Here is a 57,350-nt window from a genome sequence, read left to right on the forward strand (position 1 = left end):
CCGCAGCGCTGTGCCGAGTTCAGTCAGCGTAGCCCTGTTGCTGTTGAATACAACGATCTCGTCGTTGAAATGCGCGCGTGCTTTACGCAGTGCCGCGCTAAGCGCGGGCTGGGTAAGGTTCGCGCGTTCGGCAGCCTCGGTTAAGGTTCGCGCGTTGAGAATGGCATCAAGCGCTGGCAGCAGGCTCAGCCAGAGTGTTCTGGGACGCATTTACAGTTCCGAGTAGCTTACGGCAGGCGCCCGACGCTGGTTGGACGCCTCAGATACCTCTTTGGCGCTCGCCGCGACAGGAGTCGAGCTAGCTTCCGAAGTCGAATTGTTTCCTAATCCAATGCTGTACGCAAGGTAGCTGGCGAACAATAGGGCGTAACACTGACCCCGTTTGCGTGGGTGCGTTGGTGCTGGCGAGCCGAGGGAAGGGAGGCGCCTAAATGAGGCGGCGTACCGGCGGGCTCAATACGGCTGTCTGCCCGAGGTGCGATGCGTGACGTCACGCCCCCGTGGTGGGTCTAGACGACGTATAGATGGCACCAACTGCTGGCATTCAAACTTTCCATTTTTCGTGTCCCCTTCCATTCTCAATAATTCAAACAGATAGCGCGAAATCGGAGACAAGCTTGCAGCGTCGGGGCAGCTCAGCGCCTTCCGGGAGGGGCTATGCACCGTGGCATTCGCCCAAGTCTCGAGACGCTGCATCGGGGCGTTCGCAGCTTTGCCGCGCCTGTGTACTCAATCCCACCTCAATAATTTACTTATGAAACTAGCCACCTTGAAGAACGGCGAGCGTGACGGTCAGCTCGTTGTTGTTTCGCGCGACCTGAGCCGTTGCGCGCCTGCCGGGCGATTCGCACCGACAATGCTGTATGCGATTGAGAACTGGTCGCGTGTGAAGGGTGCCCTAATCGCACGCTATGACGAGCTCAACGCAAACGGCATCGAAGGGGCGCGTGACTTCCATCCCTCGGGCTGTGCTGCTCCGCTGCCGCGCGCCCCGCAGTGGCTCGATGGTTCGTCCTTTCTAAACCACGGCATGCTGATGCAGCAGGCTTTCCACCTCGACCCCATCCCAGACGCCGAAAGCATTCCGCTGATGTACCAAGGGGCCTCGGACGACTTCATTGGACCTACCGATGACATCGTTGTGCCCAATGACCTCGATGGGCTCGATTTCGAGGGCGAGGTAGCAGTCGTTATAGACGAAGTCCCGATGAACGTCAGCACGGAAGACGCTGGGCAGCATATCAAGCTGCTGATGCTCGTCAACGACGTGAGCCTCAGGGCACACGGACCTCGCGAGATGGTGACGGGATTCGGCTTTCTGCATGCAAAGCCATCGACGGCCTTCGGCCCGGTAGCGGTTACGCCTGACGAACTGGGAGACGCCTGGCAGAACGGACGTGTCTATCTACCATTGCGAGTTCAATACAACGACGCGCGTGTTGGCGAGCCGGACGGCCGCGAGATGAATTTCTCGTTTGGGGAGCTCATTGCACACGCCGCGAAGACGCGGCGGTTGCATGCGGGAACGATTGTCGGTTCTGGTACTTTCTCCAATACGTCGCGGACTGCTGGCTCCGCATGCATTGCAGAGGTGCGCGCAATCGAGACCATTGAGTATGGTGCGCCGCAGACGTCCTTTATGCGCTTTGGTGACCGTGTGCGTGTCGAGATGCTGGATGCGGAAGGCAATTCGGTTTTCGGCGCAATCGAGCAGAGTGCACGGGCACCAGTTCCGAACGTCTGAGCGCAACGGAACTAGCGGAGGAGGCGCTAGGCCTCCTGCACCAGTCACTCGTGTGGGAACGTCTTGGACGCCCCCGCTCTTGATATCGCTTGCAGGGATGCAGGGTCTTCAGAAGGATTGCCTGCTGATAACCGCGACCGCGGGGGCATTCGGTTATTGCAGGATCGGAACGGGGCCTTGCGAAAAGTACGCCGAAGAGGCGCTGCTCGTTACCTCTCCCGGCGCTATGCAGACGCGTTCGACGTGCGCGCGTTAGACGTTCTCGTCGAAGATTGCAACCGCACGCGTCCATCCTGCCGAGGCTCCACGAATCTTGTGCGGGAAGCAACTGATTGTGAAGCCGGAGTCAGGTAACGCTTCGAGATTGTGCAGCTTCTCGAGGTGGCAATAGCCGATGTCGCGGCCCGCCTTGTGGCCTTCCCATATGAGCGAGGTGTCCCCCGTCTCGGCGATTTTCTTTGCGGTATAGGAGAACGGCGCGTCCCAACTCCAGGCGTCGGTACCCGTGAGACGTACGCCGCGCTCGAGCAAGTACATTGTGGCTTCGTAGCCCATTCCGCATCCAGCGCTCACGTAGTCGTTATAACCATAGCGCAAGCCGGCTCGCGTATTGACTACTACAATGTCGAGCGGTCGCAGCGCATGGCCGATTCGCGCGAGTTCTGCTTCGACATCGGCGGCCGTGGCGACATATCCGTCGGGAAAGTGCCTGAAGTCAAGCTTCACGCCTGGCTGAAAGCACCACTCGAGCGGCACCTGGTCGATGGTGGTCGAGGGCTTCGAACTCCCGAGCATTGCGTCCATGGTCGAGTGAAAGTGCCATGGAGCGTCGAGGTGCGTCCCGCTGTGTGTCGTCAGGGTGACCCACTCCGCAGCTGCAGCTTCGCCGTCGGGGTAGTCCTCCGGCTTCGTGCCAGGGAGCATAGCGAGAAATTCTGGCAGCGTATCGCCGTGCTTCTGGTACGTAATCTTCGGCGCGAGCGGCGGGGGGTCGGAGAGAACGTCATTCTCAAGGTAAATTGACAGGTCGACGAATCGTCGGCATGGCGTGGTCTGATTGGGGTTCATGTGAGAGTCTCCTTGAGCAGTGAGGCCCCGGCGTGCGAGTCAACTGTTATCGCGCAGCGTTGCCACGCTATGCTCCGGTGCATTGCGCTATGCCTCGGGTGTTCGAGTACGGGCTTCAGGTAATCGTCGCCACGGACCGCCGGTGCGGCCCGTGGCACTCGTTAAAGAGTTCAGATAGGCTGTGCGAGCGCGGTAATCGAGTCGCGGATGATGCGCGAATGCTCCGCCTTGTCGCCACCGGTGATTTCAAGTTCGCCAAGACGGCCGGAATTTTCGACGACCATGCGGCAACGCTGCCAGCGCCGACGCTCAAATCCAGCCAGCCCGTCGGCGAGGGTTTCGGCTTGTGTCAGTTCCTCACCAAGAACGATGGCGTCTTCGATACCGATACCCGCACCAGCTGCCAGATGGGGCGTGGTCGCGTGCACTGCGTCGCCGATTAGGACCATTCGACCACGGTGCCACGGCTGGGGCAGCAGAAGACTTTCCAGCGGTCGATAGACGATTTGCGAGCGCTCGTCGAGCTTCGCGCGAACCCACTGCATCTCTTCGGCGGGGAATCGCTCAAGCAAACCGGAAAGCAGCCCGAGGAACTGGTCGTCCTCAATACGCGTGTGAGTGGGGCGGTCCTCGGTGACAAAGAGATACATTTCGTCTTGCGAGACCGGGTTGAGTCCGGTCTTCACGCCATGACCCAACCACATCATCGGGCGCGTGATTGCTGCGGGGCGCGGAAGCACCGCGCGCCATACTCCTTGTCCAGTGTATTTCGGCGTCGGCGCTGCCGGGAAAAGCATGTCCCGCATCTTCGAATAGAGGCCATCAGCGCCAATGACGACGTCGTAGCGTCGCTTGTCTCCGTCGGTGAAAAGCACTTCTGCATGTTCAGCGTCCTCGCTTACGGCTGCAACCGTGCAGCCAAGACGGACGTCGGCTCCCGCTGCAACAGTCGCCTCAGCGAGGATTTTTGCCAGTGTTGGGCGCATGATGGCGCCGCCACCCGGCACATTCGGTCCCGCAACCCGTGGTGTCGGGAGCTCGGCGATGTGGTGTCCATCGGCAGTAAGGAGGTCCAGGCCATCGGCGCAAAACCCTTCGAGCATGACCGAATCAAGCACGCCAATTGTTCCCAGTGCGCGCAGAGTCGCGCCGCCGATGGTGATGCCGGCGCCGTACGAGCGCCAACCAGAATCGATTTCGACGAGGTCGACCGCGACTCCGCGCTTGCGCAGCTCAATGGCCGCTGCCATACCGGAAAAGCCGCCGCCAACAATCAGCGCATGCTTAAGGTCGGTATTGTTCATGGGGAAGATTCCTTGGTGTTCGTAGTGGTCTCGTCAACCTGAGTGTCTAACCAGATTTCGCCGTTCTTTCTAACTGTCACGGGGACGCTCTGGAGCGATCGGCCGAGGCATGGGCCGAGTAGGCACCTGCCGTTTTCGATGTCGAACTGGGCGCCATGTGCGTGACACACGATGCGTGTGCCATCTGCGTTCAGATAGGCATGACGTCGCCATGCCATCGGTGTATCGCCAAAGTGAGGACATGCATCGCGGTAGGCTCGGACATCCTGACCACGGCGCACGACGAATATCGTGTCGTGGCCGCATTGGGTTGGGTCAAAGCCTTGGGCGCCTGGGTCAGCTAGGGCATCCACGCGTCCGAGCAAGAGCTTGTGCATGAGGTCCGACGTTTGGGGATGGCGCTTCAATGCGCCTTGTCCGCAGCGCCCGGAGGTGGGCCGCCCGGTGCCCACTTGTCGCGGTGCTGGAACAGGAAGAGCTGTGTGGCATCGGCGGCCATCGGAACGTGACGCGCTGCCCATGTATGGTCGTGCAGGTCCATATCGGCGTCATATTCGACGTGGCATCCGAGGGGGCTGTTGAAATACCAGAACCAGTTCGAACCAAACCGATGACGGCCCGGACCCCAGAACGACTGGTAGCCCTTTTCCACGAAGCGCGTGCCGGCCTGCATGACTGCTGTCGGGCCACTCATATGGAAGGTAAAGTGCTCGCACCCCTTCATGAACGGCGGCGTCTGAATCAGGAAGAGCGTGTGGTGGTCGAGCGTGCCTGCCGGCTGCATGAAGGGGCCCACACCTTCAAATTCGTCGGTAACACGGAAACCAAGCCGTTCAGAGTAGAACGCTGCTGCCTTCGCAGAATCCGGGACGAAGTAGACGACATGGGAAAGCGAACGGGGCGTCAGGTCAGCGTTGTCGCTCACTGCGACGATGTTGGCGCCGCGCTGTGCCGGTGCGCCCGGCGCGTTGATGGTTTCGGCCGGAAGGTTTAGTGTGCGCCGCTTTGTGACCTGAAAGCCCAAAACGAAGTCCATGTCATCGACCGATTCGATTGAGCCGTCGGGCAACGTTTTCACTTCACGGTCTTTGCGTAGCTCATTGGCAATGGCGTCGAGCGTTTCGGCGTCTGCGACGCCGTAAATCGTCTTGCGCAACATGTTTGCGGTCGCCATGCCTTGGGGGAGCGCCGGGTCGTCACGATGAGCAATCTCGATGCCAGTGCCGTCGAGCGCCTCGAAGCGACCGCCTTTGTCATCCGCCGCAACGGTGATGAGACCGTAGTCGGAGAGATAGTCGTTGCAGCTCACAACGTCGTCAACGCCGAAGACCAGCGTGTCGGGGCCAATGATGTTCATGTTTGTTCGAAGTCGGGGATAGAGACGATTACAGGGCCGTGTGGCCGCCGAGGGTTTCGGCGACCCAGTCGGCGATGTATTGGCCAGCGTTGATGGAGTTATCGAAGCTGGAGTGCTGCACACCGCCTTCGCGGTCGGTGAAAATTTTCAGCTCGCGCTTCGGGCTATTCACCAATTGCTCGTACGTCCGATGTGCCCATGCAAGTGGAATTTGCGAGTCCTTTTCACCGTGTGTAACGAGGAACGGCACCTTGATGCGGTCGAGTACACCGTCGAGATGCACGTCTTCCGCGATGTGCATGAAATCGTCGATGTCCTTCGCGCCCCAGACCCAGCAAACGTGTTTCCAATAGTGCGGAACCGGGAAGTTACCCTCGCGTTGCAGGCGCTTTTTCTGGACGTCGCGCCAGTCGTGATTGGCCCCCCACACTACGCCGCATGCAAAGCGCGGCTCGAACGCAACGGCACGCGGGCAGTAGTAACCGCCCAGAGATACACCTTCCATGCCGATGCGTTTGGGGTCAACGTCATCGCGTGTCTCGAGCCAGTCGACAACCTTGCTTGCCCAGACCTCCGAGTTGTAGACCGCAGTGAGGCCTTCGAGGCGGAGTGCTTCCCCGCTGCCAGGCTGGTCGACGATGAGGGACGAAATGCCACGAGCGGCGAGCCATGCCGGCAGCCCAACGAGGTATTTCAGTTCCTTTGTTGAATCGAGGCCGTTCACCTGAACCAGCAGTGGCGCGCGCTTGCCGTCGCCCTTCGCCTTCACGAATAGTCCGGACAGATGCGAGTTCCCATAGGGGATGGACACGCGCTCGCAGTTCTCTCCCAGCAGCTCAATGCCTTTGAGGAATGTTGAAAGCGCGCGGCGATAGAGCTCGATTCTCCCCGGCGCGTCATGTGCTTGCAGACGTTCGCAGGTCATGAGATAGATGGAGGCGCGCTTGTACTTCTCTCCGGCCGAAAGCAGGCGGCCACGCGCTTCGTCTTCCTCGGCGAGACTGCAGAGACGGTCCGCCAATTTGACCCATGCCTCGCGGAAGGCGCGCGTACCCTCTGCATCCGGTTGCTTCGCGGCCTCTTGCAAGGGACCACACATCTCTTCAATTTCGCCAATACGTGCGCCCATCTCAATCGCCAGATTGACGGAGAGGTTCCACACGTAGTTGGTCGAGAAGTAACGAAACATGCTCGTTTCCTTTATTGGAGGTTGCTGATACGACAGGAACAAGGCGGTGGCAACAACAGCGTTGCCTGCGTTGCGCCCTCGGAGGGAGCAACGGGACGACAGACGGATGCGAGTCTCCCGGTCTTGTTCTATTTGCACCATGTAGATTACGGAGGGCCGAAGCGCTTGAGAAATGGTTTGCGCCCATACCGGGCGTTGACGGCATCAATACATTCGCACTGGCGATTGTTACAGTAGAAAGCATGGACTGCGTCCATCACTGCGGTTGGATTTAGGCATTCATATAAACAACGCGACTTGGTGCCGCCACCCTCCTAAAATCGGCACAAAAAAATTCGTATCAGAGGACTTACACGCGCAGTAGGTGTGCAGGTGTTGCCGTCCGGGACTGCTCCCGCCGACTCGGACCACCCACGTACGAGCACATTCAGAGCGGCTCAGCTTACAAACGGAGGAAAGCTTGAAGTTTCGAATTTCGTGTCTGGCGGCGTCGCTACTCTCTTTGGCTGGCAGCGCGTTTGCTGTTCCCAGCGTGGCACCGACGGGGGTGACCGTCTACGATCGAGCTAAGGCGTACCCATGCGACGTACTTTTCAGCACTGACGACGCGACCTACCTCGTCGACAAAGAGGGCAAGCTCGTCCAGAAGTGGCCCGAACAGGGCTTCCCGTCGAAGATGATTGACCCCAAGCTCGTTTCGGGAAAGAAGGGCGTCATCGGCGTTCAGTTGAGCGCAATCGAGGTCACGGATGGTGCCGCGGGCACAGGCCTCGTACCGGGGCTGCCGGCGGGATTTAGAAACAAAACATTCGGGCTTGTTGACTGGAATAATAAGCCGCTCTGGAAGTGGGGCGAGAACGCACCGGGCGGTGCCGCGCGTCAACATCATGACTGGGAGCGCCTCGAGAACGGCCACATGCTGCTCCTCACCAACGTCGGGCGGAAGATTCCTGGCTTTGGTGACCGTCCAATGCTGGATGACGTTATCCGCGAGGTCGACAAGGACGGGAACATCGTCTGGTCCTGGAGTGCAACTGACCACTTGAACGAATTCGGTTTCACGCCGGAGGAGCTCGAGCTAATCAAGAAGAAGGCGGCGGTCGACTTCCTGCACACGAACGATTTGCGTGTGCTCGGACCGAATCGCTGGGCGGAGGCCGGTGATTCGCGCTTCGCGCCCGACAATATCCTCATCAGCTCGCGCGACGCGAATTTCACGGTCATCATCGACAAGAAGACCGGCCATGTCGTATGGAGGATTGGGCCGGACTATCCTAAGGCGTCGCCCATGTCGGCGTATAGGTTGCCCAAGCCCATTGACCAAATCAGCGGGCAGCATGACGCATATATGATTCCAGAGGGGGTGCCGGGCGCTGGAAACATTCTGATGCTCGACAACCAGGGTGAAGCTGGATATCCGTCAGTGGAGCTGCAGGTCGCAGGTGGCTCTCGTGTCATTGAAATCAACCCGAGCACCAACCAAATCGTTTGGCAATATACGGCGGCATACAGCGGGGAGCCCGACTGGAGGTTCTTCACGCCTTTCATGGGCGGAGCTCAACGTCTACCGAACGGGAACACCTTGATTGACGAGGCGATTAACGGCCGCTTCTTTGAGGTAACGCCTCAAGGTGAGATTGTCTGGGAATATGTGTCTCCGTATAAGGGCTCAGCCCCCCAGCCGCCGGTGCCCGGCCGTCCTCAGCCGGTGTCGAATCTCGTTTATCGGATTCAGGCCGTTCCGCTCAGTTGGGTGCCCGACAAGACGCCGGCTACCAAGGAATAACAGTCCACTCGGTTGATAGCGTCAATCATGCTCGCGGGCCGGCACGTCGCTGCTTTCAGCGATATGCCGGCCCGCAGTGCTTATGTTTGTTGGCGCTCGCATGTCTCGTGTGGCAGTCGCCCACATGACAGGCTCGACCTATCAGGTCTGGAGAAGCCAGGTATCGAAATATTCAACGCGACCGGGATAGCGGGGCGAATCTAGAATTCTTTGCATGAAGATTCTGATAACCGGTTCAAGCGGATTCACCGGACGTGCGTTGGTTCAACGTCTGCGTTCCCGCCAATGTCCTCCCGAACTTGCAAACGCTGAGCTGGTGCTACTCGACGTCAGCAGACCCGGCTATGAAACTGACAATGGCTGCCGCGTCATTGTCGGCAGTCTTGGGGAGGAGCAGACGATAAATTCCGCGTTCGATGCCCCGCTCGATATCGTGTTCCATCTGGCTAGCGTTCCAGGTGGTATGGCCGAGCAACACTATGAGCTCGGCCGCGCAGCGAATCTTGACGGGATGGTGCGTCTGCTTGAGGCCGCGCGCGGAGGCAACAATCGTCCACGGTTCGTGTTCGCGAGTTCGGTCGCCGCACTAGGTGGTCCGCTGGAAAGTACTGTCGATGACGAAACTCCGCTTCGGCCCCAGATGAGTTACGGTGCACAAAAGCAGATTGGCGAAATCCTTGTCCGAGACTATTCACGACGAGAATGGATTGACGGAATCTCCCTTCGGCTATCCGGTATTGTCGCACGACCGCGCGTCAAGACCGGACAACTATCCGCGTTCATGAGCGACATCATGCACGCACTCGCGGCGAACGAATCATACGTCTGTCCCGTCTCACGGCAGGCAATCATGTGGTGGATGTCCGTGCCACGCCTTGTCGACAATCTTCTGCTAGCAGCAACGATGTCAATGAGCGACGAAGACGTCGGGCGCGCGATGACTCTTCCCGCCTTGTGGCTGTCGATTGAGCAGATTGCCGATGCACTCGCAGATGAGTATGGCGTCGACGCGGGTGCGCTCTTGAGCTACTCCCCGGATGCTGCACTCGAAGCGAGATTTGGCCGATATCCCGATTTGCGCACGCCGACGGCTGAACGACTGGGGTTCTTGCATGACGGTAGCGCTCGAGCGCTAGTGCGTCGCGCGCTTTCGGCCGAGACTGTCCCCGGTAGGTGACAAGATGACTGAGCTGTTTGATATGCAGGGAAAAGTAGCGTTGCTCACGGGAGCGAGCGCGGGGATGGGCTTTGCGATGGCTCGGCTCTTGGGAGAGGCGGGCGCACGCATCATCATCTCATCCAACGACGTGTCCGGCGGCGAAAGTGCCGCCCGCGCACTGCGTGAACAAAATGGAGTTGAAGCAACGCACTACGTCTGCGACGCTGGCGCGCGTGACCAGATAAAAGAACTCGCCCAGATTGCTTTGGCCGCATTCGGTAGGGTCGACGTTCTCGTCTGCAACGCGGGATATGCGCCGCCGTTCGGCCCTCTCGGAGAGCTCAGCGACGAGGAGATGAATCGCACGCTGTCCATCAACCTGCTCGGCGTGAAGTATCTCAGTGACTTACTGATACCCGGTATGGCTGAGCGCCGTGACGGCAGTGTCGTTTTGATGTCCAGCATCGCGGGCCTCCGGGGCAATCGGTCGCTCGGATTTTACGGCGTGACAAAGGCAGCAAATGCGGCGCTCGCTCGCAATCTCGCGGTCGAGTGGGGGGCGTCGAATGTGCGCGTAAATGCAATCTCGCCCGGCGTTATCGATACGGGATTTGCCGCGCCTCTCACTGAAAACGTCGAAGCGATGCAACGGCGCCTTGCGCTGACACCGTTGCGACGCGTTGGCACGCCTGACGAGGTAGCGGGAGTCGTGCTTTTGCTGGCCTCTCGCGCAGGAGCCTTTATTACCGGGCAAAACATCGTCGTGGATGGTGGTACCACAGTCGGCGACGGAAATTGATTACATAGGGAAACAACGTATGAGCACGATGATACCGCGTCGCATTGTGACTGGCCACGACGCTTCGGGCGCGGCCGTGATTGCCATGAACGAGGACGCGCGGACCTTTCCAATACACTCGCTACCGGGGCTTCTATTCCACGAAATTTGGGCAACCGACGAGACGCCTGCGCGAATCGACAACGGACCTGACGCCGTCGCTGGATCCCTTCAGTTGCGTCCGCCGATTAACGGAACTGTCATTCGTGTACTCGACATTCCGCCGGATGTTGAGCATGACGCCGCCGACTCGACAGCACATTTTGCGGAGATGGGAGCGCTCGATGCCGGTACATCTACGGAGGCCTCGCCACATCCGAATATGCACCGGACCGAGACCGTCGACTACGGAATCCTGATTGAAGGTGAGCTCTGGCTCGTCTTGGACAAAGGAGAAGTGAAGCTGCGGCCCGGCGATGTAGTGGTCCAGCGAGGCACGAATCACGCCTGGAGCAATCGCTCCGACCGCTATGCACGCATCGCATTCATCCTCATTGATGGCAAGTTTCGTCTCTGATCGATTCATCGGCTTTCCCAGTAGGGCGCTTCAAACTTCGCAGGACACAGGAAAAGTACAAGATGAGGGAGACAAAATGCGAGGTATCGCCCTGAAGGTCAGGTTCAAATTGCTGATGGGATTCGGAACCTGTGCAGTTCTGATGCTGCTCATTGCTGCTGCTAGCGGATTCGGGCTTGCCACAGTCGGCGCAGACGCGCCTCCCGGCAGCCGGTTTTTGATGACAACTCAGCTGGCGATTACCTTGTCCGCTGGAGTCGCGGCTGTTGGGTTCGGTTGGTGGATTGACCGTACGGTAGCCGGTGCCCTTGATCGCATGGTGGCCCATTTTGGCGAAGTCGCCGACACGCTCGACCTTTCAAAGCGCCTTTCGAATTCTCGCGGAGAGCCCCTACGCATGGACGAGTTTAGTCACGTTGCGGCAGCTTTCGACCGCCTGATGCAACGAGTCGAAGAGGCCGTATTCGCCGTGATTGGTTCAACCGACCTTGTCGCCATCGCGACGCGCGAAATCGTCTTGGGCAATCTTGATCTTTCATCGCGCACTGAGCAGCAAGCTGCCTCGCTCGGGCAGACAGCTACGAGCATGGGCGATCTGACGAGCACTGTGCGGCACAATGCGGAGAGTGCCCGGGCTGCACTGGACCTAGCTTCAATGGCTCAGGAGGTAGTGGCGCGCGGAAATGCAGTAGTTTCGGACGTAGTCGTTACTATGAGCGGAATCAGCGTCAGCTCGGCGAAGATCACGGAAATCATTGGCATGATCGAAAGCATCGCGTTCCAGACCAATATCTTAGCGTTGAACGCAGCAGTCGAAGCGGCGCGTGCAGGGGAAGAGGGTAGAGGCTTCGCAGTAGTTGCTGGCGAGGTCCGGTCCCTTGCACAGCGAGCCGCTGGTGCGGCGAGGGAAATCAAGGGCCTAATTGACGCGTCAGTTGGTCAGATTGACGGGGGCAGCGAGCTAGTGAGGCGCGCCGGCGTCACAATGAGCGAAGTCAGTAGATCTGTCTCAAGGTTGACGGAAATCATGGGGGAGATTGCTGCAGAGTCCGATAGACAGAGCAGTCGAATCGCCCAAATAAGTCAGGCGGTCGCCCAAATGGACATCGTAACCCAGCAGAATGCTTCATTGGTGGAGCAGTCTGCCGCCACGGCCCAGTCATTGGATGAACAAGCAAAGCGGCTTCATGCCGCCGTCAGTGTGTTCGGCTTGACGTCACGCTGACGGTTTCGGAGGCAGAAGTGCGACTGTCGCGTGTTGCACGTCAGCATCCCTTGCATCCGCCCCCGCTTCGTTACGGCGTCGAACAACGCTTTAGTGCATCGCGCGGCGGATTTCAGCCCGTTCGGAGGGCGGATTGAAATCCGCCCGTCGACTGCGATCAATACAAACGCGAGAGGAGGAGTAGGGTCACGGTAACCGTGATCGCTCCGCCAATTCGCGTTGCAATCTGCGCGAAGGGCATCAGGCTCATGCGGTTACATGCCGTAAGAATGGCGACATCGCCAGTACCACCCTGACCGCTGTGACACGCATTGACGATAGCAGTATCAATCGGATACATCTTCAGCCATTTACCCACGAGGTACCCGGTGGCCATCAGTGCTGCTACGGTGCTTGCGATCGTCACGACGTTCGCAATGTTGATGGCGGCTACCAACTTGTCCCACGGCGTCATTGCCGTACCAATCGCGAACAGCAATGGATAGGTCACCGCGGTGGAAAAGAACTGGTAGACGATCCGCGCGCCGCCCTCAAGGTTAGGAGACACAAGCCTGCAGACCTTGATGAAGACGGCAATGAACAGCATGGCCACGGGCGCAGGGAGGCCGAGCAGGCGGTGTCCGAGGAGACCGACCAAGTACAGGGAGATTGCGGTAATCGCTGCTGCCGCGACCGTATTGACGTCGGGCGTCGACGGCACCGAGTCGTGAAGGGGGGTTTTCGGGATTTCCGAGGCGGGCTGGAGCGTGCCGCGGCCCGTCAGATGGGGACGCTTCTCGCCGATCCAGCTAAGCACCCCTGAGAAGAGGATCGCACACAGGCTGCCGATCATGACGGCAGGCAAAACTTCCGCAAAGATGGGGCCCTGCTGCATCTTCATGATTTCCGAATAGCCGACGGAAAGCGGGATCGCGCCTTCGCCAACGCCCCCGGCCATGATCGGGATGACGATGTAGAGCAACGTATGCTTTGTGCCAAGGCCGAGCACGGTTCCAACAGCAGTTCCGACGATGCCGCCCACAATCGATCCTGCGGCTAGCGGAAAGAAGATCTTGGCGAAGCCACGTATCAGGACCTCCCTGTCCATGCTGAAGATGCTGCCCACGATAATCGAGGCTATAAACAGGTACATGAAGTTGCTGACATTGGTGAAATTGGTCACCATTCCGATCAGTTTTTCCGGAAGTAGCTGATGAAAGGCGAGAAACGAGGGAAGAAACGTCGCAACGATCGCCGCGGAACCGATCTTGTTGAAGACCGGAAGCCGTTTTCCGATTTCCGCACAGGTAAAGCCGCAAAGCACAAGCACAGCGATGGCCATCGAAATTTCGCCGGGTACTTTGCCCGTAATGACGAAGCCGGCGACGAGCGCGATCAACAGAATGTAGATAGGGAGGGGAATGATGCCGATCCGTAGCTCGACAATGGCCCACCAGCCATACGGCCAGAGAGGAGTCCGTCGGGTGCTGGCATCGCCGGTTGGGAGTTCTCTCGCGTGTTGCATCTGTCGTCTCCTGTGTAGTTTCAAGTTAGTCAAGGTAATCAGCCAGATTGCTGATTCGTACAACTAATGACGTGAATGGTATTAGCTCATTTCGTCGTCCGGTCCTGATCGCAGCGCGTGAGTCTTGCCTGGTCAAACAAGCCACAGTGCGTCGGCTGGACCATTCAAGACGCCGGGAACTGAATCAGATCGCTTCCTTCGCGGCCAGCGCATAAGTCAATGGGCGACTTGTCGCCCCGTGGTTCCTGTCTGTGACGATTGCTGTGCTACTGCGCGATTCGCGCAAATATAATGCAGACCGGGCTTCCGGTATCAATGCGGCGCCCCGTTGGAACGGGCCTGCCACCCTCTGTATCCAGTGCGAACTGCACAATCGCGTGCGAATTTTCGTTCGCCACGTAGAGGGTCGTCCCATCCGGACCGATGCACAGGAATCGTGGGAATTTCCCTTGCGCCGGTGTCCATTGAACGTCGGTCGGAAGGCCCGTGGCGCTGTCGAGGACCACGCTGGCGATCGTGTCGTGGCCGCGGTTGGTGACGTACAGGGCGCCACCTTCAGCAGATATTGCGATTCCGGCAGCGCGGGTCCATTCGTGATGGTTGCCGGGGATCACGGAAATGGTGTTCACGGGGTCCAAATGGCCGCTAGCGACATCGAAGGACCATGTGGTCAGCGTTGAATCAAGTTCGTTGACGACATAGATAAGCGGCCGGTCCGGATGGAAAGCAGCGTGACGCGGTCCAGCGCCTTCGCGCGCCCTTGCGCCCTGAACGACGGAAGTCCCGTCGGGCAGCCACCTTACTGCGAACACGGTATCGAGCCCCTTGTCGGGGACGATATGCCAGTCGCTATTGCGATGCCGCGTGACGTAGCGCGAGACCTGATGTGGATGGGACGAACCCTGTTCGATGCAATGCGGCCCCGCGCGTCCCTCGAGCATCACGAGACGCGAGGGCGCGTCGAGCGAACCGTCTGGGGCGATGGGTACACAGGTCAGGCTTCCCGTAGCATAGCCGGCGATAACAAGCGAAGTACCGTCACGCGAGAATTCCAGGTGAACCGGATTGCGCCCGATGCCGGTCTGCATATTCAGAGGGCTCAGGAAGCCCGAGTTTGGGTCAATCCGATAGGAGCTCACTTCGTTTTCGTCCCCATGCACCGCATAGAGGCGATCTTGCGCCTTGTTCAGCGCAAGAAAACTGGGGTTGTTCAGCGGTTCGAGCGTCTGGAGATGTTGCCATGCGCCCGACGGAAACACTTCGTAGACCGAGATCCCCGTTCCCTTGGCGTTGCGTTCTATGGTCGTGCGGCAGCCGACAATTGCGAATGTGCGTTCCATCGTCAGACCGCCTTGTTGAGATTGCCCGCAAACTGAAACGCAGGTCCGGTAGCAGCCCGGAATTCGGGCTGCTGCTGGGGAAGGAACATCTGGTAACCGCAGAAAGCGAACATCGGGGTTTTCTCCAAGGCAAGCTGCAACTGCTTGCGTTTCATGTCTGTGCATTCTATGATCATGAAACGCAATACGCAAATGCATTTAGAGCAGGGAGTTACCCTGAGGCGAGCGCCTCGTAGACTCCAGAGGAGAGCGGCAATGGCAGAATCACTGGTTAACACCTGTTTGGCCCCGGCTACTCCAGCCGGGGTGAACGGCCATTTGCCGCCCGTAGAAGACATGGACACCTCTGTCGAAAATCAAGCCCCCCTTACTCCCTTGCAGACGCGTGTCGCACGCGAAATCATCGCCCTCGCACGACGCGAGGACCTGTCTGTCGGGGACAGACTGGCGGAATCGCTGCTTGCCGAGAAAATCGGGACCTCGCGGACGCCGGTAAATGCGGCATTGCACCATCTCGCTGCGCTTGGCGTCGTCTACTACGACGCAAACCGGGGCTTCTTCATGGCACAGGCGGCCCGCGACGTGACCGACGTAGCCGAGCAGTTCTTCAAGGAGCCGGACGATCCCCTTTACCTCAAGATCGCCGATGATCGTCTCGCTCGACGGTTACCCGATGTGGTGTCCGAGGCGGACCTCATGCGCCAGTACGACGTATCCCGCAGTGAGCTGCGCCGCGTGCTGTCGCGAATGCAGGAAGAGGGTTGGCTTGAACGGCAGGTCGGCCATGGCTGGCAGTTCATGCCGATGATCGACTCGGTTGACGCGTATGAGGAGAGTTATCTGTTCCGCGCGTCCATTGAGCCGACCGGAATCATGTCTCCGACTTTCAAGGCGAACCGCGCGGAGCTCGAAGAATTGCGCAGGAGGCAGGAATTCATCGCCGGCTCTGGATACCTCACCATGAACTCGGTGGAGCTTTTTGAGGCCAATAGCGAGTTCCACGAAACGATTGCGAAATGGTCCGGTAACCGGTTCATTGCACAGTCTGTCCGGCGGATGGATCGTCTGCGTCGCCTCGTAGAGTATCGGCAGGCGCGGGCGCGCAAACCGCGCCAGGGACAGGCGAAGGAACACCTTGCCATTCTGGACGCCATCGCCCAGCACGACCTGCTTAAAGCCGCGACGCTACTTCGCGAGCATATCGACGGCGCGCGCCGGGCAAAAGTGCGTGCCCAGGAGGTGTTTCCCGAAGAAACGTGAAACTGGGCAGGCGAAAACGCCACGGCAAGTGTGGCGTTTTTTTAAATCCCAAAGTGCATTTTGTGGTCACAAAACTCTTAGAACGGTCTCGGCGATAGGTTCGATACCGTCGAAACACCCCGGAGACAATCATGTCGTATCGTCGAGGATGGATCGCCGTCTTCCTGTTTTCCTTGTCCATGATCAACTACATGGACCGCATTGCCCTCTCGATAGCGGCGAAGCCTATCGAGCACGAGTTCCACCTTACAGCGGTGGGTATGGGCTACCTGTTCTCCTCATTTATCTGGAGTTACGCGGTATTCCTCTTGCCGATGGGTTTTCTCGTCGACCGGTTTGGCACCAAACGGATGGCTGGGGTTGGCATTTTCATCTGGTCGGCGGCGACTGCACTGACTGGCGCCGCAACGAGTTTTGCGAGCCTGATCGCGGCACGTCTCGTGATGGGTGCCGGTGAGTCGACAAGCAACCCGGTCGGGGGGAAAGTCATTCGGCAGTGGATCCCGGCGGGCGAGCGAGGAATGGTCACCTCGATGTTCAATAGTGGCTCTTACGCTGGTCCGGCTATCTGCTCGGTGCTGCTTGGTGCACTGGTCGCGGCATTTGGCTGGCGTCTGTCGTTCGTCATCGCGGGGGCGATCGGCTTCATCTGGCTAGGGGCGTGGCTCATCTTCTTCAATCCGCCCGAAAAGGCGCGCTGGCTGAAATCCGATGAGCGGGAAAAGATCATCCGGGAGCGTGGTACGGCACCTGTTGCTGAACTCGAGGACACGAACACCGCAGGTGGTCTGCGCACGCTGCTCCGGTCGCGCACCCTGTGGGGGCTCGCGATTACGCAGGGCTGCAACGTCTATACCCAGTATCTTTTCCTTACGTGGTTGCCAAGCTACCTGCAGACAACGCGACACCTGAGTCTCACACACACCGGAGCCCTGGCGGCAGTTCCGTATGCCGCAGCAGTTCTCCTGTGCGTCGCTGTCGGCCGTTTGAGCGATCGTCTTCTGAAAAAGAGTGGGGTTGGGTCTGGTCGTCGCCGCAATTCGGTTGCACTGGCAATGCTCACCGGCTCGGTAATTCTTGCGGTCCCCTTTACAACGAATCTCGCCATTCTGATGGTGGTCTTTTCGATCGCTCTCGCAGGCATTGCGTCGACGACGTCGTTGAACTTCGCGCTTCTGAACGATGTCCTGCCCAGCGCAAAGCACGTTGCGAAGGCGATGGCGTTCGTCGTGGTAGGCGGAAATATTTTCGGTATGATTGCACCGATCGCGACCGGCTATGTGATCCAGGCCACTGGCAGCTATGACTGGGCATTTGGCATCGCCGGCCTTCTTCTCATCGTAGGCGCAGCAGTAGTGATGACCATGACGCGCTCGCCCGTGGTCAGCCAGAACTCACACAAGCCGACACCGATGTCAGCACAGTCCTGATTTGAGGAGGGCGGGCATGTGCACCTTGCCCGTCCACTCATGACGCCAGGTGGCGAATGCGCAGGTTGCCTTTGAATAAATCTCATACCGGCGACCATGTGTTGCCATCCGGCCGGTGGCAGTCGTCCACGGCGAAATTTGCCAGCTTTTACGCGGCGTTCTTCACACTTTCCCTGTTGCTGTTGCTGGGTTTCATCGCGTATTCCATCACTGCCACGATGGAACGCAGTACCGACGTCGTCATCGACTGGCAGTTGAACTACTTTGAATCCTTTTCCGACGACGACGTCGAGCGCGCGATCCGGAATCGGCTCGAGCATGAACGCCTGCACGCGAACTACTACGGGCTGTTTGACGCCGACGGACATTGGCTCGCGGGCGACGTCCTTGCTCTCCCGCCTAATGTGCCAATCGGGCGCAAAGGCGTTACGCTGAAACACACGCTGCAGATCGATGGTGCGCAAACGTCCCCCGTCATGCGCGTAATGGCACAGCGGCGGACGGACGGAAAAATCCTTCTCGTTGGACGCGATCTCACGCATTACCTCAGCATCCGCGAGAACAGCATTGACGCGCTCGTACTGGGTGGAGTGCTTTGCCTCGCCTTGGGAGCGCTCGTTGCGTACCTGCTAACGCGGCGGCAGATGGCGCGTATAGGAGAGATGCGTACGGCCACGCGCGCGATAGCCCAGGGAGATCTGTCACGCCGGCTGCCCGTTAGCGGCCGTGACGAGCTCGACATGCTCGCGCATCTTGTCAACCATATGCTAGGTGAAGTGGAGCGCCTGATGGGTGAGGTCAAGGGCGCATGCGACGGGATCGCTCACGATTTGAGGACCCCGCTGGCGCATGTCCGCACGCGGCTCTCGCAAATTGCTGGACGCGCACTCAAGCATAATGACTGGGAACTTGATGCAGATGTCGTCAACGTCCGGCAGGACGTTGATCGTCTGCTGGAAACGTTTCGAGCCATGATGCGCGTTTCTGAGATCGGCACACTCGACCGACGCGGAGCATTCGAGGAAGTCAATCTTGGGGTGCTCCTAGGTGAAGTTTGGGAGCTTTATGAGCCCCTCGCCGAAAGCAGTAACATTAAGATGAGGGTCGAGACGTACGCTGGCGCAATTGTCCCGGGGGACCGGGCACTTCTGTTTGAGGCGTTCAGCAACCTCGCGGACAATGCGATCAAGTTCACTCCACCGGGCGGCATGGTGGGCATCGTTTTACGTGAGTTTCCCTCAGGGCCACGGGTGGAAGTAACGGATAGCGGGCCAGGCATTCCCGCAGAGGAACGAGAGGCAGTGCTGCAACGTTTCTATCGTAGTGAGCGCACGCGACACTTGCCGGGAACGGGACTGGGGCTCAGTGTGGTCTCGGCGATCCTTCGCCTGCACGATTTCTCGATCTCCATCACCGACGCGGGACCAGGCGCCCGAATCACTGTGCACTGCTATCGGCGGCCGATAGCATCCTGAAGCAGGTGATAGTCCCCGCGCCAGTCGATGCTGCTGATCTGCCACAGTCAAAACCAGCGATTCTTCACAAGAGTCCGCCGAAGTATTTGTGCAGAGGCGTCTTTGCACCCGTTTTCATGGTAGCAGCGCAGCGGAATGGCGAACTGCAGAAGTCGCACTCGCGTGATGACGTCCGTGTGGGAGCGCAGAGCTCCGCGAACGGGCCCGAACGCGATGGAAGGAATGTGCTGGATACCCACGGAGTGCGCGGGTATCCGTCCCTCAGCGTTTTGAAGAGATCTTACTTCGGTTGGGCGGCCCAGTAGGTTCGCGTATTCGTGAATTCACGGATCCCGGCCGTCGCGAGCTCCCGGCCGTAGCCCGACTTTTTCGTTCCGCCGAACGGCACGCGCGCGTCGGATGCCGTCATCGCATTGATAAACGCTGCCCCGGTTGTCACCCCCTTGGCGATCGCGAGCGCGCGGTCAGAGGACGCGGACCAGATACTGATCGACAGACCAAATTGGGTCGCGTTTGCCAGACGGATCGCGTCGTCGTCGTCTTTGGCCACAGCAATCGCCGCGAGCGGACCAAACGTTTCTTCATCGAACGCAGCGATGCCAGGCGCGGTGTTGCCAAGGACAGTGGGCGCATAGAAATAGCCTGCGCCGTCGATGGCCTTGCCGCCAGTCAGCAGCTTCGCGCCAGCGTCGACCGAGCGCTTGACCTGTCGGTCAAGAGCATCCCGCAGATCTGCACGGGCGAGGGGCCCCATTTGTGTTCCCGCTTCGGTCGGATCGCCCACGACGAGCGCCTCCACCTTCTCCACGAACTGTTCCGTGAACGCGTCAGCGACTGCCTGCGAGACGATGAAGCGCTTTGCGCACACGCAGCTTTGGCCGGCGTTATTGAAGCGCGCCTTGACGGCGGCTTCAACAGCGCGAGGCAAGTCCGCATCGTCCAGAACAACGAACGCGTCAGAACCACCGAGCTCAAGCACAGACCTCTTGGACTCACGACCCGCGGCAGCGCCGACAGCCGCGCCAGCGCGGTTCGAACCCGTCAGGGTTACAGCCGCGATGCGGTCATCCCGAATGAGCCTGTCCGTCACCTGAGGAACATCCGGCTCGGCGACAACCAGGGTGGTGACGAGGTCCTTCGGGAATCCAGCGTCAACAAAAAGCTGCTCAAGAGCCAGCGCGCAGCCCGTTACGTTAGGCGAATGCTTGAGGATTACGCCGTTGCCAGCGGTCAACGAGGGGATGGCGAAGCGCATGACCTGCCAGACCGGGAAATTCCAGGGCATGACAGCGAGAACGAGGCCAATCGGCTCGTAGCTCACCCATGCATCGACGCTCTCAATGTCAACCTTTTCGTCGCCGAGGATACGGTGGGCATGATCCGCGTAGTACAGCGCGGTCACCGCGGACTTCTCGACTTCGCCGGCAGCTTCAGCCGCGATCTTGCCCATCTCGGTCGTAACGAGCTTGCTCAGGGTAGGGCTTTGCCGACGCAGTTCGTCCGCAAGCCGGCGGATGGCGTCGACGCGTTGGGTGAGCGGCGTCTTGCCCCAGGCGAGCGCGGCGCCGTGGCCGGCGGCCACAGCCTGTTCAATACGTTCGGCCGACCAGCTCTGATACGTTTCGAGCGCCGCTCCACTGACGGGATTGACGGTATTGATTTCGAGTGCCATGACTTGATCCTTCAGATCATCGCTTTCCGCAGGCATAGCCTGCCCGCGGCAGCATGATTAAGCGTGGTGGAAAAGTTGGGTACACAGTGTGTTGACCTGGCTACCCTTGACCACGCAACGGTCAGCCGCTTCGCGCCACTTGGCGAAATGCGGGGCAGCGCGGTGGGCGTCGATTGCCGCTTCGTCGTCGTACAGTTCGTAGAACACGAAATGCAGCGGATCCTTGATGTCCTGAGTGACGTCGAAATACTTGCAGCCCGGCTCGTCAGAGAAAGTGCGTGTCGCATTTTCCTTGATGGCCGAGAGGAACTCCTCCAAACGTTCGGGATGGACTTTGAGTGAGACGATAAGAGCGATCATCAAGATTTTCCTGGAGCGTTAAGCGTGTGCCGGAACGGGCAGAGGGGTGTCAGTTTCTTCCGCAAGCTTTCTCATGCTTTGCCAGGTGTTGTCGGCAAGAGTGATGCCGGCGTCGCGCAGCTTCACCGTGTTGCGATCCTCGAGTTCACCGGGGAAGAAGATTTCTTCAACGCCATGCGCCTTGGGCACATCCTTGATCTCGTCGATCAGACTTTCCATGCGGCGCTCGAACTCAGCGACCGGCATCATCGACTTGATATCAATCGTAATCAGAAGGTGGCCACAACCGCTGGTCTTTGTGGCGTCGTACGGGCCAATGACGTTCGAACCGAACTGGCTTCCGGTGAGCACGCCGGCAAGCACATCCATCATGAACGAGATGACGTAGCCCTTATGTCCGGCCATTGGCAGGATAAGGCCGTGAATTGCTTTGCTGGCGTCGGTTGTCGGCACGCCATTTTCATCGGCAGCCCAGTTGTCCGGGATCTCCACTCCGCGCTCGGCGGCGAGATAGATCTTTCCGCGCGCGACCGCCGTGTTGGCGATATCCATTACTGCGACACCACGGCGGCCACCGGGAGCGGCAATCGACCAGGGGTTTGTGCCAACACTCTTTTCTCGGCCGCCCCAAGGCGCCATCGCTGGGCTGGCATTCGTTGCGAGGAACGCGACACAGCCCGCTTTGGCTGACTCGCGCGTGAAGTAAGCCGCGGTGCCGAAATGGTTCGAATTTCGCACACCAACGGCGCTGATGCCGAACTGACGCGCGCGCTCGATGCCCAGTTCTACCGCTCTGGCGGTCAGCACCTGGCCGATGCCGTGACGGCCATCCAGAATCGAAACGGCACCACCGTCAAGCACCTGCTCAGGGTCGGTCACGGCCGTCATCACACCAGTACGAAGGCGCTCCACGTACCAGGGCAAACGCAGCATACCGTGCGAGGAGTGACCCCATAGCTCGGCCGTTACGAGGCTGTCGGCGAGCAGATGCGCGTCTGCTCGAGGTACGCCCAAGGTTTCGAGAACGGCTGTACCAAACTGTGTGAGCCCTTCCGCTTGAACGGTGAATGACATTTGAATCTCCTGATGATGCCGGTAATTTAGGCGGGGCGACGCTAGCGCCGATGGGCGTACTGCTGTGGAGGCGTGCCCGTAGCCAATTGCTCTGCACACGCATGACGAATCGTTGTGCCGGGAGGCGAGAGGCGAAATGGAAAGCTCGTTCGACTACTTTCCGTTCAAAGCAACGTCGCCGTTGCCGTTGGTGGGCGTACGCGCACCCCAGATCCCTTCGCTTAGCGCTTGCCGTGCTCTGCGGCGACTGCATTTGTCTGACCGGTGGCGGTCAGCGTACGTGTCGCTTCAGGGATTGCGTAGATCCAGAGGATCTTCATCGGATTCGTCTTGGAGAGGTTACGGAAACGGTGGTTGACGTTCGGCGGGATGAAAGTCACGTCGTGAGGCTTCAACTGGTATTCGAGGCCGTCGATATCGAGGATTGCGTCACCTTCCATCAGAACGACGCTCTCCTGGCAGTTGTGGCTGTGGAAGGGAATTTCCACGCCCGGATCGAACGACGTGTAACCGGTAATGAAGCTCGACGTACCCAGCTCGCGCGAAACGAGTGGAGTCGTTCGCGCGCCGCCGCCGCGTTCGTGCGTCGGCAGAGTTTCCGGCTTGAGAAGGGCTGCGCCCGAAGGGGTCTTCATGGTCATGCTGCGTCTCCGATCAGAAAAATGGTCCGCCAGAGGTGCCGATGGGCCTGGCTGAATATGGGAGGCGGGCATCCAGTCCACGGCCCGCATGACGCCGCTTTTTGGTATGGGTCTAGCACACAGCCCGCCTTGAGACCTGAGTATAGCGTTTCATGATCATAAAACGCAATCATCAATTTGCCGGATCAGTGTTTACACTTGCGCGCCAGCGTTAGTGTCGGCTGAAATTGAACGTTGCCTTACATGGGCCACCAGAATTGCTTTATTATGCTACAAGATGCGATTCGTTGATGGGGCGTGGATGAAAGTCATCGCGGTGCGGCCCTATTTACGTGGTCGCGGATTCTGGCGTCCTTGCATCTTGCAGCCTGCATTCCGATGATCGACTCCGCAACCATTGGGGCGCCGGGTCAGGACCTTGGTAGAACCCGCACCGCTGACTCAAGTGATCCGGTGCCCGTGCCGTAAGCCGATGTGAACGCGCTACCAATAGCCAAACAGATATAAAAAAAGTGATGAGGAGTACAGATTATGTTTTCCAGGTTTACAACAATCAGTGCCCGTCTCGGGCTAGCCATGGCGCTTCTGGGTTCCCTCCTGGTGGGCGTTGGCGGATTTGGCTTCGCAGGCATGATGGCGAGTAACAACGCCAATCGGAAGACGTATGCCATTCAAATGCCGAAGTCGATTGCTGTCGGTGAGATGGTTATATATGTCGGAAGACAACGCACCACGTTGGACCGTGCAGCGATCCAGCTTGATCCGAATGATGCAAAGAACATGTATGCGATGGAAAAGTCGGTCCACGATGGTGCTGACGCCGCTTGGCAGCGCTACCTGTCGTTCCCGCGGGACGCTGCAGAAGATCAGTTGGCTGGAGCTGTGACCAGAGAGTACGAAACAATTGAGGCGGCGCTTGCGAAGTATCAAGATGCGACCGCGAGCGGCAATCGCGACGAAATCGTAAAGTTGAGGGCGGGTTTGGGGCAGGTGTATATGCGTCTGCAGAGCGCCGCAGACGCGTTAAAGGCGTATCAGTTGGGACAAGCGAAAGAAGACTATCAGGCAACCGAAAGAGCTTATAACTGGTTCAGGATCGGCAGCTTCGCAGTGATCGCTCTGGGTGCGACCGCAGCGTTCCTGAGTTGGTTGTACCTCCGTCGTGCCATCCTTACTCCCGTCAACGAGGCCATCTTTCATTTTGAAGAGATAGCGCGAGGCGACCTGAGCCGCGAAATCGTTGTCCGCTCGACCGACGAAATGGGCCGCATGATGCGCGGCCTCGTGTCGATGCAGCGCAGCCTGATTCGCACCGCCATCTCGCTGCGGGAAGGCAGCGACGCGATTGCCACTGCAACTCGAGAAATCGCAGCGGGCAATACGGACCTTTCGGCGCGCACCGAGTCCCAGGCGGCGTCGCTCGAAGAAACCGCGGCGAGTACCGAACAACTCGCCGGGACGGTAAAACAGAATGCCGACAACGCGGCCCGGGCGAGCGAACTGTCGTCGTCCGCAGCCGACGTCGCGCGCAAGGGGCACGACGTGGTCGGCCGAGCGGTTTCGAACATGGGCGAGATCAGCCGAAGCTCGACGGCGATTTCCGAAATCACCACGATCATCGAAGGAATTGCGTTTCAAACGAATATTCTGGCTTTGAATGCGGCGGTTGAGGCCGCCAGGGCCGGTGAACAGGGCCGCGGCTTCGCAGTTGTCGCAGGTGAAGTTCGGACGCTCGCGCAGCGCTCTGCCGTCGCGGCGAAGGAGATCAAGGAGTTGATTTCAAATTCCGCCGCGCGCATTGATTCGGGCGCAGCTCTCGTTTCCGAGGCGGGTACGACGATGAACGAAGTCATAGATTCTATCGGCCGCGTGAACGCGCTCGTAGCTGAAATTGCGTTTGCGTCGAGCGAGCAAAGCGAGGGTCTGAGCCAGGTCAGCACCGCTGTGAGCGCGATGGATAACACAACGCAGCAGAACGCTGCGCTGGTCGAGGAGGCTGCTGCGGCCGCGCAGGCCTTGCAGCATCAGGCGACCAAGCTTGCCGAAACAGCCGCGACTTTCAAACTGGCGGAGCGATAGTAAAGATGTAATTCCCGGCAAGGCTCAAGCCCCGTGTGTGGCTTGTTTGATGCGGTGCGCGCACGTCTGCATACTGGAGGCGCCCTCGTCGGGGCGATCGAGTTGGACGCACCGCCCAACAAGATTCAATTATGCGCAAAGACTGTCGAGTTCAAATAGGTCAATTGGCCGTCTTTTTCCGCATGGACGAGATCGTGGTACACATCAGCACGACTCTCCTGGTGACCGGGCTTCCCATACGGAGGAACCCACTGACCAGCTTGTGCGGCGGTGCCGACGTACTTCACTTGTGTCATAGCCGGTTGCTGCGCTCCGTAGTTCGGGGCGGTCGAAACCGGTGTTTGTGCGAAGGCCGACGTTGTCGTTGCAATGCCTGCAAGTGCGGCTGCGACCATAAGAGCTTTCATCGTTTCTGTCCTCAACGGGTTGGGTTGCCGGTACGACGCCAATTGCGCGACCGTTGTGGACAGGTTATTGCGATTGCACTATCAGATGCAAAGCAACAACATGAAGAAAAGTTAACTCTCTGCGGGCAAATGAAAAGCGTGCAGACGGAGGGCACGCTGAGGGTGGCGCGACTCTCACTTCGCCTCTATGCGTCGCGAATGGCGATGTGTCGCACGACGGCACATGTCCAGAAGCAATCTGGTCGTCCGATTCTCGCTTCTATACGAAGTGAGCGGTACACCACTTCGTCATCGCAGGACGCGATGGTTGTTGGCGATGGCGCTTTGCTCCTTTCGCGTCCGCGAATGACTTACTGTGGGCTTGGCTGGGGCCTACTCGACTCCTCCCGGCACTTCGCCTATCTCATGGGCCAAATGCGCCTTGGTTCGAGACGGGTGCGCGTAAAACACGCTGGCGCCGTCAGGATCGTGGCCAATTTACCGCTCGCTGGCGCGCCGTTGTGCACCAACGAGCGGCGGCGTCAGAGACGCCGTTTAGAACTTGTGGCGAATGCCGATGCGGGCGAGCAGCTGGTTGCTGTTGCCCGAGGCCGACTGGGTGTTGATTGCCGCCACGGCGCTCTTGCCCGTTGAGTCATCACCCGATGCGTGCTGGTAGATGCCGAGCACGTAAACGTCCGTGCGCTTGGACAGGAAGTAGTCGACGCCCATCGAGTACTGATAGTACTTGGCGCCGGCCCTGTCCGTGCCGTTCGCCAGCGTGACGCTGCTGCCGTCGGTGTAGTCGAACGCGACGCCCGCAAGGAGCGCAGGCGTGAACTGGTACTTGAAGTTCGCCTCAACGTTATTGAACGTCGCGTTCGTACCATGGCGGTAGATCGTCGTGCCGTTGGCGCCCAGGTTGCGGAAGCTGATGTTCGAGTAGGTTGCGCCGAGCGTGGCAGCGCCGAACGTATATGCGCCGGCTGCACCGATGACCTGGTACGTGTTGGCGTTGACGAATCCCGAATAGACCGGCGTCGTCACTGCCGCGGCCGTGGTTGTCGAGGTGCTGTTGCCAAAGAGGCCACCGGCATTCGACGGCGTGCGCGCGTTCAGGTAGGCCACGCCGAGGGCGAGGGGACCGTTGTTGTAGCCGGCGCCCAGCGACCAGATCTGGTTCTGGGAGAAGTTGCCAGCGACGCCACCGAAACTGTATGTGCCGCCAAACTTCAGGCCGGCGTAGTCGGCGCTGGCGAACTTGACGGTGTTGTTGTTGCGGTACGTGTTGTTGAAGTTGTCCAGGTCACCGGGGTGCGCCGAGATGTTGCCGCCCCACTGGTCGGCAACCGCGAACTGGCCAACGTAGTCGGCAACGGAATCGTACTGTCGGCCCAGCGTGACGGTGCCGAAGCGCGAGCTGCCCAGACCGACGTAAGCCTGCCGCCCAAACAGCAGACCGCCCTGACCGAGCTTGCCGCTGTTGACGTCGAAGCCGTTCTCGAGCACGAAGAGCGCCTTCAGGCCGCCGCCCAGGTCCTCGGAACCGCGCAGGCCAAACCGGCTGCCTTGCATCACGCCGCTTGCGAGGCTGTAGAGATGCTTGCCGCCCGAGTTAGTGTTGAGGTTGAAGCCCTCATCGATGATGCCATACAGCGTGACGCTGCTCTGCGCATGAGCGACGCCTGCGAAAGCCCCGAGCGTAGCGAGGGCGAGAAGTTTTATTTTCATTGGGCGAGTTCCAAAAGGTTGGTATTTTCTGGTTGGTAATTTGTCGATTTATCTAGAGGTCTTGCGTATTTGTGTAGTACTCCTGATATTCAGAAAAGATATGGCGGACTCGCACAAGCGAAGAGTCCTGAAAGCCGAAGCAGGGACTGACTGGCTTACTGCGCGGCCTGAGCCTGATCAACAAACTGGTTGGTAAATGTCCTCGCGAGATCGATATGTTTGCCTTTAATGTTTGAGTTGAATTCGCTCATGACCTTCAGGACGGTCTCGGGCCCCCCCGGCGGCATTTTTCCGTCGGGTGAGTACATCGACATCGAGGCCTGAAGGGCTTTCACATATAGGCTCTTGTTGCCACCGTAGTAGTCAGACGGCATTTTGTCCGCGATTTCCTCTGCCGAGTGTGTCTGGATATAGTGAAGTGTTCGCACGAATGCCCGCGCAAGCTTCCGGGCGTCATCTCTATGCGTGTCAGCCCAGATTCTTTGCACATAGAGGCTTGAGGCAGGATACAAGCCGCCCAGGGCAGTCCTGGTGCCATTAACGCTACTGAGGTCGACCAGGACCTTCGCGTCACCCGTCGTGCGCAACAGGGAGGTGGTGGGCTCGGTGCTCCAAACAACATCAACTCGACGCTGCTTCATCGCTGCAAGCAGCGCGTTTCCTGCTCCGACAGGCAGCGTTGTGTAATCCGAAGTCTTCAATCCATAGCGTGCAGCGAGGTACTGGCCGATGAAGGCGGATGACGAGCCAAGCCCGGTAACGCCTAGCGTCTTTCCTTTGAGGTCTCCCATGCTCCGAATCTGGTTCGCCATATCCGAGCGAACCATTTCTACACTACCGGGTACGAGACCAAACAGGACAATGCTCTCTACTTCTTTACCCTTTGCCTGAAGGTCGATTGAATGATCGTAAAAGCCAACGACTGCTTGCGCAGCACCGGCGACGAGCTCGTTCTCCGCGTCAACGCCTGCCTGCTGTGATTGCAGTTCGACATCGAGACCCTCGTCGCGGAAGTAGCCAAGGGATTCTGCGAGCTTCGGCGGCAGGTATATCAGCTTGTTGATGCCACCGACGATGATGGTGATCTTTTCTGATCCGACTGCGCTCGCTGCATATAGCGACAGCAAGACCGTTGTAATGCCTGCAATACAGCGAATCGTTTTGTGCACGGCACTTCTCCTCTCTTCATCGTATCGTCGATCAAAGATATTCCGCGACATAAGTTCATGAGCCGGCAGGTACACGAACGATCGATCAAAAGTCGTCACAGCGAATGTTCATTGATTTTCGATAGTGGTTTACGATTAGTACTACTATAAAAATGAAGCATCCGCCGGCGCTGCGCAGCGGAAGCCTCAGGCCATTGCACGACTGTCCGCATTTCTGCGGTAGACCGGGGGGGCTGGAGGCGTGGTATGCATTTTATTGTTACGAAACGCAATATGTAAACGAAGCGACCCCAGGTGAATACCCTGGGCGGAGGGCCGCGAGAGTTGCTGCTCAATACGCTCGACGATGGCTCATCTCATCGCTTGACGGGCGGGGCGATGTCTGACAGCCGTTCAGGAGTCGATGATTGCCGAAGCTCGCGCGCCGGACCGCCTTCGGGGGGAGCGTCGCAGCTTCAGTACTCCGCCGCGGGGCAATGGCGCCGAGCCCCATGTGCCACGCCCTGCAGACGGAGAGGGGCATCAATCGGAAGCTTGTGCGTTGGCCGAAGTTGCTCACGCCGTGTTACCGTTTTGGACCACTCCTGGCGCCGATGGCCTGTGCCGCTTTGCGCGGTCGTCCTGTTGGTTAATACGAATCTACTTCAACGAAAGACAGTCATGATCGACCTTTCATCAGTCGGCGCCGTCGTCGATTGGCTCGTCGGCGCAGCGGGTGACGCTGCGGGGAGCGGCTCACTCGGCAAAGCCGCCCAAGACGCATATAACGGACTGCGAGGACTTCGCATGGAAAGTGAAAACGTCGCTGTGTTTGGTGCGGGCACAAATCAAGCACCACTTGCAATGTGGGTAGACGCGTTACCACTCAGCGGGCAGCAGCGTGCCGCAGGACTAGCCAACTATCTGCTCCAGGTCCTCATCGACGGGCATGTAGGACTCGATCGCATCAGTCTCGACGAACTGCGTAGAGTCCAGGCGCGGCTCGGCGAACTTATCACGTCGGGCATCGCCCAAGCCGCGCAACGATTTACCCACTGACAAATCATGACGTGAGCTCTGCAGCCCTGGAGCAGTGTGTGGAGGTCGCATCCACCTGCGAGGACAGGCCCCCGGGTTCGTTGGATTGAGACCCCGCAGGGCACGGGTCAATGTCGCCAACAGCAGCCCCTTAGCGATGCCGGCGGGGGCGTGACATTACCACATAGCTTTCTACAAGAAATTTCTGTACTTTCATATAGCGTTTTATGATAACAAAACGCTATACTCGTCACGTGTGCCATCGCTCGTTCACGGGGCGAGGAGCGGCGTCACTGAGTGCTCGTGGGTTGACCCGAGCGCAAAGTCTTCTTTTACAGCCACGACCAGCCAGGGATGGCGTTGTTCTCGAACAGCGCGGAACCGCGGCGTTTCAGACGCATCTTATGGCGTTGGATCCGGGACGACGTCACGACCATTTCGCCAACTTCAATCATTGGATCCGTGTCTGATTGACGAGCGAACCTGATGAAGGCCTCCGGTTCTCTGCGGCCAGCGACGCAAAGCACGCGCTCAGAGATTCGGGGACGTCAACCGTTCCGGTCGGCCGAACGCGTGATGCGTAAGTTTGCCTGGTTCGCCAGCGAGTTCAATTGCGTGACGTCATTCACGATACCTTTGTCGTCTGCGTTCATTGGACCGCCAACCTGCCGCGGCAGTGTTTCAACCTAAAGCAGCAACGGAGGATGGGTATGCATCGAATCATCGTGGTAGGCGGCGGTGCTGGTGGGCTCGAACTCGCAACCCGCCTCGGCGATCGTTATGCACCGACCAAGCGGAAAGGAATCTCAAAAGTAAAAGTCACGCTTGTGGACCGTTCGCCGACCCATATTTGGAAACCGCTTCTGCATGAGGTGGCGGCCGGAAGCATGGATCCATTCACGCAAGAACTGTCTTACGCAGCGCAAGCGCGCTGGCACAACTTTGAGTTCCAGCTCGGTGAGCTAGTCGGTCTGGATCGAAGCGCACGGCGGATTACCTTGCGTGGCAGTACCGATGACGACGGGTTCGAACTGTTACCTGGCCGCGAACTCGAATACGATACATTGGTCATTGCCATCGGCAGCACGACACATTTCTTCGGGGTAAGGGGCGCGGCTGAGAACTCAATAGCACTCGACACTGTTGGCGAGGCGGAGCGATTCCGTAAGCGTCTGATTTCTGCATGTGTTCGCGCTGCCACTCGCTCCGAACGTGCACAGAACGACCAGATCGGCGAGCCGAAAATCCAGGTGGCGATTGTCGGTGCAGGCGCGACTGGCGTCGAATTGTCCGCTGAATTGCGTAACACGGCGCAAGTGCTGTCCGCTTACGGGCTACACAATCTTGATCCACGGCACGACGTCGGTATCGCACTGATTGAAGCTGGTCCGCGGATCCTGCCTGCCTTGAGCGAGAGGGTTTCAAATGCCACCGCCGAGCTACTTTCCACACTCGGGGTCGAGCTGATGACGGGAGAAACGGTTGCGGAGGTTACGCCGGGACACGTGATCACCAAAAGCGGCAGGACGATCCGGGCCGACCTAACCGTCTGGGCAGCGGGCATCAAGGCGCCATCAGTACTTGCAATGCTTGACGGCCTCAATGTAAATCGGCTTGGGCAACTCGAGGTGCGCCGTACACTGCAGACAACCAGCGACGACAGTATCTTCGCTCTTGGTGACTGTGCGGGTTGCCCGCTGCCCGCGGAAGACGGCCGCAATGTCCCTCCTCGAGCACAGGCGGCGCATCAGCAAGCAAGCTTCCTCTTCCGGGCGCTGGACGCCCGGTTGAGGGGGCGGCCATTGCCTGATTTCACATATCGCGACCTTGGTTCCCTGGTTTCGCTCGGTCGTCTCAGCGCGGTCGGAAGTCTGATGGGAGGCGTGATTGGAGGAAGCATGTTTATCGATGGATTATTTGCTCGCTTCATGTACATGTCACTGTATCGGATGCACATTGCCGCTATGCATGGCTATCCGCGAATGGTGTTAGACACCGTTGCGCATTGGCTGAGAAGGACGACACTGCCACGCGTCAAGCTTCACTGAGCTCCCGGCCAGACCGGCAGCCCGGACCACTCTTTTACGATACTGAGGTGGTCTGTTCGCTTACTGCAATATGGATGAGCCGGGCAAGCCACCGAACCATCGGTAGATACGTGATTAACGGGGCGCTGCGTCGCCCTCTACAGTGCAACGCGGAACTGTCCAAATGCATCACTCGAACTGAGGGCAACATGAACAAACCGGCGTCCTTCCCGCGATCCAGCTACAGGCACTTCCTTGCTATCGACACACGTTGGATGGACAACGACGTCTACGGCCACGTGAATAACGTCGTCTATTACAGCTACTTCGACACCGTCGTAAACGAGTATCTGATTCGTACTGGCGTGCTCGATTTCAGGAACGGCACGACAATCGGTCTGGTTGTCGAGACACAATGCAATTATTTTGCCCCACTCGTGTTTCCGGAACGCATCAATGCGGGGCTGCGCGTCGTTCGCCTTGGCACAACGAGCGTGCGTTACGAAATTGGGCTTTTCAAGGAAGGCGAAGATCAGGCGGCAGCGCAAGGACATTTCGTGCATGTCTACGTGGATCGCCAAACGCGTCGCCCCGTTGCCCTGTGTGATCAGTTACGTGCCGCGCTCGGTACGCTTGTCATGCCGCGCGATCGGAATCCGCAGCCGGATTGACACGCACGGGAGCTTGTCCGCGATGCGGTAAGGCGCGTGAGTCGCGGCGTCCCGCCTTTGGTGCTGGCAGTTTCTACCAGCCATGGCCACGGGTTCTGCTTGCAACGCAAAGTGTTTCTTCGAAATGCGGGCAGACGTAGCAGGAAGACCGGTTCTGCCCCTTGCCTGCCCGGCGTACCTCACTGTCTGCGCATTACGATTGGCACGATGGCCGTCAAGGCTGCCGACACGGCGAGAATCCCTGCCATCGCCCAGATACCGGCGGAGAAAGTGCCTGTCGTTTGCTTGAGGGCGCCAACGAGATAGGGCCCTGCGAACCCACCAAGCGTGCCGATGGAATTGATAAACGCGAGACCGCCTGCAGCCGCGACGCCAGTAAGGAACTGGGTCGGAATCGTCCAGAAGATGCCGCGCGCCGAGCTGACGGCGAGAACCGCCAGGCTGAGGCCGACCATTTCAACGACGATGCTGTGGGAGAGTGCGGAAATAGCCAAACCGATCCCACCGAGCAAGCAGGCACTCGCTAAATGGAATACGTTTCGTCCGCCGCGATCAACTGCGCGCGCCCAGATCAACATGCCGACGACCGCGGCGATATACGGTATGGTCGACAACAGGCCGACAGAAATGATGTCAAACCCGTGTGCCCTGAGGATGATCGGCAGCCAGATTCCGACACCATATGAGCCAAGTACGAAGCCGAACTGGATCGTCGCAAGCAACAACACTCGGCCATCCTTCAAAGCCGCGAACAGCGCCTTCTTCGGCTTCGCACGCGGCTCTTCAGCGAGCATTGTCACGAGTTCGCTGCGCTCCGCCTGCGTTAACCAGTAAGCGTCGACCGGGTTGTCGCGCAACAAGATGAGCACTGCGAATCCGATCAGTACCGCGGGCATGCCTTGCACGAGGAACATCCACTGCCAGCCATGTAGACCCGCGACGCCATCGAGTCCCAGCAGGGCCGCAGAGAATGGGCCTCCGACAACCGACGCGAGGGGGACGCCGAGCGTGAAGAAAGCGAGCACCCGGACTCGATAGTGCGAAGGGAACCAGCACGCGAGGTAGAACGTAACGCCTGGAAAGAAGCCCGCTTCAGCAACCCCCAGCAGCAGACGGAGGACGTAGAAGCTGGTTGGGCCTTGGACGAGCGCCGTCGCGGCAGAAGCGAAACCCCAGGTAATCATGATCCGCGCTAGCCATTTGCGCGCCCCATAGCGGTAGAGTGCAAGGTTGCTCGGGATCTCGCACGTACAATACCCGGCAAACAGGATACCGGCGCCCCACCCGAACTGGGCCGGAGTGAGTCCGATGCTCTGATTCATCGTCAGGGCGGCGAACCCTACGGTGGTTCGGTCGATCATGTTGAAAATGAAAGCCAGGGTAAGCAACGGCAGAAGGCGCCAGGCGTTCTTGCTTAGCACCCGCTGCCGAATAGCCTGCCTGTCTCCATCGAGATCGGTCGACGCGCTCATTGATACTGGTTCGGAATGCATATTAAATCCTTCGATGAAGGCGTGTGATTTCGCCTTGCACGTGTTACCGGAGCTCGCCTGCGCAGGTCGAGTCAAATCCGATCTCGAGGCCGGCGCGGCGACATTCACCGAGCGTCGGTATCTCAGCCATCATCGAATGTCTCCGGGTTGTGTTCTTGTCGTTACGGGGCCGGAATCGCCGGCCCTGCGGCCGGTTCTTACAACGCGGAAACCGCGTCCGCCACTTGCCTTCCGAAGGCGCTGCAGCCCATCTTGCCGCCGAGGTCGGCTGTGCGGCTTTCCGGGTTCGCCAGGACCGTGTCGACGGCTTTGTCGATGGCGTCGGCGGCCGCGATGAAGTTGGGCTTCTGACGGTGCTCGCCGATCCAGCGCATCAGCATGCTCACAGAGAGGATCATTGAAGTCGGGTTGGCCTTGTCCTGATTCTGGATGTCCGGTGCCGAGCCGTGCTGAGCTTGCGCGCAGCACAGGTTGTCGCCGGCCATGACCGAACCGCCGAGGCCAAGGCTACCCGAGAGCTCTGCGGCCAGGTCGCTGATGATGTCGCCGTAGAAGTTTGTCGCAACCAGCACATCGAATTTCTCGGGCGCGCGCACGAGGTGAGCGGTCGAGGCATCGACGAGCAAGTCGTTCAACTGCACTTCGGGAAATTCCTTGGCAACGTTTCGCACACATTCGAGGAACAGGCCGTCGGTCATGTGGAAGCTGTTCGCCTTATGGATAGCCGTCACTTTCTTCCGGCGCTTCATCGCAAGCTCAAAAGCGCGGCGTGCGATGCGTTCGCTGCAGTGGCGGGTAATCTTGCGCACGGACAGCGCCATGTCCTTCGAGGGCATCATTTCGCCCCATCCGAGAGCCATATTGCGGTCCGGGTAGAAGCCTTCAGTCGCCTCGCGCATGATGACGAGGTCCATGGTCTTGCCCTCGCGCATATTCGACGTTAGGAACGGACGCGTACGCGACGGACGGACGTTGGCGTACAGGTCGAGGTCGCAACGGAACGCGGCAGAGACGTTGCGACCGCCTTTCTCGGGAGGCGGGTAGTCGGCGTGCGAGACGGTGCCAAGGATCAGGCCGTCATAGGTGGGCGCCTTTTCCAGCACTTCGGGGCGAAGCGTCGTACCGTGCTTTTCGAGGCTGGCGAACCCGATGTCTTCGTAGTCGTATTGCAGACCAAGGTCAAAGACCTGATCAGCCTTACCAAGAACGTCGATGGATGCGGCGACGATTTCGGGACCAATGCCGTCACCGGGGCAAACGAGAATACGCATGATAATTTACTCAGTTTAATTCGAATGGGTTTGGTGCTCTGCGGACACGGGGCGTGTCTCGCCGCTGTCCGCGAGGGTTCGCGTCGCGTCCGGTTGGGCGTAGATCCAGAGAATCTTCATCGGTTCGGTTTCCGACAGGTTGCGGAAACGATGTGGCACGTTTGGTGGAATAAACGTGGTATCCAGTGGCTTGAGTTCGTATTCCAGGCCGTCGATATCGAGAATCGCGTGGCCTTCAACGAGTACCACGCTTTCCTGGCAGTTGTGGCTGTGGAACGGAATCTTCACGCCAGGCGCGAACGAGGTGTACCCGGTAATGAAGCTGTCGGAACCGATCGACTTGCCGACGAGCGGCGTAGTGCTCGCGCCACCGCCACGGTCATAGGCAGGGAGCTGGTCCGGTTTGAGGAGAGCGGCGCCCGAGGGTGTCTTGATGGTCATGTGTGTGCTCCAGTTAGGGCAGACGTGGGCGCTGAATCAGGCGGCCGGCCCGATCCAGACGGTCTTGACGTTGGTGAATTCGCGAATGCCGGCTGCACCCAGTTCCCGGCCGTAGCCAGACTGTTTGATGCCGCCGAAGGGCAAGCGTGCGTCCGAAGCGACCAGACCATTGACGAATACTGCGCCCGCTTCGATTTTGCGCACGAGCGATTTCGCTTGCTGGAGGTTGCCTGTCCACAGCGCTGCGCCGAGACCGAACTCCGTTGCGTTCGCCAGCGCGACAGCTTCATCGGTGCTGGCGACACGTAGAACGGCCGCAACCGGGCCGAAGGTTTCTTCGACCGCAGCGGCCATATCGGGGGCGACGTGGTCCAGCACCGTCGGCGCGTAGAAGTACCCGGGGCCTGGGACGGGCTGACCACCGGCCTTCAGGACCGCACCTGCCTCGACGGTGCGTTCGACCTGGCGATGCAGTTCGTCTCGCAGGTTGCCGCGGGCCATCGGACCAATCGTCGTGTCGCGCTGCATGGGGTCGCCGACCTTGAGCTTTGCCACGCCTTCGCAGAACACTGCGACAAAACGGTCAGCGACCTTTTCGTCGACGATAAAGCGCTTCGACGAAATGCAGCTTTGGCCCGTGTTCGAGAAGCGCGCCTTGACGGCTGCCTTCGCGGCGGCTTCGACGTCGGCGTCGGCCAGCACGATGAACGGGTCTGATCCACCCAGTTCGAGGACCTGCTTTTTCATGGCGCGGCCGGCCTGCGACGCGACGAGCTTGCCAACGGCGGTCGAACCGGTCAGGGTAACAGCGGCAATGCGCGGGTCGTCGATAAGTGCAGCGACGTTTTCAGGCTCGATGAGAAGGGACGCGATGAGGCCTTGCGGCACTTCCGCTTCGGCGAAAGCGGAGTTAATGATGAGCGCGCATTGGGGCACGTTGGCCGCGTGCTTGAGGATGGCGCCGTTCCCTGCGCACAGGGCGGGGGCGGCGAAGCGGATGAACTGCCACAACGGGTAATTCCACGGCATGATTGCCAGCACGACGCCCAGCGGATCGTAAGCAACGTAGCTTTCGCTCGCGTTGCTCAGAACTGCCTCGTCATTGAGGTATCTGTGGGCGTTCTCTGCGTAGTAGCGGCACGTCCACGCTGATTTCTCGACTTCGGCTTCCGCTTCTGCGATGGGCTTTCCCATTTCCAGCGTAATCAGCGCCGCGATTTCTGCCTTGCGACGTTGCAGGACCTCACCAATGCGCGCCACCGCTGCTGTACGGACATTCAGCGGCTGGCCTGCCCAGGCGCGCTGCGCGACCTGCGCATCCGCGAGTGCCTGTTCTACGCGCTCAGGCGTATCCGGATTGAAAGAGGCCACGACCTCTTCGGTGGCAGGGTTCAGGGTGCGAAACATGAATTAATTCCTCGATAGAGTCTGGAGTCGGTTTCAGCTTGCCGTCGCGGCGAAGCCATAGAGTCGGGCGGGGTTGTCGACAAGGATCTGGCGGCGCACGCTGGACGTCTCAGCCCAGGCAAGCACGTTGTTCAGGGCACGACCGGCGTCTTCCTTGCGGAAAGGTTCAACACGACTGAGATCACCGTCGCGATGGCTCGCGCTGCCAGTGTGCGGCCAATCGGATGCCCATAGCATCCGGTCCGGCCGGGTGCGAATGAGTTGCTGAGCGAACGGGCCGATGTCCGCGAAGTCCGGGGTTTGCCGCGAGGCGCGATAGGGCGCCGAGAGTTTCACGTAGACGTTCCCCTCTTTCACGAGCTGAAGCACCGTCTCGAATGCGTCCTGTTGCTCGGGTTGCCTGGCGACGCGCACGCCGGCGAAGTGGTCGAGGATCACCGGAACCGGAAGCTTCGCGATTGTCGGCGCCATGGCGGCGGCGACGTCAACGTCCGCGTAGATCTGAATTGACCAACCGAGCGGCGCTACGGTTTGTGCTGCGCGCTGGAGCTGTGCAAGGGCGACCGCATGGTCACGCTGCCCCTTGACTTCGAGATTCAGACGCACTCCGCGGACACCGTGGTCATGCAAGGTACGCAGTTCGGCCTCCGTAGTGACACCTGGGTCAATGACCGCGACGCCGCGTGCGCGGTACGTCCCGAGTTCTTTCAGGGCGGCAACGAGCGCCGCGTTGTCGATCCCATAAACGCTTGGCTGCACGACGACGACACGCTCGATTCCCAGACGCCCTTCAAAACCGAGGAGATCGGACACGACCGCACGGCCGGGCGTGTAGGAGCGTTCGACAGCGAACGGATACCTCTCGGCGTCGAAGATATGGACGTGACAGTCGCAGCTCCCCGTCGGCAACGCTGAGTTGGGCAGGCTGGGTGTGTCAAGTGGCAACGCGTCGACCGTGGGGGCGCTGCCGTTGGGCAGAGCGGCTCCGGAGCACGCACCGGACAACGCAAAGCCGCCGACTGCAGCCAGGCTCGCGCCGAGAAGGTTCCTGCGATACATGTGTCTCCCGTCAGATAGAGGCTTTGTTGGTTGGTATTTTATGCGTGTGAGAAACCAAGTAAAGGGTTTTTTGTGTTTGCGAAAGTCCATCACGGGTAAACGATCATGGCTAGAGTCCACCCGATAGGGTCAATTTGAGGCCTGAAAACCGCAACGCAGTCGAGAATCCCAGCTCGATGACCGCCATGTTGATCGCATCCAAGGTGGTTCTAGACGACGTTAAAATACCTTTTAGGATTTGTGATACCATCGAGCAAAGTTCGATCAATTCGATGCCATGGCCCGCGCTCTAGCCGACGTACTCGCGACAAACATTCACCAGCACATCACCAGGACCGGTATTGCTCCCGGTACACGGTTGCCTGAACGCTCGCTGGCCGAGCAGTTCAATGTGTCGCGCTCTCCCGTGCGAGAGGCGTTGAAACGCCTTGCCGCTCAAGCGGTCGTTGCTGCACACCCGGACGGCGGCTACGCCGTGGCCGACGAAGCCCCTCCCGGCGCTGAGCCGGAAGTCTTTGAGGTTGAAAGTGTCGATGCCGGGGAGGAGACCTATCTCGCTATTGCTGAAGACAGGCTCGCGGGAAAGCTGGAAGACCGCGTTACGGAAAACGAGCTGATGCGGCGATACGCCGTGACGCGGGCCCAGCTCAATGCAGTGTTACGACGGATGGTTCAGGAGGGATGGATCGAGCGTCGACCGGGGCATGGCTGGCAGTTTCAATCGGTTCTTACGTCCTCTGAAACGTATCGCCAGGGATATCGCTACCGGTTGCTGATCGAAGCGGCAGGAATCCTCGAGCCAACCTTTCAGCTCGACCGGGAAGGACTCCTGCGCTGCCGTGCTGAGCAGGAAGTTCTTGCAAACGGAGGCGTAAGAACGGCGTCGCCAGCCGCCCTGTTCGATGCAAACAGTCGCTTGCACGAGACTATCGCGGCGTGCTCGGGGAACGTCTTTATTCTTGATGGATTGCGCAGGCTGGATCGGCTGCGCAGGCTCATGGAGTACCGGAAAGCCGTAGATCGTGATCAGGCTGAGCGGCGTTGTCGTGAACACCTTACGCTTATCGATCTGCTCCTCGCCGGACAGCGTGACGCCGCTGCAGACTTCATGAAGCTTCACTTGCGCAGTGCGGTGCGTGAAAAAGCGTCCGACTGATCCAGAGTCGGCGCGTTGGGCGATACTCCCCCCATTTTTGTCGCGGGTCAGCGGATATTGTGTTTTTTGAAGCGAAAACGCATAATCCGTTAGCGCGCATCGCTTTTCTGTCGCCGTTTCTGAGGTGCTGAGCGTCGCTGCGCGCGGTATATTCTCAACGTCCGCGATTGACTAGCCCGCACCTGCGACATGACATCTGATATGACCAGCGGCCAGCAAAAGGCCCTGCGAGAAATCGTTGCGTATATTCGGCGAGAGCGCATGCCGCCGGGAACGCGTCTGCCTGAATGGACGTTGGCCAAACTTATTGGTACATCGCGCTCGCCGGTCCGTGTCGCACTTGACCGCCTGGTCGAGACCGGCTTTATCCGATACGACAAAAACCGCGGCTATTCAGTGAGCGCGTGTTTCGATGAGTTTCCGGGCGAAGTGCTTGATGAGATGAACGCTGCGGACGACTCGCTGTACCTGCGACTTGCTGAATCGCGCTTCCGGAGCGAAATGCCCGAGTCCGTCACAGAAGCGGACGTGACGCGCATGCTTGGCGCCTCCCGAAGTGACGTACGCAAAGCACTGGTGCGCGCCCAAAGTGAAGGATGGGTTGAGAAGGAGGCCGGGTACGGATGGCGCTTCCTGCCGATGATCGACTCACTCGAGGCGTACGACGACATGTATTTGTTGCGAGTCGCCATCGAACCGGCCTGCATCCTCAGCCCGAAATTTCGTCCAGACCTTGAGGAGTTGCGCGAACTGCGACGCGAGCAGCAGGCGATCCTTGACGGTGGCTACAAGGCGATGACGGCGACGGAGCGCTTTGAGTCTAACGCGCGGCTGCACGAGGCTATTGTTTCCTGGTCCGGGAACCGGCTCGCGCATCAAACCCTGCGCAGGCTGGATCAGTTACGCCGTCTTGCAGAATATCGGCAGGCCCAACGGCGCCTGCCACGCCAGGCGTTGGCTCAGGAGCATATCGACATACTCGATGCGATTGAGCGAGGTGACGTTCTCTCTGCCGCGAGCATGATGCGGCAGCATATCGACGCAGCACGGCGCAAGAAGGCCGTTGTCGAGCTGTTCGAGGATATCGATAAGCCCCTGACGACAGAATCGGCCACATAGCGGGTAAACGATCATTCGAGGCTTAAATGCCTGTCCAGCCGCCTTCGGGTGGCTTTTTTTTGCGCGAAGATGAATTGTCTTTGCGTTTTCGCATTGACAAACGCACTCCAAAAAAATAACCTGACTGCGTTTTCGGTTGCAAAGAGACAACGAGGACGTGCCGAAGTGCCAGAGCTTTGTTGAGGACGCGGCGCGGGCGCAAATGAACCTCACCAGGGCTTCATCCAGGCGCGTTGGCCACGGACCCTCATAAGAGATCAATAGGGGCGCCGCGGACGTGATCAGGACAACTGAAAATCAGAAAGGGGCACATCGCGCGCAATCCGGATTAGGGGCTGACTACGAGTGGCGCCCCAACCCGAACGCTTGCATTCAACCCAATAGGTCTTTGGCACCGCTCGCGACCCCAAAGGGGAGACTGCCATAAGAGAAATCGCAGGAGACACGTAATGATGTCCGAGCCGCACATGAGGGCCATTCCGGCGCCGCTGTTCCACGAAGGAATACTGCAACAATGGGTGGTGTCGAAGGCCGTGTGGCATTTCAATTGCGTCGACCGTACGGATGTGCGCTGTGCAGCGCTAACGACGAATGCGGTCCCCCGTATTGACCGCGACCGATTTGATTCGCGCGCCGGAGATCCCCTCTGCCGGTTACTGCTTGCCGGAGATTTCGAGCAATTCTTGCCGGATCACACGGGTTGTTTTGCGCAGGATGACTGAACGTTCGGCGAAGGACGCGCTCAGCGGCGTCGGTGCAGGATGCCCCTGTCGTCTGACGCCATCACGATCGACGTTCAATCTGCAGGCTGCTTTCTGTCAGATGCAGCGTTCATATTTCACCAGCTAGCCGAATCACTACGCCCACAGACATGCAGAAAAACACGAACGACCGCTCTTCTTCAGTTGCGTTGCCCTCCGTTCAACGCCGCAATCTTTTCAAGGCCGCGGCCATGACGGCGCTTGCGGCAGCGCTTCCCATTCAACACGCCAATGCCGCGGAGCAAACGATCGGACCTGCGGCCGGCGCGGACCGCATGACGCATCGTCGTGACCGTGCCCGTCAATTGCGCGTCGAACTTGCGGATGGTCACGCGCAATCGTTCGTATTGGAGCACCCCAACAACGGCGACGAGGCGCTCTACGCCGACCGAAACTACTTTGCTTCGTTTAGTCGCGGGTTGCCCCACAACGCGTTAGGGGAGGTCGACCCGGCGGCCTACCGCTCGCTTCTTGCAGCGATCGAAGCCGGAACGTTTGAAGCGTTCGAGGCCGTCCCTCTCGGCGGTACGATCAAGCTTGGTAACCCGCTCCAGGCATATTCGTTTCTCCTTGAAGGCCAGGATCCGTGGGGGCTCGCGTTGCCACCGGCCCCGACCTTCGCAAGTGAACAGTTCGCGGCGGAACTGGTCGAGACGTACTGGATGGCGCTCACGCGCGATGTACCGTTCTCCCAGTACGGCAACGATCCACTCGTCGCGGCTGCTTGCGCAGATCTGTCACGCCTGAGTGGCTATAAGGGGCCAAAGGAGGGCGGACGTGTGACGCCGCGCACGTTCGGTCGGGCGGGACTGCCCAACGAGTTTGACGGGCCACGGTTGTCCCAATTCTCGCTGCTGGACGTTCCGAACGGGTCCCTCGCCCCCGTTATTCAACTCACCCGGGCGCCGAAAGCCAATCTCGACTTCATGACGAACTATGATGAATGGCTCAGCATCCAGAATGGCAAGAAGTCACCGAAGGAACGCGTCTTTGAACCGCAGCGCCGATATGCTCTGACCGCCAGGGCGTGGTTCGAGGCGTTCCGCAACTATACGACGTTCCAGACGCTCATCAACGCGGCAGAGATCCTTCTGGCGATGGGCCCGAACGCGCTTGATCCCGCCAACCCGTACCGGACATCGACGAAGCAGACTAGCGGAGTTTCGTTTGGACGGGAGGACATTCGCGGCCTCATCGGACGCGTGTGGACACCAGTTGACACGCTCGCCGGGTTTCAGAAATGGGTCGTGCATCGGCGCCCAAAGCCGGAGCAAATCGGCGGCCGCGTGCACAACCAGCTTTTGGGTCGAGCACAGTACCCGTTCCATCCCGAGTTCCTTAACTCGCGTGTTCTCCCAGAAATATTTTCAAAGCAGGGTAGCTATCTGGTGTCACAGGTCCTGCCCACCGGCGGCGGCCAGCAGCCGTCGTACACGCAGTCGTGCGCCACCTTTCTAGGCGCCGGGGTTACTGTCCTTAAGTGGTTCTTCAATGAGGACTTCGTTTTCCCTAAGCCGGTACAACCGAGCGCAGATGGACTGAGTCTGACCGCCTCAACCGATGAACTGACGGTTGGCAAGGAATTGAACAAACTGGCGGGCGGCGCGTTTGCCGCTAACTTCAATGGCTCGCATTTCCGTTCCGACACGACGGAAGGTCTGAAACTCGGTGAAACATTCGCCCTAACTGTCCTTTCCGATCACGTGCGACTTTATCCAGAGAGGTTCAGTGGCTTTTCCCTTACCAAATTTGATGGGACACGCGTGACGGTGTGACGACTATGTAGCCAGGGAGGGGCAGCGGTCCCTCCGGGCCCACATCCGAGCAACACTCGAGAACGTCTAGCCGTCCAGGGAGTCACCAGCCGCATCGCATTTCGATCTGCTCTTGCGCAGATATCTATTGCGTGTGTTTTTCAGGAATCTTCGGGAGAGTGCTTCTAAGGAACAAACAGTTAGTAATCCTATTCATAATTCAAATCAAACAACAGACGGACATGGAGATATATCAATGAAGAAGACTTTTCTCGCACTCGCAGTCCTGGGCGCATTCACCGGCGCTGCGCACGCCCAAAGCAGCGTTACGCTGTACGGGATCATCGACGAAGGTTTCAACTTCAACACCAACTCGGGCGGTCACAGACTGTACAATCTTTCGAGCGGCGTTGTGCAAGGAAGTCGCTTTGGGCTCCGAGGTACGGAAGATCTGGGCGGCGGAATGAAAACGGTCTTTGTTCTTGAGAACGCATTCGACGTGAATAGCGGTAAGCTCGGCACGGGTGGGCTGATGTTTGGCCGCCAGGCTTACGTCGGTCTGGGCAGCTCGCGCTTTGGTACCGTGACGCTGGGTCGCCAGTACGACTCCGTCGTTGACTATGTCGGGAAGTTTGGAGCGGGCGATCAGTGGGGCGGGTATATCGTCGCGCACCCAGGGGACCTCGACAATTTCAACAATCTCTACCGGACAAACAACACCGTCAAGTTCGCCAGCTCAGACTATGCAGGCTTGCGGTTTGGAGGAACCTACAGCTTTGGCGGTACCGCTGGCAACTTTACGCAAAACCAGATCTGGTCGTTGGGCGTCGGTTACGACAACGGCCCTCTTTCCCTTGGCGTAGGCTATTTGAATGCACGTACGCCGTCGAACGCGGGGGGGATGTTCGGCAATAACACAACGAGTTCTACGCCCGCGACTGTCACGACGCCTGTCTATTCAGGTTTCGTGAGTGCAAACACGTACCAGGTCATCGGAGCGGGAGGCAACTACACATTCGGCGCAGCGACTTTCGGGGCAACCTATTCGAACGTTAGTTTCCGTAATCTCGGCGCGAACGGCACAACGATCTACCAGCATGGGGCCGATGCGACCTTCAACACGTTCGACGTAAACTTTAAATATCAGTTTACCCCTGCCTTTCTTGGCGGCGCGGCATTCGACTATACCGACGGCAGCAGTGTCGCGCTGGCTAAGGGACCCAGTACGGAAGGAGCGAAGTACTTCCAGTATTCGTTGGGGTTGGATTATTTTCTCTCGAAACGTACAGATATCTACCTGATCGGTGTATTCCAGCACGCATCGGGTGAAGACTCAACCGGAAAGGCCGCGGTCGCTGCGATCAACAACATTACAGCATCGACGAGTAACAATCAGTTCACCACCCGGATCGGCATCCGTCACAAATTCTGATGTCGATTTAAACTACTCGAGGAAAGACTATTGGACGACGTCCACATCGCGTGGACGCCGTCTTTTTTATTTAATCTGTCGATTTGCCTTCACTTGTCCGACAGTCCTAATAGAATCGGCCACCTCCCTCGGATGCGGCGCCTAGCTTACATACATCACAGCCCTAAGTGAACGCTAAGCCTGCCCCTCTATCCTATCCATCACACACGCTGAACACGTCTATGTCTAGCTCCATCTTGAAAAAATAGGATCAGAAGATACTATGCAATTGAAGATTACTCCCATCGTTCACGCGCGATATTGGGCAGCCATTTGTGTTGCAAGCATGTGCGGTACCAACCTTGGCGACATCATCCCTCACTATCTTGGCTTACAGACTGCCGCGGGGCTGCTGCTCACCACAGTGTTATTTGCGCTCGTAATGCTGGCTGAACGGTTTTCGACTACCGGCAGCGAAATGTTTTATTGGGCGGCCATTCTGATCGTTCGTGCAGCAGCAACCGATATTGCCGATGGTTTAGTTGAGCACGCGCACCTTGGTTACCTGGCAGCCGGAGTCATATTGTTAGGTATCTTCATTTTCGCTGTGTGGCAAGCGAGGAACGGCATGCGTTCCACTGTCCCATCCATCAATGGCGTCTTCTGGTTCGCCATGCTCTCAGCTGGTGCGCTCGGAACGGTCGTCGGTGATGCAGGCGCACACATGTTCGGCCCCGTGATCGCGAGCGCGCCGATTTCTGTTGCGCTCGCAAGTATTGCCCTGGTGCTCGTCCTCGCTGCTCGAGCACGTAACATCTGGGCCAGCGCGACAAGTTACTGGATAGCGGTTGTGGTAGTGCGCTGGTGGGGTACGAACATGGGCGATATGAGTACTCACGTGCTGTCTCTGGCCGTGAGCGGTGGCGCAACACTGCTTGTACTACTGGCGACCCTGTTGCTATGGCGCAATCCGCGGGTGGATTTGCCCCTGCACGACCGGACACGCGGTAACGTCTAGTTAGATTGGAGAATATTCGCAGTTGGCGAAGCCAGGCAGCATTACGCCAAGTGACGATCGAGGATGGATATGGGATCGCTCACGGAGCTCCTTTCGATTGTTTTTCGGCCCCGGCGGACGCCCCAAGTTGCAAGCACAGATTTTTGGGCGCGTATAGGCGTTATGTCTGACCGCGTCTCGGGAGATCATTCTCCGTCCAAATTTCATCCCTAGAACGGTAGAAAATCGATCGAAATTTTTCGAGTGCATTTCCAAGATACATAGTCTGTTCACGGTAGTCACCGCTATATCGACCAGACTTCGAGTTGATGAGCCAGCCACTTTGGGTCCGCTTCAGCTCACCTGCGATACGTGCCGGCTTAAAGCCTGTGAGGCAGGGATGTCCCATCTGATCGATCTCTCGCCCGATCAGCAAACCGCCTTCGTGGGAAACGGCCCAAATCACATACTCGGTCTCCGCGCCTGCCCTGAGTCCGTCAAACACCTCTTGAAGGGTCTCGCTTGTAGACTCGTAGAACGTTCGCGCGGACGTATTTTTCTTGATCGTGCCATTCTCAAAAAATTCCGACTCCTTCAAGTACTTTGGAGCACGAAGCTCGCCGTACGTACTATCGAGGTGGTCGTTCAAGTGACGGTCTTTAGGGTTCAAGCACTTCAGAAATGAATACAGAAAGTCTTCGTTTTTTGGCTTGATTCGATCACGCCTCTTCGATGAAGCTGCATAGACCCGCATGGGGGCCAGCACGGGCTCGGAAGCGACCTGATTCTCGATCAGTACAGCAGACACCGCATTACCCTGAGGAATATCGGTTGCATCAATCAGGACCTGAAATGCCGGCTGATTTTGGAAATAGAAGCGCCCCACCCATTGGAAACGTGCATAGCTCCCAGTCAGAAAGGCAAGTTTTCTGCGTTCCCACTCCGCGATATCGGTGTCCGCAATCGGAATCGTTTCGCCATTGTTTCCGGTAAACGAGGTTGCGTGACCCATTCCGCGGACGTTTCGCTTGATCGTTGTAATTTCTTGGAGCGAGACACTAAATGTCAACGCACCGGCAAAATCGGTTTGAGCACTCTGGTCTACGCCAGTGCTGATCTCATTCAGTCGGACACTGAACTCTCGTGCAATCGAATCGCAGGTATTAAGTGCGAAGCGCAAGGGGAGGCGAACTTTATTATGTGTTGGAACGATAAGACTGCTCGGGAGAAAGACTTCGTGCTCTGCCAGCCACTGTCCATTGTCGTCCTTTTGACACAATGCGAGGCCCCATCTGCAGGACAATTCGGGCACTCCCGCTTCGCCGAAATCAGTGAACGTTGCGCGGACGAACGGGCCCAACCGGTCGTCGTGAAGGTAAATGGCCGCATTTCCGGCTGAGGAATAGCCCAGGATTGTGACCGCGTGACCCGCGAGCTTTTTCGGTCCAGTCTCTTCTACGGCGTAAACGTCAACGCCGAGGATCAGCGGTATCCCACTGTCGATATACGCGATTACGGCACGCAGGAAGTCGTCCTGCTTTGTAAACTCCAGTGTTTCACCGTGGTGCCGTAAACCTTGCACATCAAGTGCTCGCATGATCTGCTTATTCGACAACTCCTTGTTGGGAAAGCTGTTACTTGAGCCCTCTATGAAATTGATCGCATTCGTCGTGATTTCGCTGCACGATGGAATGTCTCGAATCTGTATCTGGTCAATCGCGTGGAGGGCGGACCATATCGATGTTGTCGCGCAAGCTGAAACGACTTTGTCCTGCTCCTGGAAAGCTATCGAGTCGACTTGAAGATCAATGCCAAAAAGATTGACCTCGTATTTCCTGACGAGCGAATGCTTCGTGGTCGTCTCGTTGATTCCGGGATAGTGCTTGAGGCAGGTCTTGCCAATAAAGGTCTGCGGCAGGGGCTTGATCACCATGAAGCCCAGGTAGGCATCCTGGAGGGGGCTCTTGTGGCCACTTTTCAATACTTCGTGTATCAACTCGTGATCAACTTCACACGAGAAGAAGTGCATCCGGGCACATTTGTGACCGGCGCTACTGAAGCGCTTGACATAAAAGCGGCTGTGATCTTCGAGGTAGTCTCTATCGACATACTCGAACTCCAGCAAGACCGATTTAGCCCCAAGGTCCTTCAAATAGCGATAGATATAGTCTATCTGGAGTTTTCGAAAGATATCCGGAAAATCCGATCCGAAGCATTCCTTTACCAGATTACTGATGGTCGACTTGCCAAAGCCACAAACCAGGAAAGGGATCATTCTTATCGAGGGCAAAAAAAATAGCAGCCCGAAGGGCTGCTATTTGACAATTAAAATGTTCTTACAGACTGTAAGTGCGCGCGAGGAATTCACTATTGACGGACTGCGAATTCGCACGATCTTCGTAGCATTTTTCTGCGTCCGACATGCGTTGCTCCATAGCATCGAGCTTCGCCTCGTCGACTTCGGTCGCCCTAGCAGCGGCGATAAGCTCAGTGATCGTCATCAGCCACCTCCTCGCGTATTTACTTTCCGTGAACCTGCGATTATGTCCTACCTTTTAGGTATCCGCAACCGCAATCTTCGTAAACTGCAGAGTTTGATAGAGCCTACCATTGGCAGGCGTAGTCGGTCACTATGCGTGGACTCGAATTTCATATCGTGGTAACGGCACATCGGGCAAAATCTTTAGAGTGCACCAGGAGAGCGCATTTTAACTCGCGGATGTCCCCGGCGCTCCAGCCAGTGTGGATCGGACTTCGCATGTTCTTCCCCGACTTTCGCTCGTTGTCTGTCAACGAGAGGTAGGCCAATATCACGCCCCGGAGCAGTGCGGTTCGCATTCGGCGGCGGCACAGAGTGGCGCGCTTTGGCGACCGACCTGTCCCTCGGAAGCTGAGGCTCGGCGGCGCTTCCCGCAGGGCCGTTCAGTGCCAGAATCGTGCACCCCGGACCTTCGCATGGCTCATCGCCTGAAACTGGTTGTTATTCGCGCCGCCCGCCGGCTGCGAGCCCGTGTCTGCCGTCCGTCGTGCTATTCGCCTACTGGCCCGATATGAGCCAGCTCAAGTTTGGGCCGGGCATGCCGCCTGGCCTCGCGTTCCTCGCCGCGAGGGCCCGTCTCAGCCTATCCCGGCGGTGTGTGGCCTTATGCGCTGCCGGTTAGACGCAGCTACGCGTGGTGGGGCTGCCTTTTGGCAAAGTGCGCACGCTGACATCGACCCAGAAACCCCTTGGCTCCGTTGTCTTTGCCCGCGTTGGTAGCTTGAAGGGCTCCGCGATCAGGTGCGAAATTTCACGAGGAGCGTCCAGGCTCCACGGGCGACTACGTCCAAAGTACCCAACTTTGAGGCGAGCGTAAAAGTGTGCGCTCGACTACTTGTTCTAAAACTTTTGTGTTTTTCCGCTTGTACGTGCTGGGGGAATTCGAGTAGGGTTATTGCAAGGCCCAGATGTTTCTTAACGGTACTTGGATGCAATTGGCTGGCTGTTTAGACAACTTAGAGGCAAGATGCCCAAAGTTGCCAACGAAGGGTCGACCATTAGGTGCTCGGCTGGCAGGATATATTTTTGCACCAGCTTGCTTTTAAGGCACAACACCACATACGTTCCAACGCGGCAAGGCCGCACTGGGAGCAGGTGATGAGCAGATCGAAAGGCAGAGGCCGTAAGGCCGGTGGCATCGAACGACGGCTAAAGCGAAAGATAAACGAGCGCTGGAAGGCGAAGAAGGCGGCCGAACAGGTCAAAAAGGTGGTGCGTTACGTGGCTGACAAGGCGGCTGGGACGGTCATCACTAGGGTCGCCGGTGTGACAATTGCGGCCATTCTTGCCCACGGCCATATGGCTCCTGCGCCGTGGAATGTACATCCACCGGCGCATACCTCTCCAACACCAAAGAAGTCCGTCGAGCGCCTTTCCCCTCTGATTGATGATGCGCGAAGGAAGAGAGAGGCCTCCCCAGAATGAGCGCGAAGGGTCTACGAGGTTTCCCGGGCGACGTACAGCCATGTGCGTCGCCACACACAGCCTTTAACCACCGCCTGAAGTCGCCATCTCATAGAACGTCATTTAACATGAAGATAATTTGCAATTTAGTACGATCGTTCTTTTGTGCTCGCGCTACTTTGCTCAGCGAATCGCACTCACTGTGGTCGAGGAGTTCGTGTCCCGCGCCGTCCGTACGCTAGCGCCCATCGATTCGCCAAGTTCAGTAGCGCAGAGGGATCAGCCAACCTATGCTCGAACTCTTGACTCCACCCAGGTGACATCACGAGGACGAAAGCTCGTCGCGTCATGATTGGACTTCTCTGGATCTTTGCAATCCGGACAACCGTCGCGTATCAGCGCGGGATACTGAAACACCCGGTGCCTGGAGTGATATCAAGCTGAAGACCTGATTGTTGAATCTTCCTGCGGAGATTGTGATGACAGCGCCCGAAGGGATTTTTACAAGCAATGGTGGCTCGGTAGATCTCAATAATTTTCAACTTACGCTTGCGGCCAAATTTACCTTACCCCCTCTGCCAACTGACGTGCCGCTTCCGTGGGTGATCATTGGAAAGGCCGTAATCGAGAACTTCGACGGCGATCCGCAGAATGCAACGGCGCAGCTTTTGCTAGACGATGTTGTGATCGACTCGGATGAGATCCGACTTGCGGGCTGCGGCGACGGCCCCGCTGTCGGTCAGTGCGTGTCTCTTCAAGCGGCATTCAGGCAGACCTTGAAACAGGCAGCGCTCGTCGAAATGAAATGCTCGACGTACATAGGAAGGGTGATTGATACGAAATTGGCGGCTATTAGCCTCAGCACCCTACACACAGTGTAAGTTGGGCAAGCCCACCATCGAGCGGGCTTTTTGCATTTTGCGGTACGACAATGAAGAGAATGTGTGGCTAGGCGGTGCGAAAAGCCCCGGCAGCGGACCTACCGGTGAATTCCGCCGAACTGCCTAGGCAGTTCGGTAACGGCCCGATGACGGCCGAAACCATCAATGCCGCGACGTTGGCCATCAAGAAGCCCTTGGTCGAGCGAGTGCTGGGTGCCGAGATGAACCACCACCTGGGCTATCCACCCGGCGCTGCCAAGCCTGCCACAGTCACCAACCAGCGCAACGGGACGGGCGCCAAAACGGTTCCGACCGAGGGCGGCCCGAACCGCATTGAGGTACCTCGCGACCGCAACGGCAGCTTCGAACCGCCACCGATTCCTAAGCACGAACGACGCTTCACAGGCTTCGACGACAAGATCGTGGCCATGTATGCGTCGGCCATGACCGTACGCGAGACAAAGGCGTTTTTGCAGGAGCAGTACGACACCGTGGTGTCGCCCGAGTTCATCAGCTCAGTGACCGACGAGGTGATGAGTGAAGTCACCGCTTGGCAGGCCCAGCGGTGTGGGCCGAACCCTTCGCCCACGGGTGGGGCCGCTTCACTCGCGGCGTGAGGGGTTTCACGGCAGCCGCCGCGGGATGTGTGGGAGCCGCCGCGGCCAGCTATCGATCACGTCGTTACCGAGCGGGCCATCAGCATTGAGATCGGCAATTCAAGGAGCTACAACGAGAAGGGCGGCTTGAGCAGCAGCAGGAGCGTACCGCATGATCGGTCATACACACGTCGGTACTGCTGCCCTGCCGCTGAAGCTTCTCGTTCTCGCATCACGTGGACGGAGCGTCGTGCATGCAGTCTCTGTTGTATGCAGCCTGAAGCTTTGCTTCAGCCTTATTGAGCAGATGCGGGTAGTTATTGTCGGACAGGCCGGGCTGGTAGCCAACCGATTCGAGCTCCTTGAGTTCGGTATTGATTTGGCTGCGGGTCAGGCTATGCGTGGTCTTGACAAAGGGGTAGGACGTGCATTCCTGGGCGGAGAGCGTTGTGCCTGCGAACGCTGGGGCAGTGACCGCCACGCCGCATAGAAGGATTGCCAATTTCGTGATCTTGTTCATATTCGTACTCCGAAATATATTGCTTGGATTCTGATTTCAAGGCTGATATGAAACACCTGCCGCTTTCGATGCCGCGTGTGTGGGCCTTATGAAACCGTGAGTTTTACCGCTATGCAAGAGTTCCGCCGCCTGTCGCAGAGAGTGAAGGCGCGGCGATGCAACAGTTGCATGCGCGTTGCGAGCCTTTACGAATGAGCGTACACGGTCGAGTTCAGATAGGCGAGTTGGCCGTCCTGCTCGGCGTGCACGAGGTCGTGATACACCTGAGAGCGGGTGGCCTGCGGCACCGCGGTGCCGTAAGGGGGGATCCAGTGGCCGGCCTGCGCAGCATTTCCGCCGAGCTTCACCTGGGTGATGACAGGAGGATGTGCGGCATAGTTCGGGGACGAAGCGGGGGGCTGCGCAAAGGCAGAGGTGGCGGTTGCTAGGCCAGCAAGAGCAGCAGCTGCGATCATCATTGCTTTCATGATACGTGTCCTTGGGAGTTGGGTTTCTAGGAAGCGGTTCGTCATGTATTGGCTAACCGTTGTGAACAGGATATTCCCAATGCACTATCAGAAAAGAAGCAGCACTATGAAGAAATTTTAATTTCGTTTAGAACTGACGCTCGGACGGCAGTGCTCAATTCCGGCGTTGTGGATACCATATTTGAGTCCCTTATTGTGCGTTACGCGTCAGCAGGCTGCTGAGCGTTCGATGGAATTGCGGACTGCTATCGAATTGTGCGTGCGGAACGGCCACCTAGCATCCGACGCAGTGTAGATCGAGCAGGAATTTGATAAATCTCATGTTCACAAGATTGTGCACATAGGCATCGAGTAAAGCAGCGGTCGCATGACGGCCGCGAGGTGCGTCCCGGAGCAGGCCGGCACCGCATAGGCGCCTGCAAGCAGAAGATAGGCGCACGTCAATGTTATGTGCGGAGCCCACGCGTTTTCTCTCGCGAGTCCATTCGTCTTTCCGAACGCGCAGATCGTTGGTCAGTTCAGTGCAACCCGCAATGTACCCGCTCCGGTGAGCTCTGTGATCGCCGTGCGTGTCAGGGCAGCATTCACCGCGGCGGTGGTGGTGTGTCTGATCAAGGCAATGCGGTCTGGCACCGTAGCAGACTCACGAGAGTCGATTGATGGATCGCGGTCAGCAATATCACCGGGGTGAGGGTGTTGTCCAGCGGGTGCGCTGGTCGTCTCAAAGTGATTTTTTACAGTGTGTTTGTGTCTGCGTTGATTTCGGTCAGCCGAAGGTAGATCCAGACGAATGAGTTCCTGAAACCAGCAACCATTGGGGACATCGTTCGCAGTTTAAATGTAGTCCTACGCAAATTTCTGGGAGTCGGGAATGCCGGAAACTTCAGCGGCGCATAGACGTAGCACAGCATGAGCAGACGAATCGCTGGATGAGGAGTCCAGTAAGCAACAACCAGTGCCCGATCCGTCTTCGGAAAATAATGCACGACATGATCATAAAATACAATAAATTTTAGCTGTTGCGGCCCTTTTGGATCGCAGGCTGGCAGGCGCAGGAGAAAAAGGCGGCTCTGGCGGGGCTCCGGTCGCCAGAGCCGCAAACGAGGCAGTGAGCCTCGGCGGGGAACAAAAGAGCGGTCTGGATCAGGTGGACGACCGCCTGACAGAATCCATCCGTGATATGGAGACAGGGCGTCTTCAGGGGAGGGAATAGCGCTGCTGGAATCTTTGCAAAATTATTCGCGTGCGGCACCGCGTAGACAGCAAACAGAGTGGGTTTGCCGAGCCCCTTCGCCCTCACCCCGGCGATGCTTTCCCACCGGGTTTATTGCTGCTTCGCTTCCCCAGACAACTTGCCTATGCCAATAGGTGAAAAGGGAACCGCTTGGCCAGCGGTGGGCATGTCAGCGGCTGTCCATCCTCCACCTAATGCACCGACAAGCCTCACCGCAGTCTGCAGCCGTCGCGTCTCCACCTGCACTGCGGACAGTTCGGCGTCCAGTGCACTCTTTTGTGCAACGGTGACATTCAGGTAATTGTCGAGCCCACTCGTATAGAGTTGCATCGCGGTCGTCTGAACTTTGAGCGCGGCGGTGACAGCATCTTTGCGCTGGATCGACTCCGTACCGAGCTTACTGGTGGACGAAAGTTGATCCTCGACCTCCCGAAATGCCTGCAGTACCGTCGCACGGTAAGTGTCTGTGGCTTGTCTTAGGGCGGACCAGCTTTGCTGTTCTTCCGATCGTCTAAGGCCACCCTCGAAGAGCGGTAGAACGGCAGAGGAGCCGACTGACCACGCACTTTCGGGGAGCGCTGCAAGTGCGAGACCGTCATCCACAAAACCGAAAGCAGCGCCTAATCGAATATTCGGGTAAAAGGCGGCGCGAGCTACGCCGACTGCTGCGTTTGCTGCCGCGACCTCACGTTCGGCCGCGGCGATGTCAGGACGCCTCTGAAGCAGTGTTGAAGGTACGCCTGCCGGGACGGTCGGTACCGACAGATTTGACAACTGTTCAGCAGGTATCTCGAAAGAGGACGGGTTGTTCCCAGTCAATACGGCGATCGCATTCACGAGTACCGCGCGCTTTGCCTGCGCGTCGGTATCCGCCGCCTGGGCGCTTGCAAGCTGGTCCTTCGCGCGTTCGAGGTCGAGACCCGCCGCGATCTTGCTTTCATAGCGCAGTTTGGTGACCTTTACTGCGTCTCCGTAGTAGTCGAGCGTACGTTGATAGAGCGCGTGCTGCGTATCGAGCCCGCGCAACTCGATGTAGTCTTCGGCAAGCTCGAGCTCAAGCCCCAGTCTGGCAGATGCCACCAAGGCAGCACTCGCCTGCGCATTGGCCTTCGCGTATTGGGTTCTGTTCCGGATTTCTCCCCAGAGGTCGGGCTCCCAGGATGCGGCGGCGCCATAGCCAAGCGACGACTCTTCAGCAGACAGTGATGACGGATTATGGAAGAGCGCGTGTTTCGATTCGCCGTTTAATGAGCCAAAAGCCTGTGCACTCAGTTGCGGGAACAGCTGGGACCGTGCCTCGCCGACGACAGCGCGGGCCTGCGTGTATGTTTCCTGCTCAGCGAGAAGGCTAGGATTCATGGCGTCCAGCTGCTTTTCCAGTCCGCTTAGCTCGGCGTCGTTAAAAATGGTCCACCACGGCCCCTGCGAAAGCTGAGCCGTTGGGTTCGCCCGCTCAAACGGAGCCTGCACGGTTTTATAGGCTGCCGGAATGACAACATGAGGCGGCTTGTATGTTGGCGCGAGGCTGCACGCTGCCAGCGGTATGGCCGCTCCAATCAGCAACCCAGCGCGGAGCAAAAGTTTTTTGAGAAGACTCATGATTTCTGGTCGCTTTGGGTGTTCTCGAAATTTCCTGCCGCGGGGAGCACCGCACGCGAGATGCTTGCCACGCTGGTTTTTGGAGCGGTACCGGGGGCGCCGGCGACGACCTCTACTTTCTGGCCCTCCAGAATGCCCGCGGACGGGCTGACGATCACGCGGTCGGTCGCATTCAACCCTGACTTGACTTGAACCGTCTGTCCAAGATTCAGCCCAAGTTTGACGTTCTGAAGATGTACGCGACCATCGGCGCGGACAACAGCCACCTGCATGCCCTCTTCGCGGAATAGCAGGGCCTGCTCGGGGATCACGACGACGTTCCTATCCGTTGGAACATTGAAGTGGACCGTCGCGTACGTACCTGGCCAAAGCTCATGGTCGGCATTGTCGGCTACGAGCTCCGTAACCACTGTGCGCGTGCGAGGGTCGAATGCATTGGCTGACGTCAGCAACTTTGCTGAGAACTGCCGCCCCGGATATTGGGGCACTGTGAAGGTCGCTGTCAGGCCCGGTTTCAGCATATCCGAATAGTCCTGCGGTACGGAAACGAAGATACGCATGGCATGAACGTCTGCGACGGAAAACAGTTCGTCCGCAGCACCATGCGAACTCACATCGCCGCCAGTCGCGTTGACGTAATTGCCAACATCGGTGTCACGAGCGGTGACGATGCCATCAAACGGCGCGACGATGCTCTTGAACTGCTCGAACGCTTTGTATCGTGCGACCTCGTCTTTGGCAGCTTCGACGCGTGCCTTCTTTTCCTCTGCGCTCGCGACCTTGATGTCGACGTCCTCCTGAGCCACTGCCTCTGTCCCCTCGAGAGATTTCCATCTCTTGGCGGTGACCTCGGCCAGCTTGCTGCTCGTCTCTGCAACCGCGAGATTTGCAGTTGCCGTCTGGTATTGTTGGTCGACTGCGGGGGCGTCGATCGTCGCCAGAAGCGTCCCAGCTTTGACGAACGTGCCGTAGTCGACATACCACTTCTTCACATAGCCGGAGACCTGCGCGTAAATCGGCGCGGTGTACCACGCCTTGATGTCTCCCGGTAGCGACACAGCATGTGTCGACGGGCCTTGTGACGGCGTGACAATCTGCACCTTCGGGACGGCCTCATCTTCCGCGACAGTCTGAAGGCTGGACACGTTTTCATGGCGTTCGACAACGCCATATACGACCAGACCGGCCAACACGATAGCCGCAACAAGCGCCAGCAACTTGGGCCGCGAACTCGTCTGCGTGGTTATTTCTTCACGAACATTCATCAGATGGACTCCAAGGTATCTTCTTTTTTGCGATGCATGATCGCGAAAACGCAGGGGACAAACAGCAGCGTGGCGAACGTAGCCACAAGGAGGCCGCCGATCACGGCGCGGCCAAGCGGTGCGTTTTGCGAGTTACTGAGAGACATGGGCAGCATGCCGATAATCATTGCGAGCGCCGTCATCAGCACCGGACGGATGCGGGCATAACCAGCTTCGATGGCAGCGCGTACCGCGTCTCCATGTTCAGCGAGCTTTTCACGTGCAAACGAGACGACAAGAATCGAGTTCGCGGTGGCCGTCCCCATGCACATGATGGCGCCGGTAAGCGCGGGGACCGATAGGTCCGTATGTGTGAGAAACAGGCTCCAGACAATGCCAGCCAGCGCGCCGGGAAGCGCCGTAATGATGATGAACGGGTCGAGCCATGACTGGAAATTCACAACGATCACGAGGTACACGAGGGCCACCGACACCACCAGCCCCCCGATCAGTTGTGCGTAGGCGGAGTGCATCGTCGTAGCTTGCCCGCGAATATGGATGCTCGCTCCATGGGGCGCTTGACTTTGCATTTCGGCTACGACTTTGGCAACTGCATTCGAAACGGCCCCGAGATCTCGACGCTGGTTAGACACGTAGATGTCGACGACTGGCAGGATGTTGTAGTGCGACACCAGCAAAGGAGAGCCGGTCTGAGAAATAGTGCCGAGGGCGCCGAGAATCTGAGTCTTCTGACCGGCAAGCGCGCCGCCTCCCGCGTCAATCGGGACGGTCTCAAGATCGTTTAGCGAACTGAGCTGGTTCTGGGGTGTTTGCATGTTGACAATGTGCGACACACCATTTGCCGTGTCGAGCCAGTAGGTCGGTGAGGTCTGTCCGCTACCCGAAAGCGTCGTGAGTGCATTATTCGCGATGTTTTCTTCGGTCAGGTTCATTCCGGATGCAAAAGATCGATCCGCCTTGAATTCAAGGGTGGGTTCATTGAATGCCTGCTGGATGTGGACATCGGCGGCACCGGGTATCTGTCGGATGCGCGCGGCGACCTGCTGCGCGAAAGCGAGATTTTTTGCTTGGCCGCGCCCGGAGATCTGGATGTCGATCGGGGCAGGCAAGCCGAAATTCAGAACCTTGGACGTGATGTCTCCGGGGAGGAACGAAAATTCCGTGCCGGGGAACAGCTTCGGCAACTCCTCGCGTAGCTTGAACCGATAGTCATCTACCGGCGACGCGTCGTTCTTCAGCCCAATGGTAATGTCGCAATCCTGAGGTCCGATCGTGCCATCTGCGTTGTATGCCTGATTGATGCCACTAACAGGCAGGCCGCAGTTATCAACGAGGTTGGTCACCTGACCAGGAATGAGCTTCCGGATCTGCTGGTTCACCAGCACTGCAGTCTTGCTCGCTTCCTCCAGACGCGTGCCGATCGGCGCCCGCATGTGCATGTCGATTTCGCCCGACTTGATGCTCGGAAAGAAGTCTTGCCCCAGAAAGGCGATGAGGCCCATCGAGGCGACGGTGCACACCATGAAGACGGTGACGAATTGCTTTCGATTGTCTACTGCACGGGACAGGACGTCGCTGTAGCTTTGGCGAAATGCAGCAAACCGCTTTTCGAATCCGCGTTGAAAGCGCTTGAAGAATCCCGGGTTTTCGTCAGGAGCTCCATGGTGCCCATGAACATGACCACGCAACAGCCACGCTGCCATCGTCGGTACGAGAGTCCGAGAAAGAATGAATGACGCGATCATCGCGTATACAATTGCTTCCGCGAGCGGTCGGAACAGATATCCGGAAATGCCGTCGAGCTGGAAGAGTGGCAGCCAGACGATACAAATGCAAAGGGTCGCTACGAGAGTCGGGATAACAATCTGATTGGCTGCTGCGATGATGCCGGGTTCGAGCTCTGCCCCAGATTCCAGGTGGGCATCGATGTTCTCGATCATCACTGTGGCATCG

General features: G+C 58.3%; 49 protein-coding genes and 1 pseudogene (2 of these 50 cut by a window edge). 22 read left to right on the forward strand and 28 right to left on the reverse strand.

What is annotated here, in order from left to right:
* Positions 1-210 carry the beginning of a LysR family transcriptional regulator gene (locus U5A52_RS30415; protein WP_321937443.1) on the reverse strand. The gene continues 741 nt to the left of window position 1, outside the view, so the window shows 210 of its 951 coding nt (coding positions 1-210); its start codon is at positions 208-210; its stop codon lies off the left edge, out of view.
* 544 nt (positions 211-754) lie between these two features.
* Between U5A52_RS30415 and U5A52_RS30420 the strand changes: the two genes are divergently transcribed.
* Entirely contained in the window at positions 755-1,744 is a 990-nt protein-coding gene (locus U5A52_RS30420; RefSeq protein ID WP_321937445.1) for a fumarylacetoacetate hydrolase family protein, read from the forward strand.
* A 252-nt stretch (positions 1,745-1,996) separates the two neighbouring features.
* Here the strand turns inward: U5A52_RS30420 and U5A52_RS30425 are convergent, their stop codons facing one another.
* From U5A52_RS30425 to U5A52_RS30445, 5 genes are all read right to left on the reverse strand, one after another.
* Positions 1,997-2,812: a cyclase family protein gene (locus tag U5A52_RS30425; protein WP_321937447.1), complete on the reverse strand. Its 816-nt coding sequence runs from the start codon at positions 2,810-2,812 to the stop codon at positions 1,997-1,999.
* Between the two features lie 170 nt (positions 2,813-2,982).
* On the reverse strand, positions 2,983-4,116 hold the full coding sequence (locus U5A52_RS30430; protein WP_321937449.1) for an FAD-dependent oxidoreductase: 1,134 nt from the start codon (positions 4,114-4,116) through the stop codon (positions 2,983-2,985).
* The gene (locus U5A52_RS30435; RefSeq protein WP_415774076.1) at positions 4,113-4,637 is read right to left on the reverse strand and encodes a Rieske (2Fe-2S) protein; all 525 of its coding nucleotides are present in this window, start codon (positions 4,635-4,637) and stop codon (positions 4,113-4,115) included. The genes U5A52_RS30430 and U5A52_RS30435 overlap by 4 nt, the downstream gene beginning before the upstream one ends.
* Positions 4,520-5,473 carry a VOC family protein gene (locus tag U5A52_RS30440; RefSeq protein WP_321937450.1) on the reverse strand — a complete coding sequence of 318 codons (954 nt, stop codon included), beginning with the start codon at positions 5,471-5,473 and terminating at the stop codon, positions 4,520-4,522. Before U5A52_RS30440 ends, U5A52_RS30435 begins: the two co-directional genes overlap by 118 nt.
* A gap of 28 nt (positions 5,474-5,501) precedes the next feature.
* Positions 5,502-6,662, reverse strand: a complete 1,161-nt coding sequence (locus tag U5A52_RS30445; RefSeq protein WP_321937545.1) for an alpha/beta hydrolase family protein — start codon at positions 6,660-6,662, stop codon at positions 5,502-5,504.
* 460 nt (positions 6,663-7,122) lie between these two features.
* Between U5A52_RS30445 and U5A52_RS30450 the strand changes: the two genes are divergently transcribed.
* From U5A52_RS30450 to U5A52_RS30470, 5 genes are all read left to right on the forward strand, one after another.
* Entirely contained in the window at positions 7,123-8,448 is a 1,326-nt protein-coding gene (locus tag U5A52_RS30450; protein ID WP_321937452.1) for an aryl-sulfate sulfotransferase, read from the forward strand.
* Positions 8,449-8,662: 214 nt separating this feature from the next.
* A complete protein-coding gene (locus U5A52_RS30455; RefSeq protein WP_321937454.1) occupies positions 8,663-9,625 on the forward strand; it encodes an NAD-dependent epimerase/dehydratase family protein in 963 nt (320 codons plus the stop codon).
* A gap of 4 nt (positions 9,626-9,629) precedes the next feature.
* Positions 9,630-10,406 (forward strand): glucose 1-dehydrogenase, encoded by a 777-nt coding sequence (locus U5A52_RS30460; RefSeq protein ID WP_321937456.1) that lies wholly within the window; start codon positions 9,630-9,632, stop codon positions 10,404-10,406.
* 19 nt (positions 10,407-10,425) lie between these two features.
* On the forward strand, positions 10,426-10,962 hold the full coding sequence (locus U5A52_RS30465) for a cupin domain-containing protein (RefSeq protein ID WP_321937458.1): 537 nt from the start codon (positions 10,426-10,428) through the stop codon (positions 10,960-10,962).
* Positions 10,963-11,038: 76 nt separating this feature from the next.
* Positions 11,039-12,187 carry a methyl-accepting chemotaxis protein gene (locus U5A52_RS30470; RefSeq protein WP_321937459.1) on the forward strand — a complete coding sequence of 383 codons (1,149 nt, stop codon included), beginning with the start codon at positions 11,039-11,041 and terminating at the stop codon, positions 12,185-12,187.
* 157 nt (positions 12,188-12,344) lie between these two features.
* Here U5A52_RS30470 and U5A52_RS30475 read toward each other — a convergent pair whose 3' ends face one another.
* From U5A52_RS30475 to U5A52_RS30485, 3 genes are all read right to left on the reverse strand, one after another.
* Positions 12,345-13,691: a 2-hydroxycarboxylate transporter family protein gene (locus tag U5A52_RS30475; protein ID WP_321937460.1), complete on the reverse strand. Its 1,347-nt coding sequence runs from the start codon at positions 13,689-13,691 to the stop codon at positions 12,345-12,347.
* Positions 13,692-13,957: 266 nt separating this feature from the next.
* Positions 13,958-15,031, reverse strand: a complete 1,074-nt coding sequence (locus U5A52_RS30480; protein ID WP_321937462.1) for a lactonase family protein — start codon at positions 15,029-15,031, stop codon at positions 13,958-13,960.
* Between the two features lie 2 nt (positions 15,032-15,033).
* Positions 15,034-15,186 carry a hypothetical protein gene (locus U5A52_RS30485; protein ID WP_321937464.1) on the reverse strand — a complete coding sequence of 51 codons (153 nt, stop codon included), beginning with the start codon at positions 15,184-15,186 and terminating at the stop codon, positions 15,034-15,036.
* Positions 15,187-15,286: 100 nt separating this feature from the next.
* On the opposite strand from U5A52_RS30485, the gene U5A52_RS30490 reads away from it, so the two are divergent.
* The 3 genes from U5A52_RS30490 to U5A52_RS30500 all read left to right on the forward strand — a co-directional run bounded on the left by U5A52_RS30490 (position 15,287) and on the right by U5A52_RS30500 (position 19,196).
* Entirely contained in the window at positions 15,287-16,291 is a 1,005-nt protein-coding gene (locus tag U5A52_RS30490; RefSeq protein WP_321937466.1) for a GntR family transcriptional regulator, read from the forward strand.
* Positions 16,292-16,422: 131 nt separating this feature from the next.
* Positions 16,423-17,721 carry an MFS transporter gene (locus tag U5A52_RS30495; protein WP_321937467.1) on the forward strand — a complete coding sequence of 433 codons (1,299 nt, stop codon included), beginning with the start codon at positions 16,423-16,425 and terminating at the stop codon, positions 17,719-17,721.
* Between the two features lie 56 nt (positions 17,722-17,777).
* Positions 17,778-19,196 carry an ATP-binding protein gene (locus U5A52_RS30500; protein ID WP_415774077.1) on the forward strand — a complete coding sequence of 473 codons (1,419 nt, stop codon included), beginning with the start codon at positions 17,778-17,780 and terminating at the stop codon, positions 19,194-19,196.
* 280 nt (positions 19,197-19,476) lie between these two features.
* Here U5A52_RS30500 and U5A52_RS30505 read toward each other — a convergent pair whose 3' ends face one another.
* The 4 genes from U5A52_RS30505 to U5A52_RS30520 all read right to left on the reverse strand — a co-directional run bounded on the left by U5A52_RS30505 (position 19,477) and on the right by U5A52_RS30520 (position 22,943).
* Positions 19,477-20,868: an NAD-dependent succinate-semialdehyde dehydrogenase gene (locus tag U5A52_RS30505; protein ID WP_321937470.1), complete on the reverse strand. Its 1,392-nt coding sequence runs from the start codon at positions 20,866-20,868 to the stop codon at positions 19,477-19,479.
* Positions 20,869-20,925: 57 nt separating this feature from the next.
* Positions 20,926-21,228: a putative quinol monooxygenase gene (locus U5A52_RS30510; protein ID WP_321937472.1), complete on the reverse strand. Its 303-nt coding sequence runs from the start codon at positions 21,226-21,228 to the stop codon at positions 20,926-20,928.
* Between the two features lie 18 nt (positions 21,229-21,246).
* Positions 21,247-22,302 (reverse strand): Ldh family oxidoreductase, encoded by a 1,056-nt coding sequence (locus U5A52_RS30515; RefSeq protein ID WP_321937473.1) that lies wholly within the window; start codon positions 22,300-22,302, stop codon positions 21,247-21,249.
* A gap of 221 nt (positions 22,303-22,523) precedes the next feature.
* Positions 22,524-22,943, reverse strand: a complete 420-nt coding sequence (locus U5A52_RS30520) for a cupin domain-containing protein (RefSeq protein WP_321937474.1) — start codon at positions 22,941-22,943, stop codon at positions 22,524-22,526.
* Between the two features lie 531 nt (positions 22,944-23,474).
* Between U5A52_RS30520 and U5A52_RS30525 the strand changes: the two genes are divergently transcribed.
* Positions 23,475-25,022, forward strand: coding sequence for a methyl-accepting chemotaxis protein (locus tag U5A52_RS30525; RefSeq protein ID WP_321937475.1), 1,548 nt, complete (start codon positions 23,475-23,477; stop codon positions 25,020-25,022).
* A 125-nt stretch (positions 25,023-25,147) separates the two neighbouring features.
* On the opposite strand, the gene U5A52_RS30530 is transcribed toward U5A52_RS30525, so the two are convergent.
* The 3 genes from U5A52_RS30530 to U5A52_RS30540 form a co-directional block, all read right to left on the reverse strand.
* A complete protein-coding gene (locus U5A52_RS30530) occupies positions 25,148-25,429 on the reverse strand; it encodes a hypothetical protein (protein WP_321937476.1) in 282 nt (93 codons plus the stop codon).
* Positions 25,430-25,963: 534 nt separating this feature from the next.
* Entirely contained in the window at positions 25,964-27,139 is a 1,176-nt protein-coding gene (locus tag U5A52_RS30535) for a porin (protein WP_321937478.1), read from the reverse strand.
* A gap of 155 nt (positions 27,140-27,294) precedes the next feature.
* Positions 27,295-28,359, reverse strand: a complete 1,065-nt coding sequence (locus U5A52_RS30540; RefSeq protein WP_415774079.1) for an ABC transporter substrate-binding protein — start codon at positions 28,357-28,359, stop codon at positions 27,295-27,297.
* A gap of 609 nt (positions 28,360-28,968) precedes the next feature.
* Here U5A52_RS30540 and U5A52_RS30545 point away from each other — a divergent pair.
* From U5A52_RS30545 to U5A52_RS30555, 3 genes are all read left to right on the forward strand, one after another.
* Positions 28,969-29,346, forward strand: a complete 378-nt coding sequence (locus U5A52_RS30545; RefSeq protein ID WP_321937479.1) for a hypothetical protein — start codon at positions 28,969-28,971, stop codon at positions 29,344-29,346.
* A 689-nt stretch (positions 29,347-30,035) separates the two neighbouring features.
* On the forward strand, positions 30,036-31,373 hold the full coding sequence (locus U5A52_RS30550; RefSeq protein WP_321937481.1) for an NAD(P)/FAD-dependent oxidoreductase: 1,338 nt from the start codon (positions 30,036-30,038) through the stop codon (positions 31,371-31,373).
* A gap of 188 nt (positions 31,374-31,561) precedes the next feature.
* Positions 31,562-32,023, forward strand: a complete 462-nt coding sequence (locus U5A52_RS30555; protein ID WP_415774078.1) for an acyl-CoA thioesterase — start codon at positions 31,562-31,564, stop codon at positions 32,021-32,023.
* Between the two features lie 179 nt (positions 32,024-32,202).
* Here U5A52_RS30555 and U5A52_RS30560 read toward each other — a convergent pair whose 3' ends face one another.
* The 5 genes from U5A52_RS30560 to U5A52_RS30580 all read right to left on the reverse strand — a co-directional run bounded on the left by U5A52_RS30560 (position 32,203) and on the right by U5A52_RS30580 (position 37,694).
* Positions 32,203-33,495 carry an MFS transporter gene (locus U5A52_RS30560; protein ID WP_321937484.1) on the reverse strand — a complete coding sequence of 431 codons (1,293 nt, stop codon included), beginning with the start codon at positions 33,493-33,495 and terminating at the stop codon, positions 32,203-32,205.
* Between the two features lie 218 nt (positions 33,496-33,713).
* Positions 33,714-34,787 (reverse strand): isocitrate/isopropylmalate dehydrogenase family protein, encoded by a 1,074-nt coding sequence (locus U5A52_RS30565; protein ID WP_321937486.1) that lies wholly within the window; start codon positions 34,785-34,787, stop codon positions 33,714-33,716.
* A 15-nt stretch (positions 34,788-34,802) separates the two neighbouring features.
* Positions 34,803-35,228: a cupin domain-containing protein gene (locus U5A52_RS30570; protein WP_321937487.1), complete on the reverse strand. Its 426-nt coding sequence runs from the start codon at positions 35,226-35,228 to the stop codon at positions 34,803-34,805.
* Between the two features lie 36 nt (positions 35,229-35,264).
* Positions 35,265-36,635 carry an NAD-dependent succinate-semialdehyde dehydrogenase gene (locus U5A52_RS30575; RefSeq protein WP_321937488.1) on the reverse strand — a complete coding sequence of 457 codons (1,371 nt, stop codon included), beginning with the start codon at positions 36,633-36,635 and terminating at the stop codon, positions 35,265-35,267.
* Positions 36,636-36,668: 33 nt separating this feature from the next.
* Positions 36,669-37,694 (reverse strand): amidohydrolase family protein, encoded by a 1,026-nt coding sequence (locus tag U5A52_RS30580; RefSeq protein ID WP_321937490.1) that lies wholly within the window; start codon positions 37,692-37,694, stop codon positions 36,669-36,671.
* Between the two features lie 277 nt (positions 37,695-37,971).
* Here U5A52_RS30580 and U5A52_RS30585 point away from each other — a divergent pair, with 277 nt between their 5' ends.
* The 6 genes from U5A52_RS30585 (at position 37,972) to U5A52_RS30610 (ending at position 44,913) form a co-directional block, all read left to right on the forward strand.
* Entirely contained in the window at positions 37,972-38,850 is an 879-nt protein-coding gene (locus U5A52_RS30585; protein WP_321937492.1) for a GntR family transcriptional regulator, read from the forward strand.
* 201 nt (positions 38,851-39,051) lie between these two features.
* A complete protein-coding gene (locus U5A52_RS30590; protein WP_321937494.1) occupies positions 39,052-39,969 on the forward strand; it encodes a GntR family transcriptional regulator in 918 nt (305 codons plus the stop codon).
* 449 nt (positions 39,970-40,418) lie between these two features.
* Complete coding sequence (locus U5A52_RS30595) at positions 40,419-40,691, forward strand: hypothetical protein (protein ID WP_321937496.1); 273 nt, start codon at positions 40,419-40,421, stop codon at positions 40,689-40,691.
* A 149-nt stretch (positions 40,692-40,840) separates the two neighbouring features.
* Positions 40,841-42,505, forward strand: a complete 1,665-nt coding sequence (locus tag U5A52_RS30600) for a hypothetical protein (RefSeq protein ID WP_321937498.1) — start codon at positions 40,841-40,843, stop codon at positions 42,503-42,505.
* 235 nt (positions 42,506-42,740) lie between these two features.
* Positions 42,741-43,916, forward strand: a complete 1,176-nt coding sequence (locus U5A52_RS30605) for a porin (protein ID WP_321937500.1) — start codon at positions 42,741-42,743, stop codon at positions 43,914-43,916.
* A gap of 262 nt (positions 43,917-44,178) precedes the next feature.
* Positions 44,179-44,913, forward strand: coding sequence for a hypothetical protein (locus tag U5A52_RS30610; protein WP_321937502.1), 735 nt, complete (start codon positions 44,179-44,181; stop codon positions 44,911-44,913).
* 160 nt (positions 44,914-45,073) lie between these two features.
* On the opposite strand, the gene U5A52_RS30615 is transcribed toward U5A52_RS30610, so the two are convergent.
* Positions 45,074-47,167: a C39 family peptidase gene (locus U5A52_RS30615; RefSeq protein ID WP_321937505.1), complete on the reverse strand. Its 2,094-nt coding sequence runs from the start codon at positions 47,165-47,167 to the stop codon at positions 45,074-45,076.
* A 61-nt stretch (positions 47,168-47,228) separates the two neighbouring features.
* Positions 47,229-47,393 carry a hypothetical protein gene (locus tag U5A52_RS30620; RefSeq protein ID WP_321937507.1) on the reverse strand — a complete coding sequence of 55 codons (165 nt, stop codon included), beginning with the start codon at positions 47,391-47,393 and terminating at the stop codon, positions 47,229-47,231.
* Between the two features lie 1,136 nt (positions 47,394-48,529).
* On the opposite strand from U5A52_RS30620, the gene U5A52_RS30625 reads away from it, so the two are divergent.
* The 3 genes and pseudogenes from U5A52_RS30625 to U5A52_RS30635 form a co-directional block, all read left to right on the forward strand.
* A complete protein-coding gene (locus U5A52_RS30625) occupies positions 48,530-48,856 on the forward strand; it encodes a hypothetical protein (protein WP_321937508.1) in 327 nt (108 codons plus the stop codon).
* Between the two features lie 458 nt (positions 48,857-49,314).
* Positions 49,315-49,716 (forward strand): hypothetical protein, encoded by a 402-nt coding sequence (locus tag U5A52_RS30630; protein WP_321937510.1) that lies wholly within the window; start codon positions 49,315-49,317, stop codon positions 49,714-49,716.
* Positions 49,717-49,790: 74 nt separating this feature from the next.
* A pseudogene (locus U5A52_RS30635) lies at positions 49,791-50,291 on the forward strand (transposase); the annotation flags it as partial.
* A gap of 253 nt (positions 50,292-50,544) precedes the next feature.
* Here the strand turns inward: U5A52_RS30635 and U5A52_RS30640 are convergent.
* The 5 genes from U5A52_RS30640 to U5A52_RS30660 form a co-directional block, all read right to left on the reverse strand.
* A complete protein-coding gene (locus tag U5A52_RS30640; RefSeq protein WP_321937512.1) occupies positions 50,545-50,832 on the reverse strand; it encodes a DUF4148 domain-containing protein in 288 nt (95 codons plus the stop codon).
* Positions 50,833-51,017: 185 nt separating this feature from the next.
* The gene (locus U5A52_RS30645; protein ID WP_321937513.1) at positions 51,018-51,299 is read right to left on the reverse strand and encodes a DUF4148 domain-containing protein; all 282 of its coding nucleotides are present in this window, start codon (positions 51,297-51,299) and stop codon (positions 51,018-51,020) included.
* Positions 51,300-52,623: 1,324 nt separating this feature from the next.
* The gene (locus tag U5A52_RS30650) at positions 52,624-54,132 is read right to left on the reverse strand and encodes an efflux transporter outer membrane subunit (RefSeq protein WP_321937515.1); all 1,509 of its coding nucleotides are present in this window, start codon (positions 54,130-54,132) and stop codon (positions 52,624-52,626) included.
* Positions 54,129-55,397 (reverse strand): efflux RND transporter periplasmic adaptor subunit, encoded by a 1,269-nt coding sequence (locus U5A52_RS30655; RefSeq protein ID WP_321937516.1) that lies wholly within the window; start codon positions 55,395-55,397, stop codon positions 54,129-54,131. Before U5A52_RS30655 ends, U5A52_RS30650 begins: the two co-directional genes overlap by 4 nt.
* Positions 55,397-57,350, reverse strand: the 3' portion of a protein-coding gene (locus U5A52_RS30660) for an efflux RND transporter permease subunit (protein ID WP_321937518.1). 1,205 nt of this gene lie beyond the right edge of the window; only the last 1,954 of its 3,159 coding nucleotides appear in the window; its start codon lies beyond the right edge, outside the window; it ends in the stop codon at positions 55,397-55,399. Before U5A52_RS30660 ends, U5A52_RS30655 begins: the two co-directional genes overlap by 1 nt.

Origin of the sequence: Paraburkholderia sp. J8-2, assembly GCF_905220195.1 — a bacterium.
GTDB lineage: Bacteria > Pseudomonadota > Gammaproteobacteria > Burkholderiales > Burkholderiaceae > Paraburkholderia.

What these genes read in the sequence shown, in the direction of transcription:
- U5A52_RS30640 (WP_321937512.1), bottom strand. Translation starts at nt 50,832, where the DNA reads ATGAACAAGATCACGAAATTGGCAATCCTTCTATGCGGCGTGGCGGTC.
- U5A52_RS30570 (WP_321937487.1), bottom strand. Translation starts at nt 35,228, where the DNA reads ATGACCATCAAGACACCCTCGGGCGCCGCTCTCCTCAAACCGGACCAG.
- U5A52_RS30420 (WP_321937445.1), top strand. Translation starts at nt 755, where the DNA reads ATGAAACTAGCCACCTTGAAGAACGGCGAGCGTGACGGTCAGCTCGTT.
- U5A52_RS30475 (WP_321937460.1), bottom strand. Translation starts at nt 13,691, where the DNA reads ATGCAACACGCGAGAGAACTCCCAACCGGCGATGCCAGCACCCGACGG.
- U5A52_RS30555 (WP_415774078.1), top strand. Translation starts at nt 31,562, where the DNA reads ATGAACAAACCGGCGTCCTTCCCGCGATCCAGCTACAGGCACTTCCTT.
- U5A52_RS30430 (WP_321937449.1), bottom strand. Translation starts at nt 4,116, where the DNA reads ATGAACAATACCGACCTTAAGCATGCGCTGATTGTTGGCGGCGGCTTT.
- U5A52_RS30490 (WP_321937466.1), top strand. Translation starts at nt 15,287, where the DNA reads ATGGCAGAATCACTGGTTAACACCTGTTTGGCCCCGGCTACTCCAGCC.
- U5A52_RS30600 (WP_321937498.1), top strand. Translation starts at nt 40,841, where the DNA reads ATGCAGAAAAACACGAACGACCGCTCTTCTTCAGTTGCGTTGCCCTCC.
- U5A52_RS30605 (WP_321937500.1), top strand. Translation starts at nt 42,741, where the DNA reads ATGAAGAAGACTTTTCTCGCACTCGCAGTCCTGGGCGCATTCACCGGC.
- U5A52_RS30545 (WP_321937479.1), top strand. Translation starts at nt 28,969, where the DNA reads ATGATCGACCTTTCATCAGTCGGCGCCGTCGTCGATTGGCTCGTCGGC.
- U5A52_RS30580 (WP_321937490.1), bottom strand. Translation starts at nt 37,694, where the DNA reads ATGTATCGCAGGAACCTTCTCGGCGCGAGCCTGGCTGCAGTCGGCGGC.
- U5A52_RS30505 (WP_321937470.1), bottom strand. Translation starts at nt 20,868, where the DNA reads ATGGCACTCGAAATCAATACCGTCAATCCCGTCAGTGGAGCGGCGCTC.
- U5A52_RS30550 (WP_321937481.1), top strand. Translation starts at nt 30,036, where the DNA reads ATGCATCGAATCATCGTGGTAGGCGGCGGTGCTGGTGGGCTCGAACTC.
- U5A52_RS30525 (WP_321937475.1), top strand. Translation starts at nt 23,475, where the DNA reads ATGTTTTCCAGGTTTACAACAATCAGTGCCCGTCTCGGGCTAGCCATG.
- U5A52_RS30515 (WP_321937473.1), bottom strand. Translation starts at nt 22,302, where the DNA reads ATGTCATTCACCGTTCAAGCGGAAGGGCTCACACAGTTTGGTACAGCC.
- U5A52_RS30460 (WP_321937456.1), top strand. Translation starts at nt 9,630, where the DNA reads ATGACTGAGCTGTTTGATATGCAGGGAAAAGTAGCGTTGCTCACGGGA.
- U5A52_RS30595 (WP_321937496.1), top strand. Translation starts at nt 40,419, where the DNA reads ATGATGTCCGAGCCGCACATGAGGGCCATTCCGGCGCCGCTGTTCCAC.
- U5A52_RS30440 (WP_321937450.1), bottom strand. Translation starts at nt 5,473, where the DNA reads ATGAACATCATTGGCCCCGACACGCTGGTCTTCGGCGTTGACGACGTT.
- U5A52_RS30590 (WP_321937494.1), top strand. Translation starts at nt 39,052, where the DNA reads ATGACCAGCGGCCAGCAAAAGGCCCTGCGAGAAATCGTTGCGTATATT.
- U5A52_RS30615 (WP_321937505.1), bottom strand. Translation starts at nt 47,167, where the DNA reads ATGATCCCTTTCCTGGTTTGTGGCTTTGGCAAGTCGACCATCAGTAAT.
- U5A52_RS30485 (WP_321937464.1), bottom strand. Translation starts at nt 15,186, where the DNA reads ATGAAACGCAAGCAGTTGCAGCTTGCCTTGGAGAAAACCCCGATGTTC.
- U5A52_RS30535 (WP_321937478.1), bottom strand. Translation starts at nt 27,139, where the DNA reads ATGAAAATAAAACTTCTCGCCCTCGCTACGCTCGGGGCTTTCGCAGGC.
- U5A52_RS30495 (WP_321937467.1), top strand. Translation starts at nt 16,423, where the DNA reads ATGTCGTATCGTCGAGGATGGATCGCCGTCTTCCTGTTTTCCTTGTCC.
- U5A52_RS30575 (WP_321937488.1), bottom strand. Translation starts at nt 36,635, where the DNA reads ATGTTTCGCACCCTGAACCCTGCCACCGAAGAGGTCGTGGCCTCTTTC.
- U5A52_RS30645 (WP_321937513.1), bottom strand. Translation starts at nt 51,299, where the DNA reads ATGAAAGCAATGATGATCGCAGCTGCTGCTCTTGCTGGCCTAGCAACC.
- U5A52_RS30470 (WP_321937459.1), top strand. Translation starts at nt 11,039, where the DNA reads ATGCGAGGTATCGCCCTGAAGGTCAGGTTCAAATTGCTGATGGGATTC.
- U5A52_RS30510 (WP_321937472.1), bottom strand. Translation starts at nt 21,228, where the DNA reads ATGATCGCTCTTATCGTCTCACTCAAAGTCCATCCCGAACGTTTGGAG.
- U5A52_RS30560 (WP_321937484.1), bottom strand. Translation starts at nt 33,495, where the DNA reads ATGAGCGCGTCGACCGATCTCGATGGAGACAGGCAGGCTATTCGGCAG.
- U5A52_RS30500 (WP_415774077.1), top strand. Translation starts at nt 17,778, where the DNA reads ATGCGCAGGTTGCCTTTGAATAAATCTCATACCGGCGACCATGTGTTG.
- U5A52_RS30530 (WP_321937476.1), bottom strand. Translation starts at nt 25,429, where the DNA reads ATGAAAGCTCTTATGGTCGCAGCCGCACTTGCAGGCATTGCAACGACA.
- U5A52_RS30650 (WP_321937515.1), bottom strand. Translation starts at nt 54,132, where the DNA reads ATGAGTCTTCTCAAAAAACTTTTGCTCCGCGCTGGGTTGCTGATTGGA.
- U5A52_RS30540 (WP_415774079.1), bottom strand. Translation starts at nt 28,359, where the DNA reads ATGTCGCGGAATATCTTTGATCGACGATACGATGAAGAGAGGAGAAGT.
- U5A52_RS30610 (WP_321937502.1), top strand. Translation starts at nt 44,179, where the DNA reads ATGCAATTGAAGATTACTCCCATCGTTCACGCGCGATATTGGGCAGCC.
- U5A52_RS30625 (WP_321937508.1), top strand. Translation starts at nt 48,530, where the DNA reads ATGAGCAGATCGAAAGGCAGAGGCCGTAAGGCCGGTGGCATCGAACGA.
- U5A52_RS30565 (WP_321937486.1), bottom strand. Translation starts at nt 34,787, where the DNA reads ATGCGTATTCTCGTTTGCCCCGGTGACGGCATTGGTCCCGAAATCGTC.
- U5A52_RS30435 (WP_415774076.1), bottom strand. Translation starts at nt 4,637, where the DNA reads ATGGGCAGCGCGTCACGTTCCGATGGCCGCCGATGCCACACAGCTCTT.
- U5A52_RS30630 (WP_321937510.1), top strand. Translation starts at nt 49,315, where the DNA reads ATGACAGCGCCCGAAGGGATTTTTACAAGCAATGGTGGCTCGGTAGAT.
- U5A52_RS30425 (WP_321937447.1), bottom strand. Translation starts at nt 2,812, where the DNA reads ATGAACCCCAATCAGACCACGCCATGCCGACGATTCGTCGACCTGTCA.
- U5A52_RS30455 (WP_321937454.1), top strand. Translation starts at nt 8,663, where the DNA reads ATGAAGATTCTGATAACCGGTTCAAGCGGATTCACCGGACGTGCGTTG.
- U5A52_RS30520 (WP_321937474.1), bottom strand. Translation starts at nt 22,943, where the DNA reads ATGACCATGAAGACCCCTTCGGGCGCAGCCCTTCTCAAGCCGGAAACT.
- U5A52_RS30585 (WP_321937492.1), top strand. Translation starts at nt 37,972, where the DNA reads ATGGCCCGCGCTCTAGCCGACGTACTCGCGACAAACATTCACCAGCAC.
- U5A52_RS30465 (WP_321937458.1), top strand. Translation starts at nt 10,426, where the DNA reads ATGAGCACGATGATACCGCGTCGCATTGTGACTGGCCACGACGCTTCG.
- U5A52_RS30480 (WP_321937462.1), bottom strand. Translation starts at nt 15,031, where the DNA reads ATGGAACGCACATTCGCAATTGTCGGCTGCCGCACGACCATAGAACGC.
- U5A52_RS30445 (WP_321937545.1), bottom strand. Translation starts at nt 6,662, where the DNA reads ATGTTTCGTTACTTCTCGACCAACTACGTGTGGAACCTCTCCGTCAAT.
- U5A52_RS30655 (WP_321937516.1), bottom strand. Translation starts at nt 55,397, where the DNA reads ATGAATGTTCGTGAAGAAATAACCACGCAGACGAGTTCGCGGCCCAAG.
- U5A52_RS30620 (WP_321937507.1), bottom strand. Translation starts at nt 47,393, where the DNA reads ATGACGATCACTGAGCTTATCGCCGCTGCTAGGGCGACCGAAGTCGAC.